This window comes from Idiomarina sp. ST10R2A5, assembly GCF_051842325.1.
Classification (GTDB): Bacteria; Pseudomonadota; Gammaproteobacteria; order Enterobacterales; family Alteromonadaceae; genus Idiomarina; species Idiomarina abyssalis.
In genome coordinates this window covers 1-57457 of the sequence record NZ_JBNIEX010000010.1, presented here as the reverse complement: position 1 = coordinate 57457, position 57457 = coordinate 1, and the positions used below count along the sequence as shown (strand labels likewise).

Genomic DNA, 57457 nt, shown 5'->3' with positions numbered 1-57457 from the left:
TAATTGTATCGTGCTAAAAGCATCAACGCCACGTAGCCGTGCGTCTTCAACACGGGCATTTAATAACGGGTCATCGGGTGATGCAAACGGGAGTTTATCAATAATAACGCAGCGTAGCGCCTCACCACGTACATCAACCCCTTCCCAAAAAGAAGAGGTCCCCAACAGAACGGCATTGCCCTTTTTAGTGAAGGTTTCCAATAATTCTGTTTTGCCCGATTCGCCCTGAACCAGAATATCCCGGTCCAGCCGGTCCCTTAATATTGTTGCCATTTGTTGCAGCATTCGGTGGCTGGTAAACAACAAAAATGTGCCGCCTTGGTTTACCTGAACGCACTGCTCAGCAATTTCTGTCAGCATTTGATGCCGGTTTGGATCATTGGCCTCGGGCAAATAACGTGGCAGACACAATTTAGCCTGGCTGGCGAAGTCAAATGGGCTTTCCAGCAACAGCGTATCGGCCTCTTCTATACCCAGACGCTTGGTAAAGTAGTCAAACTGGCCGTTAACAGCCAGCGTTGCGGAGGTAAACACCCAGCTCATTTTGTTGCGTTTGATATAACCACCAAAGGTTTTAGCAACGCTTAACGGTGTCTGGTGCAAACTGACATGCCTCGGCGTGGTTTCGAACCAGAAGCTGTAACCCGTGCGATCCACATCCATTAACTGACGCCATATGTAGAGGTGCTGCTCGGCACGTTCATGCAAGTTATCCAGGTCTTTATTACGGCCTATGGCGGTTTTCATAACCTCGGTCAGCAAAGTCAGACGTTCCTGCACACGCTCTGCGACTTCCGCCACCTCCGGCTTTTTACGCCAGTCACGCCAATTGCCGCGCATAGGGTCTCGTGGAAACAGTAATCGCCAGTCTTTCAGAGTCTGCAATAACGTACGAGCCATAGCGCTGCCCTGAGACAAGTCCTTAAGCTCAGTCATACACAAACGTTGAAGCTCTTCACACAATTCGGATAATTGTCGACTGGAAACTGTTTCGCCAAAGTACTGGCTGGCGATATCCGGAATTTGATGCGCCTCATCAAACACCACAGTATCAACACTGGGAATCAGCTCGCCAAAGCCCGTGTCCTTTAGCGCCATATCGGCAAAGAAAAGGTGATGATTCACCACCACAATGTCGGCTTCCATGGCTTCTTTGCGGGCTTTGACTAAGTGGCAGTCTTCATACACCGGGCAGTCTCGGCCCAGGCAGTTGTCCTGAGTACTGGTAACCTGAGGCAAAACCGAGGCGTCTTCCGGCAGAGCATTCAACTCCCCCATGTCGCCGCTGCGTGTCGATGTCGACCAACGCTTAACGGTAATTAACTGACTCTGAATGTCTTTATTGAATTGGCCGGCTTGCTGAACCGCCTGTTCCATGCGGTGCAGGCACAAATAATTTGAACGACCTTTAAGTAAGGCGACAACTTTTTCAGGCGCCAGCACTTTTCTTAGCGTGGGTAAGTCACGGTGGAACAATTGTTCCTGGAGGTTTTTAGTTCCGGTGGAAATAATGGCCTTACCTTTACCCAGCAGAACTGGAGCAAGGTACGCAAAAGTTTTCCCGGTACCGGTTTCGGCCTCAACAACAAGTTGGCCTTTTTTCTTAACGGTGGCAGCTATGGCTTCTGCCATTTGCTGCTGAGCAGCCCGCGGCTGGAAGTTTGTAATTGCCTGCGCCAGTTCGCCTGTTGGCTTAAATACTGATAGAACTGTTGCCATAACCCTAACCGCTAAAAAAAATAGACGCGTATTATGACATAGATGTTTGCTCAGGCGTAGGTGTCTATATGTCCTGAAGATGAGGTTTCATCGTCATCTGCAAGCTCTTCAACTTCCGTTTGAGCAGATGGCTGGCCTTGCTGCTGGTGTTGCTCATTTTCCTGTCTTTGCTTGTCGCTGTTAACAGTCGAACCTTCTTCTTCATTGACGGCGCGAAGCTCTTGTATTTTTTCAACCTGGTTGATTTTCATTTGCTCACGGGCGTGATCCACAGGCACACGAGTGTCTTTGGGGATCAGCGGGACCATTGCATCAAAGTTAGCCATTGCTTTTGTCTTACGCCTCTTTAGAAGGTTTGTTATTTATTTGACTATACAACCACTGGTTAAATAATAACCTGATATCGACTGAATAACCAATAAGTTTAGTCTTGCATTACATTCCTCAAGTGTTATAGTGCTATACAACTTAACGAAGTACATTTATTTCTTTGGAGCGTTAATCATGCATTTTGTTCACAGCCACCATCATCATCATTGGAATTGTATGGCCTAGCCGTGAACTTAATGTTCGGGCTAGCCGTATAAACGCTAGCCTTTCGATTGACTATACAACCCCCGAAAGGCATCCACCTTCGGGGGTTTTTTATTTTAGGAGCTGTTATGACTGACCGTTTAACCATTGCGATACAGAAATCTGGACGACTGAGTAAAGAATCTATGGCACTGCTGAACGCCTGTGGCGTGAAATTCAGTGTTAACGAAGCGCGTTTAATTGCGCACAGCACCAGTCATCCTATCGATTTACTGCGCGTTCGTGATGATGACATTCCCGGTCTGGTTATGGACGGTGTGGTTGATTTAGGTCTGGTTGGCGAAAACGTGCTGGAAGAAGCTCGGTTAGAGCGCATTGCAACCGATTCTGTCGCGGCCTATCAGCCATTACGTGGACTTGAGTTCGGTCAGTGCCGATTGTCGCTGGCGGTTCCACGAGAAAGCCAGTATCAGTCATTGAAAGATTTAGACGGCTTAAGAGTCGCAACCACCTACCCTCAGTTGCTTAAGCGTTACCTGAAAGACAACGGCGTGAATGCGCGTACGGTAATGCTGACTGGTTCTGTGGAAGTTGCTCCCCGTGCCGGTCTGGCTGAAGCTATCTGTGACTTAGTATCCACCGGTGCTACGCTGGAAGCGAACGGACTCGTAGAGAAAGATGTGATATTCCGTTCCCAGGCTCAGCTAATACAACGCGCTGACAGCCTGTCGGAAGAAAAACAAGCCATGATAGATCAGTTGCTGCCACGCATAGACGGTGTGCAAATGGCGCGGGAAAGCAAATACATTATGCTGCACGCTCCAAAGAACAAATTAGAGCAAGTGGTCGAGTTATTACCCGGTGCAGAAACACCGACGATTCTGCCGCTTAGCCACACCGACGAACAAGTTGCCGTACACATGGTCAGCACCGAGAAGTTATTCTGGGAAACCATGGAAGATCTTAAATCTATGGGCTGCAGTTCAATACTTGTATTGCCTATTGAAAAGATGATGGGGTGATCATGAGTGAGTTACGGATACCCATTGAACAATGGAAGAGCCTGTCGGAAGCGGAACAAGCTCAACGCTTAGCGCGCCCCGGACGGGCTCAGGCGGAATCTTTACGTGAGAAAGTCTCTGTTATTCTAAGCGACATTCGTGATAACGGTGAGCGCGCGGTACTGAATTATACCCGCGAGTTCGACAATCCGGAGGCGACCTCATTGCGCATGAGCAGTGAACAAGTCGATGCGGCTATAGCGGGTTTAGATGACAAAGTAAAACGCGCCATAGATACTGCGTACCAAACCATTTACCGCTTTCACGAAGCGCAACGTCCGCAGAACTTAAGTATTGAAACCGCGCCAGGCGTGCAGTGTGAATTGCGTTATGCGCCGTTAGATGCCGTCGGTTTATACGTTCCCGGTGGAAGCGCAACCTTGCCATCCACTGCATTAATGCTCGGTGTGCCCGCGCAAATTGCCGGGTGTCAGCGTGTGGTTATGGTCAGCCCGCCTAATAAACAGGGCGAATTACCAGCCGCCCTGCTCTACGCGGCTAAGCGTTGCGGCATAACCGATATTCTCCTGTGTGGCGGCGCTCAGGCAATCGGCGCGCTTGCCTACGGTATTGAGTCATCGCCTGCTGTGGGTAAAGTCTTTGGGCCGGGGAACAGCTTCGTGACCGAAGCCAAGCAACAAGTCAGCCAAAACGACAGCGGTTGTGCCATGGATTTACCGGCAGGCCCCTCCGAGCTGTTGGTTATTGCTGACGACAGCGCAAACCCGGCTTATGTGGCGGCAGACTTACTGTCACAAGCCGAACACGGACCTGACTCTCAGGTTATTTTGCTTACGCCCTCGATGGCAATAGCCGAAAATGTACGACAGGAGCTGATTGCACAATGCGCTCAGCTAAGCCGTGCTGATATTGCTGAACAGGCGTTGCAGGCCAGCCGCCTGTTGGTGGTTGCCGATATGAATGAAGCCATAGCCATTAGCGAAACCTATGCACCCGAACACCTTTCTATTCAGACGGATAACGCGCGAGACCTGTTGCCACAGTTAACTCGTGCAGGCTCTGTTTTTGTCGGACACTATACGCCGGAGTCTGGCGGAGACTACGCCACCGGCACCAACCACGTGTTGCCAACCTATGGTTATGCGCGGAACTACAGCAGCCTGGGACTGGTCGACTTTTACCGTCGCTATACGGTACAGGAAGCCAGTCAGGATGGGCTACGCCAGTTAGCAGAAGCCATTACCACTCTGGCCGACGTTGAAGGTTTAGATGCGCACAAACGTGCTGTGACTATTCGTACGGAGACTAAAAGTACGGAGAGCAAACCATGAGCATTGTTGACCAGTTACAGCGCCAGCACCTGAAGCAGTTAACGCCTTATGCGTCAGCGCGTCGCAGCATGAGCGGCGGCAATATCTGGCTGAACGCCAACGAGTCTCCGTACAGTAACTCGTACACTGTCGATGACAGCAAGCTTAACCGTTACCCGGAGTTTCAGTCTCAGCCTTTAAATCAGGCTTACGCTGAATACGCCGGAGTTGAATCCTCACAGGTATTAAGCAGCCGCGGTTCAGACGAAGGTATCGAGTTACTGATACGAGCTTTTTGTGAACCCAGTCAGGACAAGGTACTGATTTGCCCGCCGACTTACGGTATGTACGCTATTTCGGCTAAAACCTTTGCCGTTGGTGTTACCGAAGTTCCGTTACTGAAGAGCTGGCAACTGGACACCGAGTCAGTGATAGACGCAGCAGCTGATTCTAAGGTTATCTTCTTATGTTCACCTTCAAACCCTCTGGGCAACAGGTTGGATCCGGATGACATTGAGCAAGTTTTACAGCACTCTCCAAGATCTATTGTGGTTGTCGACGAGGCCTATATTGAGTTTAGCTCTGGTAACAGCGTTGCCGGTTGGCTGAAACGCTACCCGAACCTGGTAGTGCTACGCACCTTATCTAAAGCTTTTGCTCTGGCCGGAATTCGCTGCGGCTTTTTATTAGCCAGTGAAGAGATTATTGGGTTATTGCAGAAAGTTCTTGCCCCCTACCCACTGCCCGACCCAACGGTCCAAATTGCTATTCAGGCTTTGCAGACAAGCTCGCTGGAACGAGTTCAGCAGCAGGTGTCTGCACTCGTATCTGAGCGCAAACGTGTTGAAACCACGCTACAACAGACACCAATGACATTGATGGCAGAAAGTGACACGAACTTTTTATTGTATCAGTGTGAAGATGCCGCTGAATTAGTTTCTACCCTGGCCGAAAAGGGGTTATTAATACGTAATCAGTCAGCGCAGCGGGGCCTAAACAACGTTGTTCGCATAACCATTGGTAGTGCAGCCGAAAATGATGAACTGATTCAACAGTTAAAGGATTATTTTTCATGAGCCAGAAACCTATTTTATTTATCGACCGTGACGGAACACTGGTTGAAGAGCCGGCCACAGACAAGCAGTTGGACAGTGTTGAGAAGCTGGTTTTTGAACCGAACGTAGTACCGGCTTTGCTGAAACTACAACAGGCGGGTTATCAGCTGGTGATGGTGTCCAACCAAGATGGTCTGGGGACAGACAGCTTCCCGCAGGCTGATTTTGACGCGCCACATAATTTGATGATGGCGGTGTTTGAATCACAAGGTATTCGGTTTAATGACGTTCTGATTTGCCCTCACTTTGACAGTGATAACTGCAGCTGCCGTAAGCCTGCGCTTGGGCTGGTAAAGTCGTATCTGAAAGAAGGCCGTGTGGATTTTACCAATTCCTACGTTATTGGTGACCGTGAAACCGACCTGCAACTGGCTGAGAATATGGGTGTTGAAGGCCTGCGCTACAGCCGTGGCGAGCTTAACTGGGATGCCATTGTTCACCAGCTACTGGACAACCCGCGTACAGCGTCAGTTACACGTACCACCCGGGAAACGGATATTAACATTAAGGTGGATTTAGACAGCCAGGCACCGCGCGAATTTGATACCGGTATTGGCTTCTTTGATCACATGCTTGAGCAAATAGCCACACACGCAGGTTTCTCGCTTTCGGTTAAGGTTAAGGGTGACTTGCACATTGACGATCACCACACCATTGAAGACACCGCTCTGGCACTGGGACAGGCATTGCGCTCTGCACTAGGTGACAAACGTGGCATTGGTCGCTTTGGCTTTGCTCTGCCTATGGATGAATGTCGCGCGGAATGTCTGATCGATTTATCCGGACGTCCCTATTTGAAATGGGAAGCCGATTTCACTCGCGACAAAGTCGGCGAGTTATCCACCGAAATGGTTGAACACTTCTTCCGCTCGTTAACCGACGCCATGGCAATGAGTCTGCACTTGTCGACGACTGAAGGTAATACTCACCATCAGGTTGAAAGCCTGTTTAAGGTGTTTGGCCGGGCTCTGCGTCAGGCTATAACACAAACCGGAGACCAACAGTTGCCGTCGAGTAAGGGGATGCTGGCATGAATGTGGTGATTGTCGATACCGAGTGTGCCAACCTGACATCGGTCCGCTTTGCAGTGGAACGGCTGGGCTACTCGGTTCTTATTACCGATAGCGCAGAAAAAATAAGAGCCGCAGACCGTGTCATTTTGCCCGGTGTAGGCACTGCTGCGGCGGCTATGCGTAACTTGCAGCGAAAGCAACTCGTAGAGCCGCTGCGAGAATTAACCCAGCCCGTGCTGGGTATTTGTCTGGGCATGCAATTATTGACCTCGCACTCAGAAGAGGGTGACGTTGATTGTCTTAACCTGATTCCGGCGAAAACCAAACGCCTTCGCGAGTATGGTCTTCCGTTGCCGCACATGGGCTGGAATACACTGCAGCCAACCGAGGACAACCCGTTAGTAGACACAAACGACAGCTACTGCTATTTCGTACACAGTTTTGCTGTAGCCGTTGATGAGTACACCATTGCCAGCAGCGAATACGGTGAACGGTTTGCCTCTATGATACGGCACAACAACTATTTTGGTGCGCAGTTTCACCCCGAACGCTCAGGTAAAACCGGCGAAGCTCTGTTGAAACGTTTTTTGGAGTTAAAATTATGTTGATCCCTGCTCTGGATCTTATCGATGGAAAAGTTGTACGTCTGTATCAGGGCGACTTTGCACAAAAAACTGAATTTGATTTAACACCTTTAGGCCAGGCTCAGCTTTATGCTGAGGCAGGTGCAAAATGGCTGCACCTGGTGGATTTAGACGGTGCCAAAGATCCTGACAGACGACAACAGGCATTGTTGGCTAAACTTGCCTCAGAGTCAGGCATGCGGTGTCAGGCAGGGGGTGGAATACGCACAACAGCAGATTTGGAAGCCTTATTTGAAGCCGGCATTGAACGTGCTGTAATTGGTTCAACGGCGGTGAATAATCCGGATAAAGTCACTCGCTGGTTCGAGACCTATGGACCTGAAAAGATAGTCCTTGCTCTGGATGTCAATATTGACGCAGATGGCAATGCAATGGTGGCTACGCACGGCTGGCAAGAGGCCAGCACGCATACACTGGATGATATTCTAAACCGCTATCTGGATCTGGGTTGTCGCCACGTGCTTTGTACCGATATCAGTAAAGACGGCACCATGACCGGCACCAATGTCGAGCTCTACAAGCGCTATAAAGCACTTTACCCACAAGTGGTCTGGCAGGCATCCGGCGGTGTCAGTTGCTTAGATGATCTTAAAGATTTGAAAGCCGCTAACTGTGACTCAGTTATTCTTGGTAAGTCTTTACTTACCGGCGCTTTCACGATGCAGGAGGCACTGGCATGCTGGCAAAACGCGTAATTCCTTGTCTGGATGTTCGTGACGGACAAGTGGTAAAAGGGGTTAAGTTCCGTAATCATGAAGTTATTGGTGACATTCAGCCTCTGGCTAAACGTTATGCGGAAAGCGGCGCCGATGAGTTAGTGTTCTATGACATTACAGCATCGGCTGACGGACGTACGGTAGACAAGTCCTGGGTGGAACGAGTAGCCCGCGAAATTAATATTCCATTCACTGTGGCCGGCGGCATCCGTTCGGTTGAGCAGGCACAGACCATGCTGTCTATGGGGGCGGATAAAATTTCCATTAACTCGCCTGCTCTGCTTAACCCAGACTTGATCAATACCCTGGTCGAAGAGTTTGGTCAGCAGTGCATTGTTATTGGCATCGACAGCTTTTATAACGAACAGTCTGATCAATATGAAGTCCACCAGTTTACCGGTGACGAGAGTAAATCTCGTAAATCGGCCTGGCAAACGAAAGACTGGCTGCAGGAGGTTATCTCTCGCGGTGCCGGTGAAATTGTCCTGAATTGTATGAATCAGGACGGTGTTCGCCGGGGCTACGATATCGCTCAGCTGTCGGCTTTACGTGAATACTGTTCTGTACCTTTAATCGCCTCTGGCGGCGCCGGCGAAATTCAGCATTTTGTCGATGCCTTTCAGCAAGCGAAAGTTGATGGCGCACTGGCAGCGTCGGTTTTTCATAAGAATATATTCAGTATTAGCAACGTAAAAGCCGCTATGGCAGCGAATAATGTTGCTGTTCGTCCTATAGAAGCGGTTCAGGAGGCACAATGAGAATTAAGTTAGATACGATAGACCAGCTAGCCTGGGATAAAATGTCGGGGCTGCTACCCTGCACGGTGCAACACGCATTAACCGGTGAAATCCTGATGCAGGCCTATATGAACGCTGACGCTGTTAAAGAGAGTTTAGCAACTGGCAAAACAACGTTTTACAGCCGCAGTAAAGAGCGTTTATGGACTAAGGGAGAAAGCTCAAAAAATTACCTTCAGCTTGAAGGTATTTATTCAGACTGTGATAACGACGCATTACTGGTTCAGGCTCTGCCCGATGGTCCTACCTGCCACTTAGGCAACCGCAGCTGCTTTGCTGAAGCACCTAAACCTTTACTGCACGAGCTGGATGCGCTTATTGCCAGTCGCAAAGGCGCGGATGCCAGTAAAAGCTACACGGCCAGCTTGTTTACCAAAGGGTTAAAACGAGTTGCACAAAAAGTCGGAGAAGAAGGCGTTGAAGTTGCTCTGGCCGCAGCAACGGCCGATAAAGACGAGCTGGTTAATGAAAGTGCGGATTTACTTTATCATTTGCTGGTCGCGTTGCGAGCCAATGAGCTTAGCCTGGACGACGTGCTAGAGGTGTTAGCTAAGCGCCGCGGTTAAGCGGCACTGTTTAACTGCTCACGAAAGTGCTTACGCTCGTATCGACGGGATACGCGGCGTAAGCGCAATGACAACAGGACAGCTGCAACACTTAGACCGCTGATAAAGCCTATCCAGAAACCTGCGGCCCCCATTGCCGGTACTACCCAGTCGGTACGCCCCAAAATAAAGCCCACACTTAGACCAAACGGCCAGTAGGAAATAAAAGCGAGGATCATCGGGTACTTGGTGTCTTTATAGCCACGCAATGTACCTATAGAAATAGCCTGGAAAGTATCTGACACGGTGAATATAGCCGCCAGCCCCATAAGCGTGGCTGCTAAGTTAATGATGCCCTGGTCAGGTGTATAGAGGCTTGCCAACCAGCCTCCCCCCAAATACATGATAAGCCCATTGACCGTTGCGAATGCGCCACCAAACAGCATAGCGATTTTAAAGCTCAACATGGCATTTTTCGGGTCCCCGGCTCCCAACGCAAAGCCAACCCGTAACGTTACCGCCATAGAGATACTCAACGGCACCATATACACCAGTGAACTGATGTTCAGCGCAATTTGATGAGCAGAAACCACCGTTGGCCCCAGAGGAGCTATGAGTAAGGCTACGGCCGCAAACAAACTCACTTCAAAGAAAAGTGACATTGAAATAGGAAAACCGATACGAATAACGTAGGTGACATCGTCCCAGTTCGGACGATACCAGCGGCGCAGTAACCTTAACCGTTTGTAACGTTTGGCGGTAAAGGTATAAATGGCCATAGAGAGAGCCATACCCCACAGCACGATAGCGGTAGCAAGACCACAACCCGCACCACCAAGCTCCGGCATGCCAAATTCACCGTACACAAAGACATAGTTTGCCGGTATGTTGATCAGTAAGCCAATGAATCCAATAATTAGTGATGGCATGGTATTCGACATACCTTCGCAGAAATTTCTTAGTACCGCATATATAACAAAGCCAGGTATACCCCAGGCTATATAAAATAGGTAGTCCAGCGTAATAGCACGGAAGTCATCTTCCACTTCCATAATATCCAGTAACCATGGAGCGGACGACATTCCAATTAAGGTAATGACACCGACAATGGCACACGCATACAAGCCCTGCTGCAATATATTGGCAACGCGCTTGTGCGAGTTAGAACCATCGAGATGAGAGATAATTGGCGCTAATGCCAACGCCAGACCGAACACCAATAACGTGGCGGGCACGAAAATACTTCCGCCAACGGACACAGCCGCCAGGTCAAGCGCGCCCTTGCGTCCTGCCATGACCGTGTCGACCACACTCATTAGCATTTGAGTGAGCTGGGCAACCAGAATGGGGCCGGTCAGTTTGGCCAGTTTATGACATTCGTCTTTGTTATTGCTCCACCAGTTCACTCGTTCTTATTCTCTGAGTTAATGAAGTTGGTTACGCAAAAAGCGCAGAATACGTTGGTTAACATCCGCCGGGTGAGTTAGTGGTCCCATATGCCCGGCAGTAACCGATTCTCTTGTAATATTAGGCAAAACCGTGGACAGTGCCTCAGCAACCGCCTTAGCGCTGCGTCGAGTGTGATCGCCCTGTAACAGCAGCAGGCTTTGCTCAACACCACTGTAGTCAGCCAGGCGCCTTGGTTCGTTAAGCAATGCATCAAAGTCCAGCGCTACTTTATCGGCCTGGGCAACCATTAACTGCTGAATTCGCTCAGGCAGTGCATCGAAATAACCGGCATCGTTCCAGTAGTCGACAAAAGTGCGAGTGCATTCTTTCGCGTCTCTGCCATGCATTGCCTGACTAATTTCCTGAATTTCCATCATGCCCGGCGAGTCATCCGGTAGCACATGAAAGGCCACAGGCTCATAAACCACCACGTCGGCAATCTCAAAGGGCTTCTCTAATGCCAGTTTTAGCGCAACAGCACCTCCGTATGAGTGCCCGACCAGCTGAACGGGCTGCTTCAGCTGTAAACTTTCGACAGCAGAGAGGATACGTGGCAGCTCCTGCTCCAGCCGAAAGTTCGCCGTAAATTCAACTTTAGGCGCCTGGCCATAACCAAGGAGATCAACCGCAATAACAAAGTGGCTGCTCACTAAGTCCTTTAACAGAGCTCGCCACTGTGTACTGGCACTCTGCGAGCTGTGCAACAAAATGACCGGAGGATTTTGCTGCTCGCCATATAAATGAATTCCAGGTTCTATTTCAGACATAACTTCACTTTAAGATAAACTGACACCAACAAACTGACCGATACCGTAGCCAGCAGCTAATAGCAAAACGGCAAAAGTTGTTAATACACCAATGGTTCTTGGCAGGCTAACACCTACACTGCGAGTTAACCCAATGGCATGACATAAACGAGCAATAACCAGCGCAATACCTAAGCCATGCAGTAAGCCTAAAGGCGCATTCTGAACTTCCATCATAGCAAATAGAATAAGAGCCAACGGCACATATTCAATAAAGTTGCCATGAATGCGAACGGCGGCTTTTAGATCCTGAGCTTCGCCGGTGCCTATACCGACTCGGTGCTTCCAGCGTAAGCGTATAATACGCGCCGCCAGGGCAAGATAGATTAACGTTAAGACTCCGGCATAAAAACCGGTAATTGTAAGTTGTGATGTCACTTGCTGCCCCTTCTTTTTCTTTGTTAGTCGGCGTCATCAAAAAAGGCTCACCATGTGAGCCTTTTGCTAAACCTGTTATTTTCTAAGCAAGTCGCCAAGCTGCTCACTGACTTTGTCGACAGGCTGCGTACCATCAATTTTGTGGTACTCTGTTTTCCCTTCCTCAGACAGCTTCTGGTAATACTCAACCAAAGGCTCTGTCTGCTCATGGTAAACCGACAAGCGTTTGCGAACCGTCTGCTCCTGATCGTCCGGACGAATCACCAGCTCTTCACCAGTTTCATCATCTTTACCATCTACCTTCGGCGGATTGTGCTCAATATGATAAACACGACCTGATCCAGGGTGGACACGACGCCCACTCATACGATCAACGATAATTTCGTCCGGAACATCAAATTCCAGTACATAATCAATTTCAATACCGTTATCGCGCATTGCATCGGCTTGTGGAATGGTTCTTGGAAAACCATCGAGCAAAAAGCCGTTCTGGCAGTCCGGCTCGGCAATACGTTCTTTAACCAACTCAATGATGATATCGTCAGACACTAGTTGCCCGGCGTCCATCACTTGTTTGGCTTTTTTACCCAATTCCGAACCCGATTTTATTGCTGAACGCAGCATATCACCAGTGGAAATTTGAGGGATCCCAAAAGTGTTCATCAGAAACTGTGCCTGAGTTCCTTTTCCAGCTCCTGGGGCGCCTAACAAAATAATGCGCATAGAAAACCTCTTTGTATGATTCAAAAGTCTGCCCCGAACTTTACCCTGACGGGCGGGCTATTACAAGCTCAGAAAGACGCTGCGGGCAATGACTTACCCGCAGCAGAAGGTGCAAAATTAAGCGTTTAGCATTAATTTATTAAGGCGGGTGACAAAAGAGGCAGGGTCTTTCAGGTTACCCCGCTCTGCCAAAGTAGCCTGGTCCAATAATACCTCGGCCCACTCTTTAAATGTGTCCTCGTCCTTAGTCAGCATCCGTTCTACCAGTGGATGCTCAGGGTTCACTTCAAAGATATACTTAGTTTCAGGAACCGCCTGTCCAGCAGCTTCCATCAACTTGGCCATCTGCGTGCTCATATCATTGTCATCGGTAATGATACAGGCTGGCGAGTCGGTTAACCGGTGAGTTACGCGAACCTTCTTCACTTTATCGCCTAATGCTTTTTCAAAACGCTCAAGGTTCGCTTTGAAGGCCTCTTCGGCTTTTTCCTGTTCAACCTTATCTTCCTCGTCGTCCAGTTCACCTAAGTCCAGATCACCACGAGTAACTGACTGCAATTGCTTCTCTTTAAACTCTGTCAGGTGGCTCATTAACCACTCATCGATACGCTCAGAAAGCAGTAAAACTTCAATGCCTTTCTTGTTGAAGATCTCCAGCGCAGGGTTGTTTCTGGCGGCTTCGTAGCTGTCAGCCACAATGTAGAAAATCTTATCCTGACCTTCTTTCATACGCTCAATGTAGTCATCCAGGCTGACTGACTGAACCGCGCCTTCATTGTGGGTCGAAGCAAAACGCAGGAGTTCAGCGATACGTTCACGGTTGGTATGATCTTCTGCCGGACCTTCCTTCAGAACGTTACCGAAAGTATCCCAGAACTGTTGATACTGTTCTTTATCGTCTTTTGCCAGCTTTTTCAGCATCTGCAGCACTTTTTTGGTACTGCCGTTCCGCATAGCACGGGTAATTTTATTGTCCTGCAGAATTTCACGTGAAACGTTCAGTGGTAAGTCGTTTGAATCGACCAGGCCACGCACAAAACGCAGATAAGTGGGCATTAACTGCTCAGCGTCATCCATAATGAATACGCGCTTCACATAAAGCTTAACACCGTGCTGCTGCTCACGGTTCCACAAGTCCCACGGAGCGCGTTTAGGAATATACAGTAAATTAGTATACTCGGTCGTGCCTTCGACTTTGTTGTGACTCCATAAAAGTGGCTCATCAAAGTCATGTGCGACAGTCTTGTAAAACTCTTTGTATTCTTCGTCAGTAATTTCTGACTTCTCACGAGTCCAGAGTGCCTGACCTGAGTTTACAGTTTCCCATTCGCCGGGTTGCCCTTCTAATTTGTTGCCTTCGTCGTCTTCTGACTCAGGTACGGGTTCTTTCCACATTTGAACCGGGATACTCAAGTGTTCTGAATATTTATTGATGATGCCACGCAGACGGTTTTCATCTAAGAATTCATCGGCATCGTCTTTCAGGTGCAGAATAATATCGGTGCCACGCCGGGCTTTATCAATGTCAGCAATTTCGAAATCACCCTCACCTTGCGAGCGCCATTCAACTCCGCGAGCGTCTTTATCTAATGCTGAACGAGTTCTTACGGTAACTTCATCGGCAACGATAAAGGCTGAATAGAAGCCAACACCAAACTGACCAATAAGCTTGCTGTCTTTTGCTTCGTCGCCGGACAGTTGACCAAAGAATTCAGCGGTACCTGACTTGGCAATGGTTCCCAGGTTGTTCATGACATCGTCACGAGTCATGCCAACGCCATTGTCACTGATAGTGATGGTGCGGCTGTCTTTATCAACAGAAACCCGAACGTGCAGGTCGCTGTCGTCGCCATACAGCGAGTTATCGCTTAAGGCTTTAAAACGCAGTTTATCTGCTGCGTCAGACGCATTTGAGACCAGTTCGCGTAAGAAAATTTCTTTATTGGAATACAGAGAATGGATCATCAGGTGAAGCAGTTGTTTTACTTCTGTCTGAAATCCATGTTTTTCCATTTGACCGGCTTCCGCCATAGTATATTTCTCCTGCTGTTATTACCTATGCCAATAACAATGGGGGCGCAGGAGATATTTTCAAGTCATCGGGAAAATTGTTTTCGACCGCTGAAGGCGTGACCTAAAGTCGTTTGGTCGACATAGCCCAACTCACCACCAACCGGCACGCCATGAGCTATTCGGGTAGTATTGATATTCTGTTGGGCGGCAATATCGGCAATATAGTGCGCGGTAGCATCACCTTCTACCGTCGGATTCGTTGCCAGAACAATCTCTTCAACGGGTTCATTCTGCAACTGTCGCTCAAGCTCATCCAAACCAATGTCTGACGGCCCAATACCGTCCAGCGGCGACAAATGCCCCATTAACACAAAATAGCGGCCCTGGAACTGCGAAGTTTGTTCAATCGCAAGCACGTCGGCGGGTGTTTCAACCACACAGAGCACACCGTTCTCACGCCGCATCGGATTGCTGCAAATTCGACACAGCGGCTCTTCAGTTAAGGTCCGGCAACACTCGCAGTGCCCCACTTTTTCAACAGCGGACTGCAAAGATTCGGCAAGCCGGGAGGCGCCGCCGCGATCGCGTTCAAGCAAATGAAATGCCATACGCTGTGCTGATTTCTGACCAACACCTGGCAGACGCTTTAAATTATCAACAAGCTGATCAATTGCCGGACTAATACTCATGAACTGACCTTACTTCTTAGAACGGCATTTTAAAGCCAGGAGGTAAGCCCATGCCGCCTGTAATTTCGGACATATGCTCTTTGCTGGTCTCTTCAACACGGCGCACAGCGTCGTTGGTCGCAGCTGCAATCAAATCTTCCAACATTTCCTGGTCGTCTTCCATCAAGCTTGGGTCAATACTCACACGTTTAACATTGTGGTTGCCAAGCATCGTCACTTTTACTAACCCGGCACCGGCTTCGCCAGTGACTTCCATGTTAGCCACTTCTTCCTGGGCTTTTTGCATGCGCTCCTGCATTTGTTGCGCCTGCTTCATCATGTTACCCATTCCACCTTTAAACATAATTATTTCCTCGTTTAAGCTTTATAAAATTAACGCGCCTGAATTGATGATTCATCAACCTGCGCTTGAAACCTTTGCTGTAATTCCTGTACACCGGTGTCGGCCTGCAATATTTCGCAAGCACGCCGATGCCGGTACTGATCAATATGCTGCTGCACCATAAGAGGCGTCGGCTGACTCGGAACGCCAATATCAAACTGCACCCGTGCAGCTGGCCCTAACAATCCGGTTAGTGACTCTCTGACGGCTTCACTGGTTGAATCGTTCAATAAACTCTTCTGCTCTTCTGCAACCAGAATGAGCCAGTCATCGTCCCCAACCTTTTTTAACTCTGAATTAAGTAGTACCTGACGCGCTAAACCTGAAATGTCCATGCCGGCGATCATCGCACTCCATTTATCGATTTCTGCGGCTTCTCGGATATCGTCATTTAACTCAGGGAATTGGTAGTCCCTGGCTGATACAGCTTCAGCCAAGGGCTCTTGTCGTGTTTCGGGCTCAGGTTCTGGGGTAGTTGGAGTCTCTTCACTAACGGCCGGAGTGACTACCGATTCATTACTGTTGTCTGGCTTTTTTTTTTCCGCCAACTGCTCACGAACACGCAATAGATCGGAAACACCGGAGTCTTGTTGCTGTGTTTCCGTTGGTTCCGAATAACTGAAGTCAGGTTCCGGTTGATGCTTGGATTCTGCTTGGTGCTCGGGCTCCGATTGGTACCGGGACTCGAGTTCCGGCGGCATCGGCTCTGTCGGTTCCGGTTCTAACTCTGATTCAGGCACTGACTCAGGCATAGCTTCGACAGCGGGCTCATTCACTTCGGCGCTGGCCAAATGTGAATGAGGAACATCGGTATGCGCGGTGGCACTCAGTTCACTGGTATCGTTATAGCTATCGTTTTCTGCAGGGCGAAAGCAGAGCATTCTCAACAGAGTCATTTCCAGACCGCTGCGCGCGTCAATAGCATAGGCTTGCTCACGACGCCCTTCCAGAACAATACGATAAAATACCTGAATTAACTCGGCCGGCATGCGCCGTAAAAGCGGCTTTAATACATCGCTATTCTCAAAGGCGTTTGCTGCACCTGGCACTTGCTGTACCAACGCCAGTTGATGCAGTAAACTTTGCAGCTCAACCAGCACGGAGCTTAAGTCCGGCACCATAGAAACCATAGCGTCAACACGCTGCATGACACTTTCGGCTTCACCATCAAGAACACAATCCAGTAAGGCCGCAATGTCAGCGACCGGTACATTACCCAGCATGCGTCTGACACTGTCAATACTCACAGCGCCGTTGCCCTGAGCGATTGCTTGATCGGTTAAACTCAAGGCATCACGCATGCTGCCACGAGCAGAGCGAGCTAATAATGGTAGCGCGTCAGCGTCCGCCTGAACCTGCTCCTGTCCCAGAACGTAATTAAGCTGCTGTGAAATATCGTCGTTCGACAACGCCTTTAAGTTAAATTGCAGACAGCGTGACAAAATGGTCACAGGAAGTTTTTGAGGGTCAGTTGTCGCCAATAAGAACTTTACGTGTTCAGGCGGCTCTTCCAGCGTTTTAAGCAACGCATTAAAACTGTGCCGCGACAACATGTGGACTTCATCAATCAGGTAAACCTTATAGCGTCCGCGGGTCGGACGATATTGAACGTTATCCAGTAACTCCCGGGTATCTTCAACTTTCGTTCTTGACGCGGCGTCTATTTCGAGCAAGTCGACAAAGCGCCCCTGCTCTATCTCAAGACAAGCACTGCATTGCCCGCACGGGGTCGAAGTAATGCCTTGCTCGCAGTTAAGAGCTTTAGCTAATATGCGCGCAATGGTCGTTTTACCGACGCCTCGTGTTCCGGTAAACAAGTAGGCATGGTGCAACCTTTGCTTATCCAGCGCATGTTCAAGCGGTTTCAAAACATGTTGTTGACCAACAACTTCCGCAAACTGGGAAGGTCGCCATTTTCTTGCCAGTACCTGATAGCTCATAGGGGAGATTCTTAACTCTGTCTCGTTAAAACTGACATAAGGTATAGCACGCAACGCCTGCCTGCTGCAATTTATCTTCACCACCTAACTCAGGTAATGAGACCACAAAAGCGGCTTCCTCTACTTCGGCGCCGGTTGCTTTAATCAGCTTATGAGCCGCAACTACGGTCCCGCCAGTGGCGAGCAAGTCGTCAACAATTAAGACCCTATCGTTTGCGGTCAATGCGTTCTCGTGCATTTGCAATTCGTCAGAACCATACTCTAAATCGTAACTCTGGCTTACTACCTTGCCGGGCAACTTTCCGGGCTTACGCAAGAGAGTGACACCACAGCCCATTGCATAAGCTAACGCTGAGCCAAATATGAAACCTCGTGCTTCAATTGCCGCTATTTGAGTTATTCCAGTCTGCTCATATCTTTGCTTTAACGTGTTAATTGACAGTTCAAAAGCCGCAGGGTTTTGCAACAATGGAGTGATATCACGAAAGATAATACCCGGCTTAGGGTAATCAGGAATAGCACCTATTGAGTCCCGAATACCTTCTACAGTTAATTCCATGTTCTTGCTCTCTTTACTAAGCAACAAAACGCACCGCCCAGGTTTTCAAAGTATCGAGCAGGAAGTCCTCATGCAAAGGCTTCGCAAGGCATTGAGTTGCACCAGCTTTTAACGCTTTAGGTTCTATTTCCACCATGTCCTGAGTTGACATAAATAATAAAGGACTGTGCTGATAAACCTCTAATTCACGTAAGTTTTTCAGTAATGACAAACCATCCATCACCGGCATTTTATGATCCAGCAAAATAACATCAAAATACTGCTGTTTCGCCTTACTTAAACCGTCCAGACCGTCGCGGGCTGTCGTTACCTCAAAGCCTAGCGGTTCTATCATCTTACAAATGGATTGAAGGGTTTTGTCTTTATCCTCGACAACGAGCAAAGAGACTGACATAAATGTCGTTTACCTGATAGTTAGTGAGGAGCTGATTAAGCGGAAATAACCTGTGCTAAACGTAAAATTAATGGCAAGCAGCCAGCAATTAGAAATAAAACCACGGCTATAAGCAAAAAGCCTTTGCCTGCCGGTTCTTTAAATGTTTCTGATGACATAACTTTTACCTCTCGATGAAATCGGTGCTGATCATACTCGATCCTCAGCAACGATAAAAGTTGAATTCAGCTCTTTACTCTCAATAACAATTGCTGCGAAGCGAACTGTTGCAACGTCTGCTCAGCCCCCTCCTGAATTTGCTCAGCCGGCCATTGAGGAAGCAGTTCCGGCAACAAATCAAAAAAATCTTGCAGCCTAATATAATTGCGGCTTTGTAGCTCTGTTAAAAGCAGGTAAGTCATTGCATTTATACGAACAAAACGAACCTTTCCTTCCGCGTCGCGAAACACAACTAAAAAGCGCGGTTGTGAGAGCGGTCTCTCCGGTTTAAATTCAATACCGATTTCGTCAACCGGATACTGATATGCAGAAATAACCGCCGTTGGGTTTAGGCCTATGATTTGCTCTTCATGAAGCTCATCTGTCACACAAATATGGCTTTCCGGCCACGGCTTTTGCTCCACTTCGAGTTCAAGCCATTCGTAATGCGCGAGTTCCGGAGCAAAGACAAAAAGTGCATTATCAGACTGCAAATACTCAACAAAGCTTTTAGCAATACCAGTAAAGTATGGAGAGTTTGACGAAAAAGAGCGAAAGAACTGCTCTTTAGTTGCTTGCCATTGTTCTTCATCGCATAGCTTTTTGAGGACCGGAAAAGCACTGTCTATAAAGCGAAAAATGTTATTACGGAGTAACCGCTGATAAATTGCCATCCGCCGCTCTTCAATATCAGCTAACCACGGTTCTTCTACGTTTTTTTGTGGATCTTTCAGTTGCTGAACAAAGCGGTCCTGAATTTGTTTGAATGTGTCATTACTCATGGCGCTTTTGTATCGCTCTAATTTGGTTCAACTCGCCATTTAACTCAGACAAAGCCGGGAAGTTAAAGTCCCTTTCCAGAAGAGTCGGATAAACGCCATGGCACTTATAAGCGTAATCCAACAACTCATACACTTCATCTTTTACTTTAGCACCATGCGTATCAACATAAAGATCGTCGAACTCCTCATGATGCCCCGCTATATGCCCGTAGGCGATTTTTTCTGAGGGTAAGCCAGCTATAAAATCTCGAGGGTTATAATGGTGATTCACGCTGTTTACAAAGACATTATTCACATCAAGTAGCAGCTTACAATTGCTTCGCCTCAACACCTGACAGATAAAGTCTAACTCACTTAATTCAGGTGCCGGACTCGCGTAATAAGATACATTTTCCAATATTAGAGGTCTTTCTAAATAGTGCTGAACATTTTTAATTCTGTCTATAACATGAGAAACCGCATCGGCCGTGAAAGGTATAGGCAATAGGTCGTATAGCTGTCCTTTATGTGAGCAGTAACTTAAATGCTCACTGTAGATTTCAACATTAAATTGCGACACAAACTGTTTAACGTCTTTCAGAAAAGCATAGTCCAGGGGGTCCTGGCTACCAATAGACAATGACAACCCGTGGCTGGTTAAGCGATAATTCTCGGCAACTTTCGCCAGAGTTTCTAAACGACGCCCTTTAAAAGGGATCCAATTTTCCGGCGCGAGCTCCAGGAAGTCGGCATCAATATCACCTGCTAAAGCAGCATCCAGTAACTCATTTCTTAAGCCGAGACCTATTGAATTCGGTTTCATATTACCCTCTGAAAAACAAAAACCCGACACAGTGGCCGGGTTTTACAGTGCAGTTCAAACGAAAAGTGATTAATCGAGATCGATACCTTTTCGCTCTGCTGTCGACCTAATGTAGCCTCTCCAGCTGCGAGCACTGCGACGTTGACCGTCAAAGGTTGCCGCTTCATCAACATACCGCATTGCCTGGCGATAGTCACCACCATAGAAATACGCTTCTGCTAATGACATATAGACACGACCTTCGTCTTCACGCTCAAGGTAGTCCAGGGCTCTCTTCAAAGGTTCAGTTGCCGCAATATACTGTTCATTCAACAGCATCAAGTTACCTTGCTTACGGTAATATTCACCTTTGTCGCCAGAGTCGTTAGTTGCTTCCGCTGCGCGCTCATACCAAGAAACGGCTTCATCAAGCTCTTTCGCTCTGTGGTAACTGTTTGCAATAGTTGCAAAGTTTCGAGCCGATTCCTCAATATCACCAGCTTTTACATGCTTTTCCATGGTAGTAGCTGCTTTATACGGAATACCCTCATTGTCGTACAACTGAACCAACATTTTAAACTGGCTCTCTGTACTCAGATATCCGGCTAAATACGCCACTTCCAAAGTTTGAAGAGACTTAGATAAGTTTTCTTCTAACATGTAGAATTGAGCTAACTGTGGCCACCAAGTAGTAACCTCTGGAAGCTTATTCAAACCTTCTTCAAGAACACCAATTGCTTCAGGATACATCTTACGCTCGTAGTAAGAGGCCATCATCAAATTGTAAACGTTCTTTTCTGGCTTATCTGCAGCTTCTAAAGATGCCTCTGCAAACGGAATGACCTTAGCAAAGTTCTTTAACTGATAGTGGGCATTAGCCATATATAAGAAAACTTGAGAGTCGCGTTTACCTGTAAATTGAATCCAATTTTTAAGGTATTCAAGACTCTGCTCGTACTTTTCTTCCTGAAGACTAATCTGCCCTACCAGTTTCATCGCTGCTGCCTGGTCGTTCCAACCAAGCACGTCTTGATCAACAGCGTCTTTCAAAACTTCTAAAGCGTCGGCCATGCGCTCATCAGCTGCATAAAGATTTCCAAGAAAGCGGCCCAGGTAAGCAGAGTCGTAACCTGGGTCAGGATCCTGTTCTTCAAGAACAGCTATTGCTTCCTTAATTTTTTCTTCTTCATACAGCTCGAAGGCGTCCATGATAGCTCGTCCAATACTCTGCGAAGCAGCTTTATTGTCGCGAGCTTTTTTTTGCGCCTCAACGGTCTCTTGATCCGGTATGCTGAAGCCAAAATCCTGAGCCGAAGCCTGAACCGTTGTCATCGACATAACCGAAGCAAAAGCCAGGACACTAACAAATGTTTTTAATATATATTTCATTTCTTAGTTCCCATCCATTGTGAAGTCGAGCTGAACGGTCATGCCTTCCTGACGAATAGGCTTACCGTCTACAATCTTAGGCTTATATTTCCAGCGCAATAACGCACGCCGTGCCTCACGATCAAATACTCGACGAGGTTCAGAATCGATGATTTCAACATCAGTTACACCACCTTGTTGATCGATAGTGAAGCGCAATTGTACCCAACCTTCGGTGCCATTTCTGGCTGCTGATGGCGGATAACGCGGTTCAATTCGAACAATTGGTGTTGCGTCACCGTCAGAACTTAAACCTCCGCCTGGACCAGAAAGTCCTGTATCAGCTCCACCAACATCAACATCAAAACCCATGTTCATGTTCATTCCACTGTCTGTTGTATCTGGCTCAGACTGTGGTGTTTCTGGTGGTTGCTCCGGCGGCGGCGGTGGCGGCGGCGGAGTACGCCGACGCTCCTGAACGTCAGACTCAGGTGGCGACGTTACGATGTCAATAACCGGGGTTGGAGGCGGCGCTTCGTTGCGCTGCGCTCCTCCGCCGATTAAGTAAGCCATGAAAGCAAACAGAGCAAACGTAACGGCGGCACCTAGTAGTAAAGATACTAAAAAGCGCACCATATTAGTTATTCTCCGCAGCTATGGATATCTTATCGATACCCGCTTCCTTAACCTGGTCCATGACTTCTACAACGACACCATGCTCAGCTTTCTTATCGGCCTGGATCACAACAACGTCAGTCGGCTGCTCGGCAAGCATACGTTCAATGTTTGCGCCTACACGCTCTACATCTACTTGACGCTTGTCCATCCAGACTTCACCAGTATCGCGAATTGCGATAAAGATGTTAGCTGAAGGCTCCTTGGTCGTGTTACTGGCTTCAGGTTTATTAACCTGAATACCTGCTTCTTTGACGAATGAGGTCGTTACGATAAAGAAGATCAACATAATGAAGACGATGTCGAGCATCGGCGTCATGTCGATCGACGCATCTTCCTCTTCTCGATTACGATTACGTGCCATAGTTTTACTCTCTTAGTGATGTGGCAAACTGTCAACAAGGCCTTCTTTCGCTCTACGTGCTCTACTTTCAAGACGCGTCGCGAAAAACATACCGGATAACGCAGCAACCATTCCCGCCATTGTCGGGATAGTAGCCATCGAGATACCCGACGCCATTAGACGAGGGTTACCCGTCCCTTGTACTGCCATGATTTCAAACACCGCAATCATACCTGTCACGGTACCCAGCAGTCCGACTAACGGACATAAGGCAACACAAGTTTTTATCAACAGAATACGTGCATTCAGTTTATCGTTCGCTTCGGAAATCCATGCTTCACGGATTCTATGGGCGTACCATGAGGTGGTGTCCTTACGGGCATCCCATTTCGCAATAATTTCTTTGCGAAGTTTAGGGAAAGCACTTGTAAGGTACCAATAACGCTCAATCATCAGTACCCACATTAGAAAGAGCACCCCCATGACGATGTACAGGACATCGCCACCGGTAGCCAGAAAATCCCTGATAGATTCCCAAAGTTCCATCAGGTAAAGCATGGGTTACTCCTTCTCCGAATGCGAGGCTACGATACCCGCTGCTTGCTCGTCCAGAATATGAACAATAGACTTGCCGCGAGAAGCCACAATACTGTGAGCCAAAATCAATGGTATAGCCGCAATCAGACCCATAGCCGTTGTTACCAACGCCATAGAGATGTCACCGGCCATGATTTTCGGATCACCGGTACCAAACAGTGTAATCGACTGGAAAGTACCAATCATACCAACAACCGTACCCAACAGACCAAGCAATGGCGCGATAGCCGCAAGAATCTTGATGACATTAATGCCACTTTCAACTCTAGGCGTTTCACGCAGAATTGCTTCGTCCAGTTTCAGTTCTAAGTTTTCAACATCTGCATTCTTATTCTCTTGATAAACTTTTAGAATACGACCTAATGCGTTGTTGTCTTTAGGCTGTTCAGGATTCTTCAACTGAGAACGGATTTTTCCGGCAGCTGCTGTCAAGGTAACCAACTTGAATACAGAAATTAACAGACCAAGAATTAATACTGCAGTAATAACATAACCAACAGTACCACCTTGATGATAACGCTCTTCCAAAGTCGCTTTGCCAGTTAACAAGCTAAGAATCTGACCTTTTGAAGGGTCAAGGAATACACCTTCATAACCTTCGTCGGTATTAGCAAATTCTTCAGCTTGAGAAGTGGCACTCCCCTGAGGCTGACGACCTAACGGCTGAACTTGCTCTATGGTATCATTATATAATAGGTATTGGTCACCGGAAATTAAGTTAAAGGTACCAACACGAACCACTTCACGAGTTTCACTACCACCGTCAAGTAAGGTTACATCCGTATTGAATTTAACCACTTTACCTGACTCTACCATTTCAGTTAGCAACGCTTTCCAAAGCTCTTCAAGTTCTTCCAAAGTTGGAAGTTCTTTCGCTTCAGACAGACTTTCCAGAACGTCTTCACGACCGGGATACTGTGCACTGATGATAGAAGTCGCAATACGACCGATAGTTTCTGTCGCTGCACCACGCACAACACCGAACATTTCACCCAAGGTACCTTTGGCGTTCTCAAGTTCCTGTTCTTTATTAGCCAACTGGACTTCGTTTTCAGAAAACTCTTCCTGTAAACGTTTGCCCCGAGCTTTCTCTTCCTCTAGCTCCTGCTTAGCCTGGTTAAGCAAAGCCTGCTTATCGGCACGGGCAGCTGTAAACTCGCGCTCACGTTCAGCGTTAAGTTCACGAGAAGAAACACGATTTTTCTCAACAAGCTGTAGCAGCTCATCAAGGTTCTTAGCTTCAGTTTCATCCTGAGCCTGTGCAGCGAGAGTCGTACCGGCAGAAAGGGTGACTGCTGCTGCAATCATTAACGATTTAACTAATTTATTCATTCTGCACTCTCCGCTGCGAATACTGGAAGTTTCACCAGATCGTAAGCAAGCTGCTTACGCGACATACGAATCGCTTGGGTCAGAGGACGGATAAACTCGTCTTCCAAAGCAGTCCACTCATCGGTTTCGTTGTTGTAGATCCAAGCATTTTTCAAGTCTAAAGACTGCGCTAAGAATGCAACACGACCCATGTGGAAATAATCAACAGCCACTTTCTCACCGTCAACTTCCAGGTTACCCTGGTAAGAAATCAAACCTGAACCGTAGTCCATTTCAGTCTGATAAGCTTCGATGATTTGGCGGAACTGCTCTGATGTAGAAACACTTGAGCTGTCCATGATGTCACGCAGGCGCTCAACACGATCCATACGCTTTTCACGGTGAATTGGAATGTCCAATTTCACGAACTGTTCAAGCGAATCAATCATTTCATACATCAAAGGAACAACGCCCTGCTTAGTGCGTTCGATTCCATCAATTTGTTTCTGAAGAGACTCAAGCGTCGCGTTTTGGTCATTGACCAAACGCTGAACGTGATCGTTATAGACTTTCAAGTTCTCGTACTCAGAAACAACTGAGCGATACTCGATAAGAAGATCTTGGCTCTGCTCGAACAAAGAGTTGATTTTCTCTTGCGACTGTTCGTCAGCGTTCAAAATCTTCTTCTCTTCGTTTTGTAGCTTAGCTACATCTACTTGCTGTGCAGCGGCAACGCCGGTGCCAGCAAACGCCATCACACCCATCAGGGTTGCAGCGAGTTTGGTTCTTTTGATTACTTTGGTCATAGTTCCCAACCAATTTGACTTAACTTCCGCTTCAACGCCTAAGGCGCGAAACACCAGTTGTTTGAATGACGAAAAGATCTAGTTCTACACTTTATTTTTATTGCCTAAAATGCAGCAATACCAATGAATACTCCCACGATGACTATACGCTGTCAACCAAGTAAACTGAGTCAACCGCGCTATAGCTGTCGCTATATATCCAGTGTAGAACACGGATCTGGAGTCGCGTAATTTCCAGATTTTTTCTCGGACAACATCCTGTCGTCAACTCTTTTCATACCCTGAATTTAGGTGCTTATCTACCTAACTCTGGATATTACTCCTTCTAGAATAGTATCACTTTTTGATCGGCGAACAACACTGACTTTTGAATTTCAACGTTTTTTAAACAACTAATTCGTCGACCTATATTCAATGACAGACCCAATTTAGTGACCTAAGTTCCAAATTCCTTTAAGATAAAGGCATGAGAGAGATATTAAATGCAACGTCAATACAACATATTGAACAGCTGCTCACTAATTTAAGTGAGCGTGCTGAGCAGATCGATGCAAAAAATCGACAAAAGCAGAACGAACTGAGCGAAAAATGGTTCAGTCCATCACTTTTCAGCAAACGCTCTAATCTGGCAATTGATTACGTAACTGAAACTCAGGACACCTTTGCTCAGCTTCAAAGAACTGAAGGTCAACAAGCTCAGTATTATCTTGCGGAGCGTCTGAGCCTGCAATTGGAAGCTTTAACCACGGCATTGCGTATTAATAAGCTTCCTAAGCAAGAACAAGACAGCCGCATTACGGCACAAAATAAGATTCAGCAATTGCATCAACAGCTTGTTACTTACAGAGACTATGAAAGACGGTTGACCGAAAACCTGGATAACGCCGTTTCTCAAAACAATACGGTGTTAATACAACGAGCCCAGCAACGACTTAACCGATGCCAAATGGCTATTGATACTCTGGAGAAAAAGATCAGTCGTTATGAAGAAGGTTGACGTCCCTTTTATTTATTCACCTATATATAGTGAATTAAACTTACCTCCCCGGCATCGGTACCCAATAGAAAAATACCGTTTATTAAAAAATTGGGCAATTAAGCACGGGGCCAAAGAACACCAATGGCATAAACCAAGCGCTCTTAGTTGGCAGCAAGTCGGCCGTACGCATTGTTCAGGTTACATTGAGCAGCTTCGCCAAAACAGCATGGAAAAGACACTCTGGCGCCGCATTGGCTTCCCCTGGTCGGAAAGCTTATTGCAGCGCACATTAACCTCAGCCGGAGGAACTCTGTTAACCACTGAGTTGGCATTAACTCGTGGTATCGCCATTCACTTCTCCGGAGGTTACCATCATGCTCATAAAGACTGGGGAAGTGGTTTTTGCTTAATCAATGATTTGGCAATTGCCTGTAATGAACTGTTGCTTAAGTACCCAAGCTTAAAAATCGCGATATTGGATACCGATGTTCACCAGGGAGACGGAACGGCTACTCTATTTGCTAATGACGACAGAGTTTTTACTTGCTCACTCCATGGCGAGCGCAACTTTCCGTTCTCTAAAGTTGAGTCTGACTTAGACAAACCCTTAGCCAAACATACGTCCGATCAGCAATACCTGGATACTTTGCAGGAGACCCTGCAGTTTATTAAGCGGGACGTTAAGCCCGACCTTATTTTATACGACGCCGGTGTTGATATTTATCAACGTGATGAGCTCGGCCATCTGAATATTAGCCTTGCCGGAATTTTTCAACGTGACCTTTCTGTACTAGGCTTTGCAAAGTGTGAAGATATTCCCCTGGCTGCCGTTATCGGAGGCGGTTATCAACGTAACTTAGATCGTTTAGTCCGCGCTCATGCTCAACTACTAAGAGCCAGCTATCATGTTTATACTGAGAGTCAGCTACTAACAGAAGGAAAAACGTATGAAGTTTGACGATGACATCCACAATTACTATGAACGCTTAGTTGCCGACCGAATAGAAGAGTTAGAACTAGAAAAGCAATACAGTCAGGAGTTTCTTTCTGACCTATGTTGTCTGGTACTTAATCAGTTACCGCCCCGCTACATTCGACACGAGGTGGATATGGCATTCTTCTTGCCCCCTTCAAAGCGACTGGATATGGAGATGCAAGTACATAAAGCAATAACGGAAGCATTGGAATTTCTTAAAGGAAGGAAACGCCCTGATGGCGATTAATAAAATTGGGTGGCGACTCTACCAGCCACACCTCGGCACACACATCCCTGACTACGGCTGCTCCCTTCCGGGCCTGACCGGGTTCGCCAGTTAGCGTTGCGAGGGGACCCGCAGAGTCACCATAAACGCTTTATTCAAAGCGGGCTGCATTATGAACCAGTTATTCGACCGAAACAACCCGCAGCTAACCTTTTGCTTACTTTTTCTGCAGCTTTGCCGCAATAGCCTGACGAGCTTCATCTGAACTTAATGCTTTAGCAAAAAACGTCGCTTCCCGACTGATGCGATCAGAGACAGATTCAGCCGGCTGCTTAAGTAACCGCTTAGAAATTCGTAGCGACTTACTGGATTGTTTACGCAGCTTATCGAGCGTTTCATCAACCACAACGGGCAGACGTTCAAGCGAAACAATATGGTTAACAAAGCCCGCTTGCTGCGCCGCCTGCGCATCAAAGCTTTCACCAAGTAGCAACAACTCCGCCGCTTTTTGATAACCACAAATTTGCGGTAGTAAGAGACTAGAGGCGGCCTCAGGTAACAGCCCCAGCTGTACAAAAGGCAAGGCAAATACGGCTTCATCGCTACTGTAAACAATATCGCAATGCAACAGCAAAGTAGTCCCAATACCTATCGCTAACCCGTTAACAGCCGCAACAACAGGAACCTCGACACGCGCCAGCGTATGCAGGAATTTAAATGGTGGCGCCGACTCGTCTAAGTTCTCAACCGCTAAGAAGTCATTTAAATCGTTCCCCGCAGAAAAGCTGTCACCACTGGATTCAAAAAGTACCGCATGAATTGAGTTGTCAGCGTCCGCAGCTTTCAATGCTTCGTTACACGCTGTGTACATATCCTGGGTAAAAGCATTTTTCTTTTCAGGTCGATTTAGCCGTATACGAACAACGCCGTTATCTTGTGAAATCTGTACGAGCTCTTCAGTACTCAAAATCCGTCTCCTGTCACCGTCTACTGACCGCGGTTTTTCCACGCTTTTTTTGTCGCTTCATGCATTGGGACAATAAGTTCCAGCGCCGTTTTATCGCCGGCTGGTAACTCCATCTGGTTAGGTCGTTTCGGCGTGACTCTCTGCCCCCACTTAATTAAACCGGCTCCGCAAGTGAGTCCACCACCAAATACCGCCGACATAATACTATCACCCGGCTTAATAATGCCGTTATCAGCTGCCTCAGCAAAGGCAATAGGTAAGGTTGCTGAAGAAGTATTTCCGTACTTCTGAATATTAATAACCGTTTTTTCACTCGGTACTTTGCACATTTTACCGAGAAAATCGATGAGTCGTTTGTTCGCCTGATGTGGGATAAGCGCGTCGATATCGTCGGTTGTCATTCCTGTTTGCTGGAAGACATTCTCTACTGCAGCACTCATACCTTTTACGGCACGTTTAAAGATTTCCTGACCAACAAAATCAAACTGCATAATTCCGTCAAAACCGAAACGGTCAAAGCTTAAGCCGAAATCAAGGCTGAGGACATCACGGGCATCCGCATCACAGCTAATATGACTGGCCAGTAAGCCGACTTCTTCATCTGATGCTTCAAGCACCATAGCACCGGCCCCGTCACCAAATAGCACGGCACTTTCGCGTTTAGTCCAGTCAAGAATCCGGGTAAGACGTTCTGCTCCAATGAGCAAAACCTTTTTATGAGCACCAGTCTTTATCGACTGAGTCGCCACATGCATAGCGTATAAAAAGCTGCTGCAAGCAGCATTTAAATCAAACGCAGCAGCGTCTTTGGCACCAATGTTCCGCTGTACAGCCGAGGCGACGTTTGGGATGATTTCGTCCGCAGTGCAAGTACCGACAATAATGAGATCAAGTTCGCTGGGGTCTAAGTCAGCTGCTGCCAGCGCGTTTCGCGCCGCTACAGTTGCCAACTCAGATGTCCCGACATGGCTCACTCTACGTTCAGAAATTCCTGTTCGTGAAACAATCCATTCATCAGATGTTTCAAGAAAGGTCGCAAGGTCATCATTGGTCATTACAGCCGGTGGCAGACATTTTCCCCAACCGGTAATTTCAGCAAATTTAGTCACGGCAAAACCTTTTACTTCTGTCGGCTAGTATCCTCATAATGATAGAGTGTTTTATGACGATACCGTTTCATCGTATCATAGCACGAATCGACGTCAGGTGAATGACCGCCAGGAAAAAGGATAAATCATATGTTTCGAATAATACTTGCAGCTACTTTTGCGCTTTTTATTAGTGCCTGTCAAAGCCAACCTGATCCATTAATCATCAGTGCTGATGCTGTTACAAATAGCCTTAATACTAAAGTAAACCAGTTGAAAGTTGAGGATAAACGCTCCTACTCCTACCTGTATCGTCATAAGAAAGAAGAGGACAAAGCAGAGTTCGCGCCCGCTCAAAGACCTTTAACAGCTATCGTTGAAGAAGCACTGCAGCCGGTAACAGGCTCGAGCAGCAACAAAGGCTTAACCTGGTATGTCACTATTGAAAAAGCGCTGGTTGACGCCACCCTGCACACGATTAAATACGAGCTTGAGCACAGTGTGACCATACGAGTCGAAGCAATGCGCGCTAATCGTAGATACAGTAACTTTTACTCCGGAACCTACAGCTCAACAGGCGGTCTGAAACCTGCTCAGGCCACAATTGAACGACAATTTAAACAACTGTTGAACTCTGTGCTGTCTGACATTGCCAATGATCCTAAACTGCGTCTGCCAGAACAAGAGGACTTTTAATCATGAAGTGGTCGAAGTATTTACTGGGCGTTGCCGCTACCTTCTTTCTCAGTTTCAGTCACGCTGAAATTCAGCCAGATAATCCTTTTCCACGAGTAAAGATGGTGACCTCTATGGGTGATATTGTGGTTGAGTTAAACCGAGACGCTGCTCCCTTAACGGTTAAAAACTTTTTCCGTTACGTTAAAAAAGCACAATATAACGGCACCATATTCCACCGCTTAGTACCCGGTTTTGTCATTCAGGGCGGTGGTTATGACAAAAACTTTCAGGACAAACCCTCTTACGAGAAAATCGTCAATGAGTCAGGTAATGGCTTGAAAAATGAATACGGGACTATTGCTATGGCGCGGGAACGAGAGCCTCACAGCGGCACCCGTCAGTTTTTCTTTAATTTAAACGACAACACCTCTCTCAATCCTGATGATGGTGACTGGGGATACGCTGTCTTTGGTCGCATTGTTGAGGGAATTGAAGTGCTGGAGGCCATGGCTGAGCTAGAGTCACAGGCTTACAGTGATGACATAGGCTGGGCCGACGTACCGGTTGACCCGCCGACTCTGAAACGCATTGAGGTTGTACCGCAAAACTGATGGCAGTCACTAAACCGACGTTCTGGCAGGATCTACAAGTTTATCGTCAATCGCGTGTATGGGTAATATTCGTGCTGGGTATTGCCAGCGGATTTCCATGGGTAATGATTGGCTCGGCTTTATCTGCCTGGTTACAGGAAGTAGGACTCACGCGCTCGGTCATCGGCTATTTTGGAGCGGTTTTTGGTGCCTATTCCATTAACTTCTTGTGGTCCCCTCTTATTGATAACCTCAAGCTTCCCCTCCTGACTCGTTGGTTAGGACAAAGACGGAGCTGGATATTTCTGTGTCAGGCACTCATTGCAGCAGGATGCTTTGCGCTGGCGAGCCTGGATATTACAAGCAATTTGCACTTAGCCGGCTTTATTGCTCTGGGCATAGCGGTTAGTTCCGCGACTCAGGATATAGCCATTGATGCCTATAGGATTGAGTCTTTTGCTGAAACCGAGGGACGTCTACAAAATGCCGGGGCTGCAATGACGACAGCTGGCTGGTGGACAGGTTACAGCGGCTTAGGTGCTTTACCCTTTTTCATTGTCGATGGCGTTGACTGGCAGTGGCAGCATGCTTATTTCGGTCTGGGCTGCGTTATGCTTGCTCTGGCCGTTGTTGTACTCTTTGTGCGTCGTACGACTTATCATAGCGATCCCACGATAAAAACAAAGCTGACTAACTTTTGGCCAGCAATGAAAGAACGCATTTCTATTACTGTTGTTCAGCCAATAGCCGAATTCTTTTCCCGAAACGGTGTAAAGCTGGCCTTATCCATTCTTGCCTTTATCTTTTTGTTTAAAATTGGTGAGGCCTTTCTTGGTCGTATGTCAATAGTCTTTTATAAAGAGATTGGGTTCACAAACGCAGAAATTGGTACCTACTCCAAACTCGTTACCTGGTGGGTGACTATTGTATTTGCTTTGCTTGGCAGCGCAGTCAACCTGCGCCTGGGCATTGTTAAAGGCTTAATGATTGGCGGTATTGCTATGGCGTCATCCAACCTGATGTTTTCCTGGATAGCGTTAGTCGGCCCCGATACTAACCTCTTTTTAAGCGCTGTATTGGTTGATGGCTTTACCAGTGCCTGGTCTACCGTTGCCTTTGTTGCTTTTATCAGCCTGCTCTGTAACCGGACTTTCACCGCAACCCAATACGCATTGATGGCCTCACTGGGGACCCTGGGTAAAACCATGCTAGCGTCCTACAGCGGTGTTATTGTTGACTCTATGCAGGGTAACTGGGCACTGTTTTTTGTCCTAACCGCGGTTATGGTCATACCCAGTCTGGTTTTCCTTTGGTTTATTCGTAAGCCGTTAACGGCATTGGAGAAACAGCGTGATGCCAATTAAATACCACTGGATTACGCTAGGCCCCGGAGCCGTAAGTGGGCTTATTGCCAGCGGGTTATGCGATAACGGCGAATCGGTTTCTGTGTTATCACGCCATAACCGGGCGGCAACTATTGAATGGCAACTTGTTCGCGCACATGAGAAAAGAAACTATAAAGTTCCTGCAACTCAATTACCAATACCGAAAAATAGTGTCTTCATTGTTGCCGTTAAAGCTTTTGATGTTATTAGTGCCTTGCAGCACATAACAGCGCTTGAAGGTTTTGATAAAAGTATGCCTATTGTTTTGAGTCATAACGGCATGGTTGAGCTACCTAAGACATTAAGGCAGCTTAATTTGCATCCTATGGTGACGACTCATGGAGCAGTTAAGAGCAAAAACGAAAACGGTATTATTCGTATTGAGCACAGAGGCACGGGTCGCAGTTGGCTTGAAGTCAGACAAGAAGAGTCAGAGCCCTGGTCACCCCTTCAACACGCCTTCCCGCCACTTGTACTTGAGCAGAATATTAGCCAGCGACGCTGGTTAAAGTTAATAATTAACTGTGTAATAAACCCATTAACAGCCATTTATGGGTGCCAGAATGGCAAGTTACTTGAAGATAAATGGCAATCTCAAATCGTAAGTTTGGTTAACGAAGCCGTTGCTGTGGCTGAAACTCAGAACGTAGTCTTAGATGCTAAGATGTGCCACCGGGAAGTATTGAAAGTTGCACAAGAGACGGCGCTAAATAGCTCATCGATGTTGCAGGATATCAAGCAGCAAAGGCGCACTGAAATAGACCAATTAACCGGTTACTTGATTAAAACAGGTGAGTCGGCAGGTATTGCCACGCCAACTCACCAACAACTCCTGAATGAATTTCAAAAGCGTTACGCTTAATCAGTCTTTATCTTCAATAAAGTCGACTACTTCAAGCCCAAAACCTGATAAAGCCGAATAGCGTTTTGGTGAACTCATTAAATGCATCTTGTGAATATCAAGATCAGCCAAAATCTGTGAACCTAAACCGACATTCCGTGAAGCATTTGAAGCTGACGCAGTAGGTTTGTGCTCACCTTTGTCCTGTGCCTCAAACTCCTGAACCTGTGCAATGATATTATCCGGTGTTTGTTGACGACCAATAATCACCAATACGCCGTCATGTTCAGCAATATAAGACATCGCCTTTTGAATTGGCCAGCTGCGCTTGGCAGCTCGTTCGGTTAAAAAGGTGTCATGGAAAGTGTCCTGTAAGTGAACACGCACATTCGTTACCTTATCCTGGGATAAGTCGCCATGAACCAGTGCATAATGCACCTGCTTGTCTATCGTGTCCTGATAAGTCACCAAATGAAACTTACCAAAGGCTGTAGGCAGGCTGCATTCTGCGACACGTTCAATGGTTTTCTCCTGGATTGAGCGATACTCAATAAGGTCAGCAATGGTGCCTACTTTAATGTCATGCTCTTTAGCAAAAGCTTCAAGGTCAGGGCGACGCGCCATGGTGCCGTCTTCGTTTAACACTTCGACAATAACCGATGCAGGCTCAAAGCCAGCTAAACGCGCTAAGTCGCAACCGGCTTCGGTATGTCCGGCGCGGTTAAGCACCCCACCAGATTTCGCTTTTAACGGGAAAATATGACCCGGCATAACTAAATCTTCGGGCTTAGCATCTTTTTTAACGGCGTCCAGCACTGTTTTCGCTCTGTCGGCAGCAGAGATCCCCGTTGTTACTCCCTCTGCGGCTTCAATGGAAACCGTAAAGTTTGTTGCATAAGGCGCGTTGTTTTTATCGACCATTAACGGAAGGTTAAGTTGCTTACAACGTTCCTCGGTGAGCGTTAAGCAGATAAGTCCACGACCGTAGCGCGCCATAAAATTAATGGATTCAGGCGTTACGCACTCAGCGGCAATAATGATGTCGCCTTCGTTTTCGCGATCTTCATCATCCATCAGGATAACCATTTTTCCCTGACGAATGTCTTCAATAATCTCTTCTGTGCTATGCAGTGACATAACGCTTTACCCTTAATCTTGTGTTTGAGGTACTGCTACCAAGCGTTGATCCGGGCCAACTTGCCGGCGATCAATAACTTTAAATCTTGGCGCTGAAGCTAATTCTAATGGTTCACTCATGTCGATAACCGAACGGCCATGGTGACCCAGTATTTGAGCAGAGCTGTATATCATCATTCGGTCACAGAGTTGCTGTTCAATAAGCGCACCTGCCAGACTAGCGCCGCACTCTGTCCACACCTGATTGATTTCACGTTTAGCTAATTCAATCATCAGTGCTTTTAAACACACTTTGCCGTCTCTGTCTGCTTCAATAATAAGCTCATGGCAATGTGGGTGCCGAGAGGCCTTGCCCGGCGTTGTGCGTACCAGCCAAACAGGCGCCGGTGACTCAAACACCCGGGCATCATCATTCACCCGATGTTGGCTGTCGATAATAATACGTACTGGTTGTTTTAATGGTTCAGGTAGCGGTCGTGATGCCGGCCATTGATTAACTCGTACGGTAAGCTTCGGGTTATCAGCTAAGACCGTTGCTGCGCCGGTCAAAATAGCATCTGCCTGAGCGCGATAAGTCTGCACGTCACTGCGAGATTCCGCAGAGGTAATCCACTGACTGCGACCGTCCGCCAAAGCGGTTTTCCCATCGAGTGAAGTCGCCATTTTTAAGGTGAGCCACGGGCGTTGTCGTGTCATGCGGGAAATAAAACCGGGGTTCAAACTCTCGGCTGCGGACTGCAACGTACCAACGTCAACACGTATGCCTGCCTCTTCTAAACGCTTAATCCCGTTACCACTGACGCGGGGATTAGGATCCCGCATAGCCACAACAACGCGGGCAACGCCAGCTTCAATCAGAGCGTCGGCACAAGGCGGAGTTCGTCCAATATGGCTGCAGGGTTCAAGAGTGACATAAGCGGTTGCCCCTTTTGCCTTTGTACCTGCAAACCGCAAAGCATGAGCTTCGGCATGAGCTTCACCTGCCTGATGATGCCAACCTTCTGCGATAACTTCTTCGCCGACAGTAATGACACAGCCCACAGCCGGGTTAGGCCGGGTTGTCATTAACCCACGCCGCGCGAGTTTTAACGCGCGGTGCATCATTATATGGTCAAACTGTTGTTCTAATAAATTAGTCATTCAGGCGTGCGATTTCTTCACCAAACTCACGGATATCTTCGAAAGAACGGTACACCGACGCAAAACGAACATAAGCAACTTTATCAATCTGTTTCAGGTTTTCCATAACCAAACTACCGATAAAGTTGCTGCTAATTTCGCGCTCACCGGTGGCGCGTATGCTCGACTTTATTTTGTTGATTGCCTGCTCCATCAGTTCAAGACTCACAGGACGCTTTTCCAACGCTCTTAATAAACCGTTGCGCAGCTTATCTTCGTTAAATGGTTCACGCGAACCATCGGTTTTGATGACTCGCGGCATAATCAGCTCTGCCGTTTCAAAGGTCGTAAAGCGCTCTTTGCAATGGTTGCATTCACGCCTGCGACGAACCGAGGCCCCATCCGCAACAAGTCGCGAATCGATAACCTTAGTATCTTGTGTGCCGCAAAATGGACAATGCATTGCCTGACTCCTTTAAGTGCGCTTTACAACTGCTATTCATTAACCGTAAACAGGAAACCTGGCGCATAACGCTTTTACTTGCTCGCGAACTTCGCTGATTTTGCTTTCATCAGAAATGTCATCCAGAACATCGCAAATCCAGTTCGCAACCTGCTCGGCTTCTACTTCTTTAAAACCACGACGGGTAATAGCCGGTGTGCCTAAACGCAAACCTGAAGTGACAAACGGTGAGCGCGGATCATTAGGCACGGCATTCTTGTTCACGGTAATAAAAGCATTACCTAAAGCTGCATCCGCATCTTTACCGGTAATATCTTTGTCAATTAAGTCAACCAGGAACAAGTGGTTCTGAGTGCCATTGGAGACGATTTTATAGCCGCGCGCCTGCATGGTTTTAACCATAGCATTGGCGTTCACTAATACCTGCTTTTGATATTCTTTAAATTCCGGCTGCAAGGCTTCCTGGAAAGCAACCGCTTTACCAGCAATAACATGGCAAAGTGGGCCACCCTGGTTACCCGGGAATACCGCGCTGTTTAACTTCTTGTGTAATTTCTCATCGTCACTACCTGAAATGATCAAACCGCCACGTGGACCCGCAAGAGTTTTGTGTGTGGTCGTCGTAACAACGTGAGCATAAGGTACCGGGTTAGGATATTCACCGGCGGCAATTAAGCCTGCAACATGAGCCATGTCGACCATTAGATAGGCATCGACTTTGTCAGCAATTTCACGGAACTTTTTCCAGTCAACAATACCAGAGTAGGCTGAGAAGCCTGCAACAATCACTTTCGGCTTATGTTCTTGCGCCAGCTTTTCAACTTCGGCGTAATCGATTTCGCCAGTGGACTCATCCAAACCATATGAAACCGCGTTGTAGAGTTTGCCTGAAAAATTAACCCCGGAACCGTGAGTTAAGTGACCGCCGTGAGCCAGACTCATACCAAGGAAAGTATCACCGGCTTCCATAAGAGCCATGAAAGCTGCGGTATTTGCCTGAGAACCTGAGTGCGGCTGAACGTTTGCGTACTTAGCACCAAACAGTTGCTTTGCGCGCTCAATAGCTAAGTCTTCGACTTTATCGACAAACTCGCAGCCCCCGTAATAGCGCTTATGCGGATAGCCTTCTGCGTATTTATTGGTTAGCTGCGAGCCCTGAGCCTGCATAACCCGCGGACTGGTATAGTTTTCTGATGCAATCAGTTCAATGTGTTGTTCCTGACGTTCAACTTCACCTTGCATCGCCTGCCATAAGTCCGCATCAAAGTCGGCAATGTTCATCTCAGATTTCAGCATTACAGCTCTCCAAATCATTAAATGGTCTTAATTTGTCCGGTATTTTACCTTAAAACACAAATGAGTGCCTAGTTCAGCGCAACAAAGTTTGGGGATGTTCGTAAATAACAGTAAACTATGCAGTAACTTTTTTGTTGATAGGAAGGATTTTACGTCGCTATGGCGCAATATATCTATTCAATGTCTCAGGTGAGCAAAGTTGTTCCACCTAAGAAAACCATCTTAAAAGATATTTCTCTGTCGTTTTTTCCGGGGGCCAAAATTGGTGTTCTGGGTGTCAACGGTGCCGGTAAGTCAACCTTATTACGCATTATGGCGGGTGTTGATAAAGAGTACGAAGGTGAAGCCCGCGCTTTATCGGGAACTCAAATTGGTTATCTGCCTCAGGAACCACAACTGGACGAAAATAAAACGGTGAAAGAAACCGTTGAAGAAGCGGTGGCGGATGTTAAAGAGGCCTTCGCTAAACTCGATGAAATTTACGCAGCTTACGCCGACGAAAATGCGGACTTTGACGCCCTGTCAAAAGAGCAAGGCGAACTAGAAGCTTTACTACAGGCAAAAGACGGTCACAACATCGACAATATTCTTGAACGTGCAGCCGATGCACTGCGCTTACCTGAGTGGGATGCCAAAATAGGCAACTTGTCGGGTGGTGAAAGACGCCGAGTCGCGATTTGCCGCTTACTGTTATCTAAGCCTGATATGCTGCTGTTAGACGAGCCTACCAACCACCTGGATGCGGAATCTGTGGCCTGGCTTGAACGTTTCCTGCACGATTACACAGGCACCGTCGTTGCCATTACCCACGACCGTTACTTCCTTGATAACGTTGCTGGTTGGATCCTTGAACTTGACCGTGGCTATGGTATTCCATGGGAAGGTAACTACTCTTCCTGGCTGGAACAGAAAGAGAAACGCCTGGAGCAGGAAGAGCGTTCAGAAAAAGCACGCCAGCGCACCATTAAACAAGAGCTGGAGTGGGTACGTACTAACCCCAAGGGCCGTCAGGCGAAAAGCAAAGCACGTCTTAATCGCTTTGAAGAGCTGCAAAGTGGCGACTACCAGAAACGTAACGAGACCAACGAGTTGTTTATTCCGCCAGGCCCTCGCCTGGGTGATAAGGTCATTGAAGTTAACGGTATTAGTAAGGCTTACGAGAAGCGCCAGCTTATCGACAACCTAAGCTTCAGTGTTCCTAAAGGTGCTATTGTCGGTATTATCGGCCCTAACGGCGCGGGTAAATCAACCTTGTTCCGTATGATCAGCGGCGAAGAAAAACCGGACAGTGGTTCTATCGAATTGGGTGAAACCGTGCAACTGGCCAGTGTTGATCAGTTCCGCGACAACATGGATGACAAGAAAACCGTCTTTGAAGAAATTACTGACGGTAACGACATCCTGAAGATTGGTAACTTTGAAGTTAATGGTCGCGCTTATGTCGGTCGCTTTAACTTCCGCGGTACCGACCAACAAAAACGCATTGGCGAGCTATCTGGTGGTGAACGTAACCGGGTGCATTTAGCTAAGCTGTTAAAAGCCGGCGGTAACGTTCTGTTGCTCGATGAGCCAACCAACGACTTGGACGTTGAAACCTTGCGCGCACTTGAGGAAGCCATTCTGGAATTCCCGGGCTCTGTCATGGTTATCTCGCACGACCGCTGGTTCCTTGACCGTATCGCTACCCATATTCTGGATTACCGCGACGAAGGCGAAGTGATCTTCTACGAAGGTAACTACAGCGACTATGAAGCTTACATGAAAGAGAAATTTGGTGAGCAGGCGATGGAGCCACATCGCATTAAATACAAACCTATTGGTTAATAGGCTGGGTATCAAAAGGGAGCATAGAGCTCCCTTTTTTCTGCAAGCTACATCACATCCAGTGCTTGTTGAAGGTTCTTCACGCCAATCACTTCCATGCCTTTTGGTGACGTTTTTGGCGCATTACCGACAGGCACAATGGCTTTTTTGAAACCGTGTTTAGCCGCTTCGTTTAATCGCTCCAGGCCATTAGGTACCGGGCGTATCTCACCGGCCAAACCAACCTCACCAAACACAATTAATTCGCGCGGCAATGGTTCTCCTTTAAAGCTGGAGACAATGGCAAGCAACAACGCTAAGTCTGCTGACGTTTCGGAGACTTTAACGCCACCAACAACGTTCACAAAAACGTCCTGATCAGACACCTGCAAGCCACCGTGCCGATGCAAAACAGCCAGTAATAATGCTAATCGCGTTTGTTCCAGCCCCACAGCAACCCGGCGTGGGTTTGCCAGAGCCGAGTAATCAACCAGCGCCTGAATTTCAACCAATAGCGGTCGCGTACCTTCCCAAACCACCATAACAACCGAGCCATTTCCCTGGTCCTCCGCTCGTTGCAGGAATATAGCCGATGGATTTGAAACCTCTTTCAAACCACCGCCTGTCATCGCAAATACGCCAAGCTCGTTCACTGCACCAAAGCGATTTTTAGTACCGCGCAGAGTGCGATAGCGCGAGTCTGATGAGCCATCCAGAAGTACAGAGCAGTCAATGCAATGCTCCAGAACTTTAGGCCCGGCCAAATGCCCTTCTTTGGTCACGTGTCCTACCATAATAATGGCAACGTTCTTTTGCTTTGCGTAGCGCGTTAAAAAAGCTGCCGCCTCACGAACCTGCGAAACACTGCCCGGCGCTGACTGAATGTCAGCCATATGCATTACCTGAATGGAATCAATGACCATAATGGCAGGTTTTTCTTTGTCGGCCAGCTGACAAATACTTTCTACCGAGGTTTCAGAGAGCATGCGCAATTTGTCGGTTGGCAGATTAAGCCGCTGTGCCCGCATTGCTACCTGCTGCAAAGATTCCTCACCGGTCACGTAAAGCGCTGGCATACGCTCCGCCAACTTACATAGGGTTTGCAATAATAAAGTACTCTTACCGGCACCGGGTGAACCACCTATCAGTATTGCCGAACCGGGGACTACACCACCACCTAAAACCCGGTCAAATTCCTGAAAACCCGAGCTGAAACGCGGGACTTCCTGCAAGTCGACCTCGTTAAGAGTCTGAACCCTGGCATCGGTAATACCACTAAAGCCCCGACGGTCTGACGAATTAGAGGTTGTTTTAGACGTTAAACGAATTTCAGTAAGCGTATTCCAGGCCTTACATTCCGTGCATTGTCCCAGCCAACGAGGGAAGTCTGCACCACAGTCATTACACACATATGCACTTTTTGCTTTTGCCATTCGTCTGCTTCTCGTTTTATGATGAGGTATTACTCAAGAATAATTATAAAAAATAGTAGACTTCGATGCCTAATCAGTATTTTGACCAACTTATCGATCAGTTAAAGCCGCTCGTTTACGATACCGACTTTGATACGCTGTTTCAGTCTTTAACTGAAAACGAAGATGGTCCGACCCGCTTCAAACTAAAAATGGAGCTTAGACGTTTGGCGGCTCCTTGTCACCGTACCGTTGATTTACGTAATCAAGTAGACGGTGAATGTCACCCTTACGAGTACAACGGCCGCAGGCATCAACTTGACGATGTCGCCATTGAAATTTTTGAGCGCGGCCTGGAAACCTATAAAGGCGTTTTCACACAAGATACTTTCGAGCAAATTCTGGATGCTGATAACCATCTGCGCCAGGCTCGTGAAGAAGAAAGAGCTTTTGCCCAAAGTTTAGCCGACCATAACGCCGAGCCTTTAAATGGTCAATCGCCCTTTCCTAATGCTGATAATGAAGCCGAATCCTACTTGTTGGAGACCTTTCACTTTGGCCAATACCCGTATCGTGCCGAAGAACGGATGAATTTTACCATCGAAGTTGGTCTTGAAGACAGTAAAGGACAAACTTATAACGCGGTAACAACGGATATTTCAATTACCGGCATGCGCGTGCGTGTAGATGACGAGCATAGCTTTCAGTACGACGAACTGATATCGCTTTACTTTACCGGGCTGGCAAAAGAGTTCACGGTAGATCCCGATACTCGCATCCCATACCGCGTTGTTGGTGTACAGGAGATTGACAACAAGCACTATCTCAAATTAAACCGGGACCCCGACTACCACTCTGCCGAACTGGATAAGTTTTTTCACCGCTTTATCAACGGCTACAAAAAGCGCTACCGAGTCAATGTCGATAACACCTACAACACCATCATCACTAAAGGTCATGAACAGCTTCTGTTGCCCAGAATGCAGCAACTTCCGGTGTTCTTTTCTGAATCTAACCGTCAACTTGTTGCCGATTATGTCTTAACCACGGATAACAACCGGTTCATCTTAAATAACTGGATAAACGAACTGAACCAAATAAGTTTCGGTTCAGTCTTTAATATCCGTCGTAGCCGCTGGTTACTGCAGGACTTACTCAACAAAAAAAGTGCACGGTTACTGGTTCTGACCTTTTCAATAACGGCACGGGGTAAAATATATAACTACTCTGCAACGGTTGAAGAGCTAAAGAAAACCGGGTTATGGGAAACCTATGTTGCGTTTGGAAGTCAGAAAGCCTCGTGGCGAGTCTACCAAATTGATTTGCGCCCAGTTGACCTGAATCAGGCCTGGCAGCCGCAGAGTGTGCCCAAAAATATCAATGTCCCGTTCCGGTTAAATCCGCCTACCGCGCAGGTCAAAAGAGCAATTTCTCCATTGCGGTACATGGGGGTCGTTAACGATATTACCGACAGTTTAAATGGCTTTTTCGATACCGAACTGGACAAAAACCAACTTTCATCTCTGAAGGCGTTTGCCCACCCCCCTGCGGTACCAATTCGAACAAAAGAGGCGCGGCTGGAGTTTATCAATTTACGCAGTGAGAAACGTTTTAGCTACCGCAGTCGTTGCCGCGTCAGGGTTGGCAAGTATGTCCGGGACGGCATGATCATTGACCTTTCCGTTAGTGGCTTGCAGGTTCAGATTGATACCCCGGTTGCTGTTGAGAAAGGTGATAATGTCGAAATATCGATGACTGGCTTTAAGAAGCTGTATAAAAAAGCAAAGCTTGAGCACTTGCCTTATACCATTGCTTCAGTTGATGACGCTCGCACAACATTACGATTAAAGATAGACGGCGATCATGAACAGCATATGGGTTCTGAGTTCATCCGTTTTTTAATTCGGGAGCAAAGAGACCTATTAAAGCTGCAGGTTGAGAACACCTCGATAAACGGCCTGGAGCTTTGTCTTCGTAATTTGTATTGTGACGCCCCCGGCTCACTACCCATTTTTTTCTATAGAAATAAAAAACGAAAAACATCAGTACGTCGTGCTGGTTTGTCTAACTGGCCGTCTGACTGGGTCAGGCTCTTGTCTAAACTTCCGGGAAGCCAACAGACTGCTCTAAACTTGCAACCGTTAATGCGCGGGTCTTCAGTAACGGAAAAGCTACTGCCAAAGCTTGAGGATATGGATCGCACATCGGAACCGGTTACATTGCTGCTGTTATTACGTCTTTATCGCCAAAGTGGTGAAGATATTGTTCAAACTCAATGGCTGGAAAGTAACGACAACCACACCATTGAATCTTTTATTGAGCAATGCTTGCCTAATTCTATCTTCCGCGCAGTAACGGTTACTTTATCAAGAACCGGGAAACCTGATACTCAATTTATTCAGGCCGAACTTAACTACATTAGCCGGTACGCGGCTTACCGGGCACAGGAAATAGAAGAAGACTTGTGGCAAGTCTACGCCATTGCCGATACCGTTGATGTTACTGAAAGCTTACTCGAGTTTGCCCTGCCTGATACCAATACTATTGAAGAGCAACAAGAACGGCTAAACACCTGGCTCAATAAGTTTTGAGTGCTGCAGACACGGAATAATCTCAAGTAGACTATTTGAATTTATCGAGTAATCCGCAACAGCCTGCAAAGCAGGCTTTGCATTGTAAGCAATACCAATTGCTGCAGTTTCAAGCATAAGGGCATCGTTAGCGCCGTCACCGACAGCTACCGTTCTTTCCCGTGGAATGTTCCACTTGTCAGCAAGTATTTCCAGCTGTTGTGCTTTCATTTTTGCATCAACAATACTTCCCAGAACTTTCCCCGATAAACAACCATTAACGACTTCAAGTCGATTCGCCAATACAGCATCCAGTTTGAGTGCCTTTTGCACTTTATCAGCAAACCATGTGAAGCCACCGGAAACTAACGCGGTTTTCCAGCCTCTATTTTGCAACGAAAGCAGTAATTCTGATGCGCCGGGGTTAAATGGAATTGGACTAAAAAGGCTTTCTAAGTCACTTTCTTTAATGCCCGATAAACAAGCGACACGCAACTTAAGGCTCTCACTAAAATCAATTTCACCTCGCATAGCGGCTTCCGTTATTGCTGAGACTTTAGTATAACGATCATTTAATCGTGCAATTTCATCGATACACTCAATACCAATTAAGGTAGAATCCATGTCGAAGACGATTAAACCGGAACTGTGTTTCATTGAACGGAAAACTCCTGAGCTGGGCCCATGCAACTAACAGAATTTAAGCAATGGCATCGATTAAAAAACACCTTGCTTAACATCAAAACCAAAGCGATTGCTCGTATTATGTTTAAACGAGCGCTTCGTCTGGCTACTGCTGCCGGCTTGTTGCTGATCATTATTAATGTTTGGAATATTGCCAGTGTCCAGTCTCAACAGCAACTGTTCTCTCAAACTCAGTCAGTTACTCAATTAATGATTGAGCAGGCTGAGCATGAGGCGCATTACTGGCTTGAGCACCAAAACACCGAACGTTTGACTGCATTAACCGATCATATTGCCGGCAACCCGCAGGTAATGGCAGCCACAATCCGTAACCGTTTTGGTGAGTTATTGGTTCATAGTGGGGTCAGCGCATCGATGATTGACTGGCCGGCAACCGATGATGCATCAGAGCCCTGGGTTCTCGTAGAGGAAATAAGCCTTGAAGATAACGTAAGTGGTTACTTACAAGTAGTCTTTGATAAGAATCTTCTGCTTAAAAAAAGCCAGACAGCCCACAATGGGCTAATGCAGCAAGGAAAGTTACTTCTGCTGCTGGCTATGTTGGCAGGCGTATTTATTATGCTTGGTTTTAACCGGATACGTGACCGCTACTGGCAGACGGAACATCACTAAAAAGCTCGCAACTGTTTTGCCACAAAGTATCACTCAGTGACTCTTTACTCATGTCTCTAAGCTCTGCTAAAACATCCAGAACCTTTGCAATTCTGGCCGGCTCGTTACGCTGGCCCTGATAACCGCAAACAGGCATATCTGGCGAGTCTGTTTCCAGCACTAATGCAGATACAGGAACTTTTGCTATTGCTTCACGCGTTTTTTTTGCCCGAGTGTAAGTGATTACTCCGCCAATACCCAGTTTATAGCCGCAATCGACAAATTTCATAGCCTGCTCGTAACTGCCACTAAAGGCGTGTATAACACCAGACTCGGGGCCGTGCTGCTTCACCAGCGGATGCGTCGTCTCCAGGGTTTTGCGGTGATGAATAATAGCCGGGAGACGGTATTGCCGAGCCAGCTTCAACTGTTCAATGAAAAGTTTACGCTGGAGTTCTGAGTTTTCACAGGTGGCATCCAGCCCTATTTCGCCTACCGCCAGTAAACGTTCCTTTGGTTTATCCAGCGCCTGTTCCAGCTCATCAATTTGATTCAGGCTGTGCTTCTCTATAAACCAAGGGTGCAAACCTAACGCAAAACGCCAGCTCGAAAACTGTTCAACCAGTTGCTGCAACCGGGGCCATTGCTCAGCACTGACACCCGGCACCATGAAACGCTCTACGTTTACCTCTTTAGCATTCTCCAGAACCTGCTCCCGGTCGTTATCAAATGCCTGGAAGTCGAGGTGACAATGCGTATCGTAAAGCTTACTCATAAGCCTTAATGTTCGCGTGTGTGAGTAAATTCAATATCGGGGTAACGCTCTTCCGCCAGGCTTAAGTTCACCATAGTGGGTGCAATGTAGGTCAGATTATCACCACCGTCTAATGCTAGATTAGATTCCGCTTTACGACGAAATTCGTCCAGCTTCTTCTCGTCTTTACTACTTACCCAGCGCGCTGTGGCAACATTGATGTTTTCATACATCGCATCTACTTTGTATTCTGTTCTCAAACGATGCACGACAACATCAAACTGAAGAACTCCAACAGCTCCAACTATCAAGTCATTACTGATAAGTGGGCGGAATACCTGCACCGCGCCCTCTTCGGATAACTGCACCAAACCTTTCAGCAGTTGCTTCTGCTTTAGGGGGTCTTTTAAGCGAATGCGGCGGAAAAGTTCAGGCGCAAAGTTAGGAATACCACTAAATTTAAAGTCTTCACCTGCGGTAAATGTATCACCAATTTGTATAGTGCCATGGTTGTGCAAGCCGATAATGTCACCAGGATAAGCCTCTTCCACATGCGAACGGTCACCGGCTAAGAAGGTTAAAGCATCGCTAATACGCACGTCTTTACCCGTACGCACCTGCCTCATCTTCATGCCCTTCTCATATTTGCCTGAAACAATTCTTAAGAAAGCGACACGGTCGCGATGGCGCGGATCCATATTCGCCTGAATTTTAAAAATAAATCCGGAGAAATCTTTGTTATCTGCACTGACGCTTTCTTGTTGATCAGTCTCCCGGGGCTGAGGTCTTGGAGCCCAGTCGACCAGGCCATCCAGCATATGATCAACACCAAAATTACCTAATGCAGTACCAAAGAACACCGGGGTCAACTCACCGGCAAGAAACAGTTCTTTATCAAAAGGATTAGAAGCACCGTTGACCAGCTCTATTTGCTCACGCAGCTCGTCCGCCCACGCACCTATTTTTTCATCCAGCTCAGGGTTATCCAGACCTTTTATAATGGTCTCTTCCTGTATTCTGTGTCCCTGCCCTGTTTTGTACAATATGGTTTCATCTTTAAGTAAATGATAAACACCTTTAAAGTTTTTACCGGAACCTATTGGCCAGGTAATTGGTGCACACATAATTTTCAGTACGTCTTCCACTTCATCCAGCAACTCAAGAGGGTCACGAATGTCACGGTCAAGCTTGTTCATGAAAGTAATAATTGGTGTGTCGCGTAAGCGAGTCACTTCCATCAACTTAATCGTCCGATCCTCGACACCTTTGGCGCCGTCAATAACCATCAGGCAGGAGTCAACCGCTGTTAGTGTACGGTAAGTATCTTCAGAAAAGTCCTCGTGTCCCGGTGTATCGAGTAAGTTTACCAAGGCATCGTTATATGGAAACTGCATGACTGAGGTCGTTACCGATATGCCACGCTCTTGCTCCATCTGCATCCAGTCTGATTTTGCATGCTGCCCCGATTTCTTCCCTTTAATTGTACCGGCCTTCTGAATCTGATGACCATGCAGCAATACCTTCTCGGTAATCGTTGTTTTACCAGCATCCGGGTGAGAGATAATGGCAAAGGTACGACGTTTCGCGACTTCATTCTGCAAGCTGGATTCCGACATCAATGACACTCTTTGTGGTTAAAATGGTTTATGCGGCTTATTTTCGCTGATCTTATACCGATACACAAACCAAGGATGGTTATCAAATGGTAGCTACCGTATTTATACCAGAAGGATAGCTCTCTACAACTTTATAGCCTGCCCTTCTTCCATGGGCGGTAAATCAAATAAATGACACAGGGTCTGACCTAAATCGGCGAAGCTTTGTCGTTTCCCCCGACTGCCTGCAGAGACATGGTGACCAGACAGCAACAGGGGAATGTATTCGCGAGTATGATCGGTGCCTTCCCATGTGGGGTCACATCCATGATCAGCTGTTAACACCAGGATATCCTCCGGCTTCATTGCAGACTCAATTACTGGCAGCCATTTATCAAAGGCTTCAAGCTCATTTGCATACCCTTCAATGTTACGGCGATGCCCGTACAGGGTGTCAAAATCAACAAGATTCGTAAAAATGAGTGAGTTGTCCGGAGCCGCTTTCATAGCATTCAATGTTGCGGTTAACAGGCCTTCCAGACCGGATGCTTTTATTGACTGAGTAACACCCTGCCCTGCAAAAATATCGGCTATTTTTCCAATAGCGATAACTTCTCCACCGTTCTCTTGCAACTTATCCAGCACCGTCGGTTTAGGCGGTAAAACCGAATAGTCTTTGCGATTTGCGGTCCGCTCAAAGGTGTCGGCATTTTCACCAACAAAGGGCCGGGCTATAACCCGGCCAATATTATAGGGTTCCAGAAGCTCCCGTACTTTTTCACAAACCTGATATAAACGTTTAAGGCCGAAGTGCTCTTCGTGAGCCGCAATTTGAAAAACGGAATCGGCAGAGGTATAAAAAATTGGCCAGCCGGTACGAATGTGTTGCTCACCTAACTGTTTAATAATTTCTGTACCGGATGCATGACAGTTGCCAAGTATGCCTTGAAGTTCACAGGCTTCGGTTATATGAGCTAATAGTTCCGCCGGAAAGCTGTTTTCCTTATTCTCAAAGTATCCCCAGTCAAAGTGCACAGGAACGCCCATCAACTCCCAGTGACCTGAGGGTGTGTCTTTTCCCGATGAAATCTCTGCAGCACAGGCATAGGCACCGCTTAGAGCGGAAGGTTTGTGGCCTTTGGCATAAAACCCCGTCGCCTCTTTATGGGCTTCAAGTAGTCCCAGACGAGTTAAATTCGGCAAGTGCAGAGGGTTACCCTGTTTGTGCCGATACTCCGCGATATGACCAAAGGTATCGGCTCCGGCGTCGCCAAACTTTTCAGCATCCGGAGCGCAGCCAATACCAAAAGAATCCAATACCACGACAATGGCTCTTCCCATGCTTAATTTCTCGCTATTCTTTGATAGATAACGCCAGTAGTGGGCGGCTTTTGCGTACTAAAGCTTATCGCTTTTAAGATACGTTCAGCAGCCTCATTCCAGTCAGACTCGCAACTTGCATGCAATGTTGCCAGCTCCGTATCTGAATCAACTTTTGAGCCAATACCAAGGATATCGGTAACACCAACACTTAAGTCCAATATATCATCTGCTTTGCGGCGCCCTCCCCCCAAGCACACTACTGCCATTCCCAGCTCACGGGTATCAACGCCACTAATATAATGTCCGCTGTATTCAACGGGAGCGATAAGAGGCTTGACGATTTTTGCCTGCGGCAGGTATTCACGACTTTTCTCAAAAAAGTCACCGGGGCCACCCAATGACTTAACCATTTTAGCAAAACGCTCTGCCGCACTTCCGTCACTCAGTACTTTCTCTACCATGGCTTCCGCTTGTTCAGTATTGCCCGCCAACTTTCCTGAAACTAACAGCTCAGCAGACAAGGCTTTGGTTACCTCGTGCAAACGTAAGTCACGGCGCTTCCCACTTAAGTAATCTACAGCTAACTGAACTTCAACGGCATTACCGGCAGCTGAGCCTAAAGCTTCATTCATATCCGTTATTAGCGCCGTGGTCTCAACCCCTAACTCACAACCAACAGTAACCAGACTCTGCGCCAGTTCTTTTGACTTCTCAAAGCTGGGCATAAAAGCGCCGTTACCCGCTTTAACGTCCATAACTAGGCCGTCTAACCCTTCAGCAAGCTTTTTTGCCAGAATCGAGGCCGTTATCAGAGGAATTGATTCTACCGTCGCACTGATATCCCGCGTTGCATAAAAACGACTGTCTGCAGGAGCTAAACGCCCCGTCTGACCAATAATTGCGACCCCCGCATTTTTAACGGTATCGCGAAACAACTGATTATCGGGAGCCGTCTGATATTCGGGGATAGAATCAAACTTATCGAGTGTGCCGCCTGTATGCCCTAACCCCCGGCCGGAGATCATCGGGACGTAACCACCGCAGGCAGCAACAATAGGGCCCAACATTAAGCTGACCACATCGCCCACACCACCCGTAGAGTGTTTATCCAGTAAAGGGCCATTCAGATCCTGCTGTCGCCAGTCAAGAACGTCCCCTGAGTCACGCATCGCAACCGTCAGGGCTTTCTTTTCCTCTGCTGACATTCCCTGAAAGTAAACCGCCATAGCAAGAGCAGCTATTTGGCCTTCACTGACCGACTCGTCACAAATGCCGTTAATAAATTCCTGAATATCGGCTGCAGACAAGAAGATACCGTCTCGCTTTTTACGAATGACCTCTTGTGGCAAAAACATCGGTTAAGCCTTAACCAAAATCTTCTGAATGTCCTGTAACAAGCTACTGGCACCAATGCGGAAATGACTCGCTGTGAGCCAGTCTTCACCCATCAGCTGTTCAGCTAACTCAATATACTGAACGGCATCGTCGACTGTACGAATACCTCCGGCAGCTTTAAACCCGCAGTCGGTTTGACTGGCTTTTATTACTCCTAACATAGCTTCAGCTGCTTTTAAGGTCGCATTTACTGAAACTTTGCCCGTTGAGGTTTTAATAAAGTCCGCGCCATTTGCAATTGCAAGTTCACTAGCAAGAACGATTTTATCGTGCTGCTCCAGTTCTCCGGATTCGATAATGACTTTTAATTGTACTGAGTCACCGCAAATATCCTTGCATTCTCTTACCAGCTCGGCTGGCGTACTTTCATCACCATTTAATAAAGCTCTGTAGGGCAGGACAACGTCCACTTCATCGGCACCGGCAGCAATCGCACGCTCTGTCTCAGCGGCTGCCCGCTCAACGTCACTGTTGCCATCAGGAAAATTTGTTACGGTAGCAACCTTAGTGCTAAGTCCCTGCTCTTCTAAAAACTGTTTAGCTAAAGCAACCCACTCCGGAAAAACACAAACTGCAGCGACGCTTTTTTCATTGATAGATGCACGTGAGCATAAATCTTCAATGACCTTGCGGTTATCGTCATTATTCAATGTCGTTAAGTCCATGAAGGACAAGGCTTGTAACGCCCGCACTTGTTGCGTTGATGGCATAATTACTCCGTTAGTCTTGTTGACGGCTCCAGCGCATAACTAAAGCATCTTCTCTGCCGCCATCCAATGGATAATAGTTTAACCTGCGACCTACCGTATCAAATCCATTGTGTTCATATAAGCGAATAGCCGCTGAATTCGATGCGCGTACCTCCAGAAAAACAACATACTGATGGTCATAGGCGTAGTCTAATAAGTCCTGCATGAGTTTGTTACCATAGCCCCGCCCCTGAAAAGCGGGATCGACCGCAATGTTGTGCAAGGTCAATTCATCTGCCACTCGCTGACAGATAGTAAAGCCTATAACTTGTGAACTTTGCATTAATCGCCTGCAACGATACTGCTCGCCAACACTTTGACTGAATACCGTCCATGACCAGGGGTGGCTGTGTGCTTTGTTTTCGACCTCAAACTCGGGTTTACCGGGTTCAAAATTTTCAATTTTAGTGTCTTCAGTGCTCACGGTCTTCATTTTGCAGCTGCAGCCAAAGCGTCTTTTTCTGCTCAGTAGAAAGGGGCTTAGCCAGCCAGTCGGTGTAATTAAAACACAAGCCTGGCGTTTGAACTGGCGCTTTTACGGCAACCGGACGTTGCTCAAAATACAAACTAAGATCGTTAATCCAGCCAGGAAGGGAAACCGGCAATTCAACAGCTCCCTGCAAGTAGAGCGGGCCCAGTCGGTAGTAAAATACAGGTGCTGTCGCACTTTTGGTTTGCCATACGGGAATACCCATCAATTGCAAAGCAGTACGTTGTTGACTGGTCCATTCAGGAAGCATAACGATTACCGTTGAAAACAGATAAGTGCAGTTTACTCAAGCTTTGGAAGGATAGCCAGTCAGAAACTGGCAGGGGCGGAGGGATTCGAACCCCCAACCGTCGGTTTTGGAGACCGCTGTTCTACCAATTGGAACTACGCCCCTAACACTTGAGCGGAGAATTATACCGACACCGAGCATTCAAACAAGCGATATTTGCAAGTCTACTTATCGTTTGCAGATTAATTAAACAATTCTGACTAAGCTTCTGCGTCAAAGAGCTCTTCATGAACAATTTGTAGTATTTCTTCTACCTTAAACTCATCAATTTGAAAATGTTCCAGCACCCCATCCTGAACTTGCTCCCATTCTTCTTCTCCCGCCAGGCTCCGAGTTCTCATATCCACCGCGTAACGCGCAATTTTAAGTATTCCCAGAAGATCCAACGTCAGGCTATCCAACTCACTAGAGTGAGTGAAAATAGAGCTGTCTTCAAACAAGTAGTAAATCACTTCGACAACGATTTTGGGCAACTTCCAATGCTGAGCCAATAAGGCGCCTATCGTAGTATGTGTTGTCTGAAATAACTCTTGTTCTTTTATCTGCACCTTGGGCCAGGGAGTGCTTGCTGATGCGTTAAGCAAATCGGCATAATCATCAAATTCAGCCAGCATGACCGGTATGCCGGAGCTTTGAAATAACCCGAGCATATACGCATGGTCTCTTAATTCGGGGCGTCCTATAGATTCTGCGACCAAAACACAGGCGCTGGCAACCCACTCGTTATACCGCCAGAACTCGTTAAGATCGTAGTCGGAAGTTAACGCTGACTTTAGCGCAACGGCCCGAACAATAGGAAATACCCGACGGAACCCAAGCGTCATAACAGCCTGTTGGATAGAGTCGACCTCTTTAGCCCGACGGTAAGCAGCGGAATTAACTACCTGCAACACAGCTGCAGCTATACTCATATCGGCAGAGATCGATTCCGCAATAACACCAACATCGGGTTCATCTTTTTTGGCTTCACTACTGACAGTTAACAGAGTTTGAGGGCGCGGAGGAATACTGACTCTTTGTAGCAATCGTTTCTCTGCTGTCGTAATTTCTATCGCCATAGTATCTCCAGATTGAACCCAATGATTTACATGAAATCTTAAAGCATGTCATTATGTTGAAACGTTTTATCAGGTATAACACTTCAATGTCTTACTTTCGATGTATTCTCTTTGTTTGTGCGTTAATTTTCAGCACCTTTGCTCATGCTTCGGTAGAAGTTGAGGTTTCAGGTGTTGAAGGCGATGAGTACAACAACGTTATGGCATTGTTGCAAATAGCCCGTCTGGACGAAAATAAAAGTTATGCCGCTTATCGAGTTCGGTATTTACATCGACAAGCGCCTAAAGACATCAAAAAGGCACTACGTCCCTACGGATATTATCAGGTTGAAGTGAATGCTCAACTAGAAACTGTCGATTACGGCTGGTCAGCATCGTACCAGGTGAGCTTAAACGAACCGGTTCGAATTTCGCAAAATTCATGGAAAATAAAAGGCGATGCGACGGACGATAAAGCTTTTAAGAAAGTTATTGAAAGCAGTAACCTGAAGGAGCAGGAGCGCTTTATTCACAGCCACTATGAAAGCGTCAAATCGCGCCTTTTATCCTTAGCCAGTCAACGCGGCTATCACGATGCCCGTTTCATAGAACACAACGTTGAAATAGATGTTGAAAAGAATACAGCCGCAATTAATGTCGTATTTGATTCCGGACAACGCTACAAATATGGGCAAATTACCTTTGAACAAGACATTCTGGATGACGAGTTACTGCAGCGCTACGTTCCCTTTGAACAAGGTGAAGGCTACAACACTCAAGAGCTCAGTCAATTACAAATAGCTCTGGGCGATAGCGGATACTTTTCATCGGTTCAGGTCAGTCCGCAGTGGAATGAGTCTAAGCAACACAGAGTCCCGATTACTGTCAATTCTGAGCCAAACTTCAGAAACCAATACCAATACGGCATCGGCTACGGTACCGATACCGGAGCCCGCGTGAGAGCCAGTATTAACCGCCGCTGGGTAAATACAGAAGGCCACCAGTTGCGTGGAACGACGCAAATCTCTGAAGTCGAAAGCACTGTCGGCGTTAATTACATTATTCCCGGTAAGAAGCCACAATCCGATTATTACCAAATACGAGCAGAAGCATCTGATAAAGACAACGAAGGTCAGAACAACCGACTCTATCGTCTGGGAGCTTCTAGTATCGTGGCAATGAATAAGTGGCGCCGTGAATATGGACTGCACTGGCAACGCGACGACTTCGAAATCGGTGAAAGTTCCGGAACCAGCCAGTTCCTTATTCCTCAGGCAAGCTGGAACTATATGACCGCTGATGGTCGCTTAAACATTGATAAAGGCTTCCGGTTTGATATTACCTTAAAGGCTGCCAATGAGGCTCTGTTATCCGATGCAGACCTGGCGAGCCTGGAACTTGGCTTTAAAGCTGTTGTCCCTTTAACTGACAGAATACGCTTTCTTGCCCGGGCAGAAGCCGGGGCGACTTATATTAAAGACTTTGATCAACTACCACCGTCACTACGTTTCTTTGCTGGTGGTGACAATAGTGTACGTGGCTATGCCTATGAACAACTGGGGCCGGAAGATGATACAGGAACTGTTATCGGTGGCCGTTACCTAGCGGTCGCCAGCGCGGAAATCGACTATCGATTTAAGGATAACTGGCGTGTCGCCCTCTTCACCGATATTGGTAATGCCATGATTGAACCTAATGAAAAACTCAAACAAAGTGTCGGCTTTGGTGTTCGCTGGATATCGCCCATTGGCTCAATCCGTCTTGACTTGGCACAGGCGATAGAAGAGCCAGGTAAACCGTGGCGCCTGCACTTTACATTAGGCCCCGATCTATGAGGGTATATCGCTGGTTAGCAGGGACTATCCTGAGTCTGGTTCTCCTGATTCCTATTATAGCTTTTAGTCTGGTCGCCAGCGAAAGCGGCAGTCGATGGGTATTAACCCAGGCGCAGAAGTATGCCCCTGTTGAATTCAGTTATAGTCAGTTTAATGGAAGCCTTTTAAATGAGTTTGAGTTCAGAGACTTTAGCTTAGAGGCCGGTACTTTTTCTTATGCCCCGGAACAGCTCAAAGTAAGCTGGAAACCTTTTGCTCTATTATCGGGTGTGCTTAGAATAAACAGCGTTAAAAGTAACGGCGGTGAAATAAGGCTGCGAGCGGCAGAACAAGAGCAAAGTGACGCCTCAGAAACTTCTATTCAAGACATTTCAATTGAACTCCCTATAGACTTCAATTTGCTCAAGTTATCCATTGAGAAAACGCAATTTTTTATTTTAGAGACTCCTGCGCAGGGCCTAAATATTAATGCGTCAGTCAGGCTTGATACAAACGGGAGCCTAAACATTCGGGAGCTGCAGCTCGAGCATCAATACCTGACAACGACAATTAGCGGCAGAACCAAGCTTTCATACCCGTTTGATAGCAACCTTAATAACAACACACACCTGCACTCGCCGGACTACCCCGAGCTAAAAGTCAAAAGTCGTATAGCCGGTAACCTGCATAAGCTATCGACGACTAGTGAATTGTCAGAAGGCCTTATCGGCACGATCTCGGCTGAATTACAGGACCCAATTAATGACCTTAAGTGGCAGCTTACGAGTCAATGGCAAGAAAATAATATAACTCCATGGTTGGCGAGTTTTGGCGCAGATAACCTCAACCTGAGTTTCCACGGAACCCTTAACGGACAAGGCGGTATGGATCATATCGAGCTGGAGCCTTCGATTTCCGTCATGGTTAATAAGCAACAAGCAGATATTGATGGCCACCTGAACTATAGGAACAACGTACTGACCCTGAACGCTCTTAATATTCAGCCCCAGGGAGACATTGACGGTGTGTTAACTCTTCAGGGAGAAATCTCATCACTGAAAGCTAATCCGGAAATAAATGTATCGGCAACCTGGGATGAGATTATCTATGAACCCAATCAACTGACTAGCCGAAATGGCAAACTGACAGCGCAGGGCTCGATAGGTGAATTGGCTATCTATTTGGACAATACGCTTACCGGATTACTAGGGAATGATTTAAACCTTACAACAGAAGCCGAACTAACGGACGAAAGTTTAAAGCTAACTCAGTTTCGACTGTCTCAAAACGACGAGCAAGTAAATGGCAACGCGATCATTGAGTGGAAAGATAACCTTTCGTTGGCCGCTAACCTCACAGGTAGTTTTCAACAGCAGACAGTAGACGCAAAAGTTAGATTGCGTCTGTTAGATCCCTATTTATTTGTCGACCAACTAGAAGCACGCTGGGGCCCACACTCGTTCTTAGCCAATGGGGCGCTCAGTCCTGGCAGCAAATTAAACTGGAAGCTAAGCTCCGGAGACTTAAGCACGCTATCAGATATCAAAGGTGAACTGGCAGCGGAAGGAAGTATCAACGGTCAACTAAACCAATCAAGGTTTGATTTTGATATTGCAGAGTTTAACCTGAAATTACCTGACTATAATGCGATTACTCTGAACCAGTCAGTAGCCGGCTCTTTTAATTATCAAGAAAGCACATTTGACGTAACTCCGGTTTGCCTAAACTATAAAGGACTACGTAAACCGTTATGTGCTCAATTAGAGCAACAAAAAAATTCAATAAACTTTACTGCAGACGCCGGCCAAGTGCCTTTGAATTTGCTTCAGGCAATTGTCTTACCTGACAGTCCTTACACCTTAAGTGGAGAGCTCTCTTTAGCAATTGATGGTGAATTTAATAATCAGACAATGAGATTGGAAAAATTCGAGGGAGTCGTCAACGCAGATAACTCTAAAATACAAACGGGTGAAGAAGTCATAACCTTAAATCAGCTAGTGCTAAAAGCAAAAAACGGCGCAGAGCAAGATCTTGATATTTCATTGACCGCTAAAGCCAATGAACTGGACTTTGATCTGTCTGGAGAGCTGAATATTGAGCAGTTAAATACCAATAGCCCAATATCGGGAAAAGTGCTACTGAGCTCAAAAAGCCTGGAGTTGTTAAATCTATTTGCACCACAGATTAATATAGGTGACGGAAACACTAAAGCCGAACTGACTATAGCGGGTAAACTTAACGATCCAACCGCATCAGGAAGCATGAACTTATCTGCAGACAGAATTGTTTTGCTTTCTAGCGGTACTTTGATAACGAATTTAGAGGCTGAGCTAACAGCCGACGCAAATGTTGGGCAGTTTACCGTTAGTGCTAATGGTACGGTAGGTCAAGGAGATGTCGATATTAAGGGTCGATTCAATGTCCTTAAGCGAGTTGGCCTGCTAACGATAAAAGGCAAAGACTTATTAATTTTAGATACGCCGGATCTCTTACTATTGGCTTCGCCTGATGTCAAAATTGAGCTGCAAGAGGACCTCGTAACTCTTACTGGGGACTTAGACGTTCCCAAAGCACGCATTACCCCGGTAGAGTTAAACCAGGCTGTTACAGAGTCTGCTGACGTCAATATAAAGAACGAGAAGAAAGAAGAATCTTTGTTCAGAACAAAAGCAGATATTACGGTGAGTTTAGGAAAAAGTGTACGCGTTGAAGCTATGGGGTTCTCCGGGAACCTACAAGGACAGTTACGAATTAGCCAACAACCAAACTCTGCCGCTACAGGAAATGGAAGTATTGGCGTTGTTTCAGGAGATTACGAAATCTACGGGCAGAAACTGGCTATAGAGCGCGGCGATCTCTTATTTAACGGCGGGCCTTTAGATACACCGTCTTTAAACCTACGAGTAACGCGAAATATAAAAGGTAACGGTGCTTCACAACGTCCTCCTGAAATTATCGGAGCACGAGTAACAGGGACAATAGAACAGCCTGAACTCAGCTTATTTTCGACACCACCGCTTCCTGACAGCACAATTCTTTCTTACCTATTATTTGGTAAACCACCAGGAAACCAGGGAGATGTAAATAACCTTGAGTTACAAGCTGCACTATTAGTCGGGGGGCGAAGCACGGAGTTTCTGACTGAAGGGATAAAAAGTACTTTTGATTTAGATGAAGTGTCGTTGGACTCAGAAACCAGTGATGTAAATGATACATCTCTTTATATTGGTAAGTACTTATCACCTCAATTATATATCAAATACGGAATAGGTTTGCTGGAGCCCACTTCCACGTTCATATTACGCTACACACTATCTGAAAGGCTGCTGTTCGAATCGACCTCAAGTACAGAAGGTCAAGGTGGTGACTTGATATATACCATAGAAAACTAAAATTAAGCCTCGCACTCAGAAGCAAGTTGAATAAGCCCCCCTCTTCGACGCTACTTCCATATTATAATCAGACAGTTTACCTGACCTTTTAGTACCTGACGCTGCTAAAGCGAGGTATTTTGTGACGGACATAAAAAAGCCCCCAGCGTAAGCTGAGGGCTTCTTAAAATAATAGTCTGGACAA

Annotated in this window: 57 protein-coding genes, 1 tRNA gene and 1 other RNA gene (1 of these 59 cut by a window edge); 20 read left to right on the top strand and 39 right to left on the bottom strand. The window is 47.0% G+C overall.

What is annotated here, in order from left to right; translation table 11 throughout:
• Both ACP7FG_RS11670 and ACP7FG_RS11665 read right to left on the bottom strand, forming a co-directional pair.
• Positions 1-1719 carry the 5' portion of an ATP-dependent DNA helicase gene (locus tag ACP7FG_RS11670; RefSeq protein ID WP_439226465.1) on the bottom strand. It extends 234 nt beyond the left edge of the window, so 1719 of the gene's 1953 nt are visible here — the first part of the coding sequence; the start codon lies at positions 1717-1719; its stop codon lies off the left edge, out of view.
• A gap of 50 nt (positions 1720-1769) precedes the next feature.
• Positions 1770-2045 (bottom strand): hypothetical protein, encoded by a 276-nt coding sequence (locus ACP7FG_RS11665; protein WP_054491036.1) that lies wholly within the window; start codon positions 2043-2045, stop codon positions 1770-1772.
• 336 nt (positions 2046-2381) lie between these two features.
• On the opposite strand from ACP7FG_RS11665, the gene hisG reads away from it, so the two are divergent.
• Genes hisG through hisIE form a run of 8 tightly spaced genes read left to right on the top strand, consistent with a single transcriptional unit; the run spans position 2382 to position 9436 of the window.
• Positions 2382-3275: an ATP phosphoribosyltransferase gene (gene hisG / locus ACP7FG_RS11660; protein WP_011235066.1), complete on the top strand. Its 894-nt coding sequence runs from the start codon at positions 2382-2384 to the stop codon at positions 3273-3275.
• A gap of 2 nt (positions 3276-3277) precedes the next feature.
• Positions 3278-4606 carry a histidinol dehydrogenase gene (gene hisD / locus ACP7FG_RS11655; RefSeq protein ID WP_439226464.1) on the top strand — a complete coding sequence of 443 codons (1329 nt, stop codon included), beginning with the start codon at positions 3278-3280 and terminating at the stop codon, positions 4604-4606.
• A complete protein-coding gene (gene hisC / locus ACP7FG_RS11650) occupies positions 4603-5661 on the top strand; it encodes a histidinol-phosphate transaminase (protein ID WP_439226463.1) in 1059 nt (352 codons plus the stop codon). The genes hisD and hisC overlap by 4 nt, the downstream gene beginning before the upstream one ends.
• On the top strand, positions 5658-6734 hold the full coding sequence (hisB, locus tag ACP7FG_RS11645) for a bifunctional histidinol-phosphatase/imidazoleglycerol-phosphate dehydratase HisB (protein ID WP_439226462.1): 1077 nt from the start codon (positions 5658-5660) through the stop codon (positions 6732-6734). The genes hisC and hisB overlap by 4 nt, the downstream gene beginning before the upstream one ends.
• Entirely contained in the window at positions 6731-7321 is a 591-nt protein-coding gene (gene hisH / locus ACP7FG_RS11640; RefSeq protein ID WP_417437638.1) for an imidazole glycerol phosphate synthase subunit HisH, read from the top strand. The genes hisB and hisH overlap by 4 nt, the downstream gene beginning before the upstream one ends.
• Entirely contained in the window at positions 7315-8052 is a 738-nt protein-coding gene (gene hisA / locus ACP7FG_RS11635) for a 1-(5-phosphoribosyl)-5-[(5-phosphoribosylamino)methylideneamino]imidazole-4-carboxamide isomerase (RefSeq protein ID WP_224797166.1), read from the top strand. The genes hisH and hisA overlap by 7 nt, the downstream gene beginning before the upstream one ends.
• On the top strand, positions 8034-8831 hold the full coding sequence (gene hisF, locus ACP7FG_RS11630) for an imidazole glycerol phosphate synthase subunit HisF (RefSeq protein WP_439226461.1): 798 nt from the start codon (positions 8034-8036) through the stop codon (positions 8829-8831). Before hisA ends, hisF begins: the two co-directional genes overlap by 19 nt.
• The gene (hisIE, locus tag ACP7FG_RS11625) at positions 8828-9436 is read left to right on the top strand and encodes a bifunctional phosphoribosyl-AMP cyclohydrolase/phosphoribosyl-ATP diphosphatase HisIE (protein ID WP_224797165.1); all 609 of its coding nucleotides are present in this window, start codon (positions 8828-8830) and stop codon (positions 9434-9436) included. The genes hisF and hisIE overlap by 4 nt, the downstream gene beginning before the upstream one ends.
• Here the strand turns inward: hisIE and ACP7FG_RS11620 are convergent.
• From ACP7FG_RS11620 to ACP7FG_RS11530, 19 genes are all read right to left on the bottom strand, one after another.
• The gene (locus tag ACP7FG_RS11620) at positions 9433-10821 is read right to left on the bottom strand and encodes an MATE family efflux transporter (protein WP_439226460.1); all 1389 of its coding nucleotides are present in this window, start codon (positions 10819-10821) and stop codon (positions 9433-9435) included. The two genes, hisIE and ACP7FG_RS11620, sit on opposite strands and share 4 nt — an antisense overlap.
• Before the next feature lie 18 nt (positions 10822-10839).
• Entirely contained in the window at positions 10840-11631 is a 792-nt protein-coding gene (locus ACP7FG_RS11615; protein ID WP_439226459.1) for an alpha/beta fold hydrolase, read from the bottom strand.
• Between the two features lie 9 nt (positions 11632-11640).
• On the bottom strand, positions 11641-12048 hold the full coding sequence (locus ACP7FG_RS11610; RefSeq protein WP_054491056.1) for an MAPEG family protein: 408 nt from the start codon (positions 12046-12048) through the stop codon (positions 11641-11643).
• Positions 12049-12123: 75 nt separating this feature from the next.
• Entirely contained in the window at positions 12124-12771 is a 648-nt protein-coding gene (gene adk / locus ACP7FG_RS11605) for an adenylate kinase (protein ID WP_054491058.1), read from the bottom strand.
• 117 nt (positions 12772-12888) lie between these two features.
• Positions 12889-14802: a molecular chaperone HtpG gene (gene htpG, locus ACP7FG_RS11600; RefSeq protein ID WP_439226458.1), complete on the bottom strand. Its 1914-nt coding sequence runs from the start codon at positions 14800-14802 to the stop codon at positions 12889-12891.
• Positions 14803-14867: 65 nt separating this feature from the next.
• A complete protein-coding gene (recR, locus tag ACP7FG_RS11595; RefSeq protein ID WP_054491062.1) occupies positions 14868-15473 on the bottom strand; it encodes a recombination mediator RecR in 606 nt (201 codons plus the stop codon).
• A 16-nt stretch (positions 15474-15489) separates the two neighbouring features.
• On the bottom strand, positions 15490-15816 hold the full coding sequence (locus ACP7FG_RS11590) for a YbaB/EbfC family nucleoid-associated protein (RefSeq protein ID WP_054491064.1): 327 nt from the start codon (positions 15814-15816) through the stop codon (positions 15490-15492).
• Between the two features lie 29 nt (positions 15817-15845).
• On the bottom strand, positions 15846-17795 hold the full coding sequence (dnaX, locus tag ACP7FG_RS11585; RefSeq protein WP_439226457.1) for a DNA polymerase III subunit gamma/tau: 1950 nt from the start codon (positions 17793-17795) through the stop codon (positions 15846-15848).
• 25 nt (positions 17796-17820) lie between these two features.
• Complete coding sequence (locus ACP7FG_RS11580; RefSeq protein ID WP_199493852.1) at positions 17821-18354, bottom strand: adenine phosphoribosyltransferase; 534 nt, start codon at positions 18352-18354, stop codon at positions 17821-17823.
• A 16-nt stretch (positions 18355-18370) separates the two neighbouring features.
• Positions 18371-18748: a response regulator gene (locus ACP7FG_RS11575; RefSeq protein WP_439226456.1), complete on the bottom strand. Its 378-nt coding sequence runs from the start codon at positions 18746-18748 to the stop codon at positions 18371-18373.
• A 35-nt stretch (positions 18749-18783) separates the two neighbouring features.
• Positions 18784-18906, bottom strand: coding sequence for a hypothetical protein (locus ACP7FG_RS11570; RefSeq protein ID WP_263621018.1), 123 nt, complete (start codon positions 18904-18906; stop codon positions 18784-18786).
• A 66-nt stretch (positions 18907-18972) separates the two neighbouring features.
• Entirely contained in the window at positions 18973-19728 is a 756-nt protein-coding gene (locus tag ACP7FG_RS11565; RefSeq protein WP_439226455.1) for an HvfC family RiPP maturation protein, read from the bottom strand.
• Positions 19721-20530, bottom strand: coding sequence for an HvfB family MNIO-type RiPP peptide maturase (locus ACP7FG_RS11560; RefSeq protein WP_439226454.1), 810 nt, complete (start codon positions 20528-20530; stop codon positions 19721-19723). Before ACP7FG_RS11560 ends, ACP7FG_RS11565 begins: the two co-directional genes overlap by 8 nt.
• Before the next feature lie 69 nt (positions 20531-20599).
• The gene (locus ACP7FG_RS11555; RefSeq protein WP_439226453.1) at positions 20600-21898 is read right to left on the bottom strand and encodes a tetratricopeptide repeat protein; all 1299 of its coding nucleotides are present in this window, start codon (positions 21896-21898) and stop codon (positions 20600-20602) included.
• Positions 21899-21901: 3 nt separating this feature from the next.
• Positions 21902-22513 carry an energy transducer TonB gene (locus tag ACP7FG_RS11550; protein WP_439226452.1) on the bottom strand — a complete coding sequence of 204 codons (612 nt, stop codon included), beginning with the start codon at positions 22511-22513 and terminating at the stop codon, positions 21902-21904.
• 1 nt (position 22514) lies between these two features.
• On the bottom strand, positions 22515-22916 hold the full coding sequence (locus tag ACP7FG_RS11545; RefSeq protein WP_011235088.1) for an ExbD/TolR family protein: 402 nt from the start codon (positions 22914-22916) through the stop codon (positions 22515-22517).
• Between the two features lie 12 nt (positions 22917-22928).
• Positions 22929-23453, bottom strand: a complete 525-nt coding sequence (locus tag ACP7FG_RS11540; protein ID WP_439226451.1) for a MotA/TolQ/ExbB proton channel family protein — start codon at positions 23451-23453, stop codon at positions 22929-22931.
• Between the two features lie 3 nt (positions 23454-23456).
• Positions 23457-24824: a MotA/TolQ/ExbB proton channel family protein gene (locus tag ACP7FG_RS11535; RefSeq protein ID WP_224797160.1), complete on the bottom strand. Its 1368-nt coding sequence runs from the start codon at positions 24822-24824 to the stop codon at positions 23457-23459.
• Positions 24821-25609 carry a DUF3450 domain-containing protein gene (locus tag ACP7FG_RS11530; RefSeq protein ID WP_224797159.1) on the bottom strand — a complete coding sequence of 263 codons (789 nt, stop codon included), beginning with the start codon at positions 25607-25609 and terminating at the stop codon, positions 24821-24823. Before ACP7FG_RS11530 ends, ACP7FG_RS11535 begins: the two co-directional genes overlap by 4 nt.
• Before the next feature lie 466 nt (positions 25610-26075).
• Between ACP7FG_RS11530 and ACP7FG_RS11525 the strand changes: the two genes are divergently transcribed.
• The 3 genes from ACP7FG_RS11525 to ACP7FG_RS11515 are packed head-to-tail and all read left to right on the top strand — an operon-like array spanning position 26076 to position 27811.
• Positions 26076-26606, top strand: coding sequence for a primosomal replication protein (locus ACP7FG_RS11525; RefSeq protein WP_439226450.1), 531 nt, complete (start codon positions 26076-26078; stop codon positions 26604-26606).
• A complete protein-coding gene (locus ACP7FG_RS11520; protein ID WP_439226449.1) occupies positions 26593-27546 on the top strand; it encodes a histone deacetylase family protein in 954 nt (317 codons plus the stop codon). Before ACP7FG_RS11525 ends, ACP7FG_RS11520 begins: the two co-directional genes overlap by 14 nt.
• Positions 27536-27811 (top strand): late competence development ComFB family protein, encoded by a 276-nt coding sequence (locus tag ACP7FG_RS11515; protein WP_054491086.1) that lies wholly within the window; start codon positions 27536-27538, stop codon positions 27809-27811. Before ACP7FG_RS11520 ends, ACP7FG_RS11515 begins: the two co-directional genes overlap by 11 nt.
• A 16-nt stretch (positions 27812-27827) precedes the next feature.
• On the opposite strand, the gene ffs is transcribed toward ACP7FG_RS11515, so the two are convergent.
• The 3 genes from ffs to ACP7FG_RS11500 all read right to left on the bottom strand — a co-directional run bounded on the left by ffs (position 27828) and on the right by ACP7FG_RS11500 (position 29866).
• Positions 27828-27924: signal recognition particle sRNA small type (gene ffs / locus ACP7FG_RS11510), an RNA gene on the bottom strand.
• Positions 27925-28007: 83 nt separating this feature from the next.
• Positions 28008-28757 (bottom strand): enoyl-CoA hydratase, encoded by a 750-nt coding sequence (locus ACP7FG_RS11505; protein ID WP_439226448.1) that lies wholly within the window; start codon positions 28755-28757, stop codon positions 28008-28010.
• 20 nt (positions 28758-28777) lie between these two features.
• Complete coding sequence (locus ACP7FG_RS11500) at positions 28778-29866, bottom strand: ketoacyl-ACP synthase III (RefSeq protein WP_054491088.1); 1089 nt, start codon at positions 29864-29866, stop codon at positions 28778-28780.
• A gap of 129 nt (positions 29867-29995) precedes the next feature.
• Between ACP7FG_RS11500 and ACP7FG_RS11495 the strand changes: the two genes are divergently transcribed.
• Genes ACP7FG_RS11495 through ACP7FG_RS11480 form a run of 4 tightly spaced genes read left to right on the top strand, consistent with a single transcriptional unit; the run spans position 29996 to position 33360 of the window.
• Positions 29996-30541 (top strand): YajG family lipoprotein, encoded by a 546-nt coding sequence (locus ACP7FG_RS11495; protein ID WP_439226447.1) that lies wholly within the window; start codon positions 29996-29998, stop codon positions 30539-30541.
• Positions 30542-30543: 2 nt separating this feature from the next.
• Complete coding sequence (locus ACP7FG_RS11490) at positions 30544-31134, top strand: peptidylprolyl isomerase (protein WP_199493865.1); 591 nt, start codon at positions 30544-30546, stop codon at positions 31132-31134.
• The gene (locus tag ACP7FG_RS11485; protein ID WP_439226446.1) at positions 31134-32477 is read left to right on the top strand and encodes an AmpG family muropeptide MFS transporter; all 1344 of its coding nucleotides are present in this window, start codon (positions 31134-31136) and stop codon (positions 32475-32477) included. The genes ACP7FG_RS11490 and ACP7FG_RS11485 overlap by 1 nt, the downstream gene beginning before the upstream one ends.
• On the top strand, positions 32467-33360 hold the full coding sequence (locus ACP7FG_RS11480) for a ketopantoate reductase family protein (protein ID WP_224797598.1): 894 nt from the start codon (positions 32467-32469) through the stop codon (positions 33358-33360). Before ACP7FG_RS11485 ends, ACP7FG_RS11480 begins: the two co-directional genes overlap by 11 nt.
• Here the strand turns inward: ACP7FG_RS11480 and ribBA are convergent, their stop codons facing one another.
• The 4 genes from ribBA to glyA are packed head-to-tail and all read right to left on the bottom strand — an operon-like array spanning position 33361 to position 37354.
• Positions 33361-34476 (bottom strand): bifunctional 3,4-dihydroxy-2-butanone-4-phosphate synthase/GTP cyclohydrolase II, encoded by a 1116-nt coding sequence (gene ribBA, locus ACP7FG_RS11475; protein WP_224797155.1) that lies wholly within the window; start codon positions 34474-34476, stop codon positions 33361-33363.
• Positions 34477-34488: 12 nt separating this feature from the next.
• Positions 34489-35616, bottom strand: coding sequence for a bifunctional diaminohydroxyphosphoribosylaminopyrimidine deaminase/5-amino-6-(5-phosphoribosylamino)uracil reductase RibD (ribD, locus tag ACP7FG_RS11470; RefSeq protein ID WP_439226445.1), 1128 nt, complete (start codon positions 35614-35616; stop codon positions 34489-34491).
• Positions 35609-36058: a transcriptional regulator NrdR gene (nrdR, locus tag ACP7FG_RS11465; protein ID WP_054491095.1), complete on the bottom strand. Its 450-nt coding sequence runs from the start codon at positions 36056-36058 to the stop codon at positions 35609-35611. Before nrdR ends, ribD begins: the two co-directional genes overlap by 8 nt.
• Positions 36059-36097: 39 nt before the next feature.
• Positions 36098-37354, bottom strand: a complete 1257-nt coding sequence (gene glyA, locus ACP7FG_RS11460) for a serine hydroxymethyltransferase (RefSeq protein WP_439226444.1) — start codon at positions 37352-37354, stop codon at positions 36098-36100.
• 159 nt (positions 37355-37513) lie between these two features.
• Between glyA and ettA the strand changes: the two genes are divergently transcribed.
• A complete protein-coding gene (gene ettA / locus ACP7FG_RS11455; protein ID WP_439226443.1) occupies positions 37514-39178 on the top strand; it encodes an energy-dependent translational throttle protein EttA in 1665 nt (554 codons plus the stop codon).
• 47 nt (positions 39179-39225) lie between these two features.
• Here ettA and radA read toward each other — a convergent pair whose 3' ends face one another.
• The gene (gene radA / locus ACP7FG_RS11450) at positions 39226-40590 is read right to left on the bottom strand and encodes a DNA repair protein RadA (RefSeq protein ID WP_054491098.1); all 1365 of its coding nucleotides are present in this window, start codon (positions 40588-40590) and stop codon (positions 39226-39228) included.
• A 65-nt stretch (positions 40591-40655) separates the two neighbouring features.
• Between radA and ACP7FG_RS11445 the strand changes: the two genes are divergently transcribed.
• Positions 40656-43160 (top strand): PilZ domain-containing protein, encoded by a 2505-nt coding sequence (locus ACP7FG_RS11445; protein ID WP_439226442.1) that lies wholly within the window; start codon positions 40656-40658, stop codon positions 43158-43160.
• Here the strand turns inward: ACP7FG_RS11445 and serB are convergent.
• The gene (gene serB / locus ACP7FG_RS11440; RefSeq protein ID WP_439226441.1) at positions 43134-43796 is read right to left on the bottom strand and encodes a phosphoserine phosphatase SerB; all 663 of its coding nucleotides are present in this window, start codon (positions 43794-43796) and stop codon (positions 43134-43136) included. The genes ACP7FG_RS11445 and serB overlap by 27 nt on opposite strands.
• A 27-nt stretch (positions 43797-43823) precedes the next feature.
• Here serB and ACP7FG_RS11435 point away from each other — a divergent pair, with 27 nt between their 5' ends.
• Positions 43824-44456, top strand: coding sequence for a YtjB family periplasmic protein (locus tag ACP7FG_RS11435; RefSeq protein ID WP_439226440.1), 633 nt, complete (start codon positions 43824-43826; stop codon positions 44454-44456).
• Here the strand turns inward: ACP7FG_RS11435 and ACP7FG_RS11430 are convergent.
• From ACP7FG_RS11430 to ACP7FG_RS11390, 9 genes are all read right to left on the bottom strand, one after another.
• A complete protein-coding gene (locus ACP7FG_RS11430) occupies positions 44413-45210 on the bottom strand; it encodes a TatD family hydrolase (RefSeq protein ID WP_439226439.1) in 798 nt (265 codons plus the stop codon). The two genes, ACP7FG_RS11435 and ACP7FG_RS11430, sit on opposite strands and share 44 nt — an antisense overlap.
• Positions 45211-45215: 5 nt before the next feature.
• Entirely contained in the window at positions 45216-46805 is a 1590-nt protein-coding gene (gene prfC, locus ACP7FG_RS11425) for a peptide chain release factor 3 (protein ID WP_054491102.1), read from the bottom strand.
• A 123-nt stretch (positions 46806-46928) separates the two neighbouring features.
• On the bottom strand, positions 46929-48125 hold the full coding sequence (locus ACP7FG_RS11420; protein WP_439226438.1) for a phosphopentomutase: 1197 nt from the start codon (positions 48123-48125) through the stop codon (positions 46929-46931).
• Positions 48126-48127: 2 nt separating this feature from the next.
• Positions 48128-49462, bottom strand: a complete 1335-nt coding sequence (gene deoA, locus ACP7FG_RS11415; RefSeq protein ID WP_439226437.1) for a thymidine phosphorylase — start codon at positions 49460-49462, stop codon at positions 48128-48130.
• 3 nt (positions 49463-49465) lie between these two features.
• A complete protein-coding gene (gene deoC / locus ACP7FG_RS11410) occupies positions 49466-50212 on the bottom strand; it encodes a deoxyribose-phosphate aldolase (RefSeq protein ID WP_439226436.1) in 747 nt (248 codons plus the stop codon).
• Between the two features lie 10 nt (positions 50213-50222).
• Positions 50223-50684: a ribosomal protein S18-alanine N-acetyltransferase gene (gene rimI / locus ACP7FG_RS11405; RefSeq protein WP_439226435.1), complete on the bottom strand. Its 462-nt coding sequence runs from the start codon at positions 50682-50684 to the stop codon at positions 50223-50225.
• On the bottom strand, positions 50665-50991 hold the full coding sequence (locus tag ACP7FG_RS11400) for a hypothetical protein (RefSeq protein ID WP_199493877.1): 327 nt from the start codon (positions 50989-50991) through the stop codon (positions 50665-50667). Before ACP7FG_RS11400 ends, rimI begins: the two co-directional genes overlap by 20 nt.
• A 67-nt stretch (positions 50992-51058) precedes the next feature.
• A tRNA-Trp gene (locus ACP7FG_RS11395) sits at positions 51059-51135 on the bottom strand.
• A gap of 95 nt (positions 51136-51230) precedes the next feature.
• Complete coding sequence (locus tag ACP7FG_RS11390) at positions 51231-52088, bottom strand: HDOD domain-containing protein (RefSeq protein ID WP_054491108.1); 858 nt, start codon at positions 52086-52088, stop codon at positions 51231-51233.
• A gap of 86 nt (positions 52089-52174) precedes the next feature.
• Between ACP7FG_RS11390 and ACP7FG_RS11385 the strand changes: the two genes are divergently transcribed.
• Both ACP7FG_RS11385 and ACP7FG_RS11380 read left to right on the top strand, forming a co-directional pair.
• Entirely contained in the window at positions 52175-53902 is a 1728-nt protein-coding gene (locus ACP7FG_RS11385) for an autotransporter assembly complex protein TamA (protein ID WP_439226434.1), read from the top strand.
• Entirely contained in the window at positions 53899-57273 is a 3375-nt protein-coding gene (locus ACP7FG_RS11380) for a translocation/assembly module TamB domain-containing protein (RefSeq protein ID WP_439226433.1), read from the top strand. Before ACP7FG_RS11385 ends, ACP7FG_RS11380 begins: the two co-directional genes overlap by 4 nt.
• Positions 57274-57457: the final 184 nt, after the last annotated feature.

Coding starts and splice junctions, on each gene's coding strand:
- rimI (WP_439226435.1), bottom strand. CDS start 50,684: ATGAAGACCGTGAGCACTGAAGACACTAAAATTGAAAATTTTGAACCC.
- ACP7FG_RS11535 (WP_224797160.1), bottom strand. CDS start 24,824: ATGAATAAATTAGTTAAATCGTTAATGATTGCAGCAGCAGTCACCCTT.
- ettA (WP_439226443.1), top strand. CDS start 37,514: ATGGCGCAATATATCTATTCAATGTCTCAGGTGAGCAAAGTTGTTCCA.
- adk (WP_054491058.1), bottom strand. CDS start 12,771: ATGCGCATTATTTTGTTAGGCGCCCCAGGAGCTGGAAAAGGAACTCAG.
- hisG (WP_011235066.1), top strand. CDS start 2,382: ATGACTGACCGTTTAACCATTGCGATACAGAAATCTGGACGACTGAGT.
- ACP7FG_RS11530 (WP_224797159.1), bottom strand. CDS start 25,609: ATGACCAAAGTAATCAAAAGAACCAAACTCGCTGCAACCCTGATGGGT.
- hisF (WP_439226461.1), top strand. CDS start 8,034: ATGCTGGCAAAACGCGTAATTCCTTGTCTGGATGTTCGTGACGGACAA.
- dnaX (WP_439226457.1), bottom strand. CDS start 17,795: ATGAGCTATCAGGTACTGGCAAGAAAATGGCGACCTTCCCAGTTTGCG.
- prfC (WP_054491102.1), bottom strand. CDS start 46,805: ATGTCGGAATCCAGCTTGCAGAATGAAGTCGCGAAACGTCGTACCTTT.
- hisA (WP_224797166.1), top strand. CDS start 7,315: ATGTTGATCCCTGCTCTGGATCTTATCGATGGAAAAGTTGTACGTCTG.
- ACP7FG_RS11515 (WP_054491086.1), top strand. CDS start 27,536: ATGAAGTTTGACGATGACATCCACAATTACTATGAACGCTTAGTTGCC.
- nrdR (WP_054491095.1), bottom strand. CDS start 36,058: ATGCATTGTCCATTTTGCGGCACACAAGATACTAAGGTTATCGATTCG.
- ACP7FG_RS11560 (WP_439226454.1), bottom strand. CDS start 20,530: ATGAAACCGAATTCAATAGGTCTCGGCTTAAGAAATGAGTTACTGGAT.
- hisD (WP_439226464.1), top strand. CDS start 3,278: ATGAGTGAGTTACGGATACCCATTGAACAATGGAAGAGCCTGTCGGAA.
- hisB (WP_439226462.1), top strand. CDS start 5,658: ATGAGCCAGAAACCTATTTTATTTATCGACCGTGACGGAACACTGGTT.
- ACP7FG_RS11495 (WP_439226447.1), top strand. CDS start 29,996: ATGTTTCGAATAATACTTGCAGCTACTTTTGCGCTTTTTATTAGTGCC.
- deoA (WP_439226437.1), bottom strand. CDS start 49,462: ATGTTTTTGCCACAAGAGGTCATTCGTAAAAAGCGAGACGGTATCTTC.
- ACP7FG_RS11445 (WP_439226442.1), top strand. CDS start 40,656: ATGCCTAATCAGTATTTTGACCAACTTATCGATCAGTTAAAGCCGCTC.
- ACP7FG_RS11590 (WP_054491064.1), bottom strand. CDS start 15,816: ATGTTTAAAGGTGGAATGGGTAACATGATGAAGCAGGCGCAACAAATG.
- deoC (WP_439226436.1), bottom strand. CDS start 50,212: ATGCCATCAACGCAACAAGTGCGGGCGTTACAAGCCTTGTCCTTCATG.
- radA (WP_054491098.1), bottom strand. CDS start 40,590: ATGGCAAAAGCAAAAAGTGCATATGTGTGTAATGACTGTGGTGCAGAC.
- ACP7FG_RS11385 (WP_439226434.1), top strand. CDS start 52,175: ATGTCTTACTTTCGATGTATTCTCTTTGTTTGTGCGTTAATTTTCAGC.
- ACP7FG_RS11665 (WP_054491036.1), bottom strand. CDS start 2,045: ATGGCTAACTTTGATGCAATGGTCCCGCTGATCCCCAAAGACACTCGT.
- serB (WP_439226441.1), bottom strand. CDS start 43,796: ATGAAACACAGTTCCGGTTTAATCGTCTTCGACATGGATTCTACCTTA.
- ACP7FG_RS11520 (WP_439226449.1), top strand. CDS start 26,593: ATGAAGAAGGTTGACGTCCCTTTTATTTATTCACCTATATATAGTGAA.
- recR (WP_054491062.1), bottom strand. CDS start 15,473: ATGAGTATTAGTCCGGCAATTGATCAGCTTGTTGATAATTTAAAGCGT.
- ACP7FG_RS11430 (WP_439226439.1), bottom strand. CDS start 45,210: ATGAGTAAGCTTTACGATACGCATTGTCACCTCGACTTCCAGGCATTT.
- ACP7FG_RS11550 (WP_439226452.1), bottom strand. CDS start 22,513: ATGGTGCGCTTTTTAGTATCTTTACTACTAGGTGCCGCCGTTACGTTT.
- ACP7FG_RS11615 (WP_439226459.1), bottom strand. CDS start 11,631: ATGTCTGAAATAGAACCTGGAATTCATTTATATGGCGAGCAGCAAAAT.
- ACP7FG_RS11420 (WP_439226438.1), bottom strand. CDS start 48,125: ATGGGAAGAGCCATTGTCGTGGTATTGGATTCTTTTGGTATTGGCTGC.
- ACP7FG_RS11565 (WP_439226455.1), bottom strand. CDS start 19,728: ATGAGTAATGACACATTCAAACAAATTCAGGACCGCTTTGTTCAGCAA.
- ACP7FG_RS11485 (WP_439226446.1), top strand. CDS start 31,134: ATGGCAGTCACTAAACCGACGTTCTGGCAGGATCTACAAGTTTATCGT.
- ACP7FG_RS11540 (WP_439226451.1), bottom strand. CDS start 23,453: ATGCTTTACCTGATGGAACTTTGGGAATCTATCAGGGATTTTCTGGCT.
- ACP7FG_RS11480 (WP_224797598.1), top strand. CDS start 32,467: ATGCCAATTAAATACCACTGGATTACGCTAGGCCCCGGAGCCGTAAGT.
- ACP7FG_RS11435 (WP_439226440.1), top strand. CDS start 43,824: ATGCAACTAACAGAATTTAAGCAATGGCATCGATTAAAAAACACCTTG.
- glyA (WP_439226444.1), bottom strand. CDS start 37,354: ATGCTGAAATCTGAGATGAACATTGCCGACTTTGATGCGGACTTATGG.
- ACP7FG_RS11490 (WP_199493865.1), top strand. CDS start 30,544: ATGAAGTGGTCGAAGTATTTACTGGGCGTTGCCGCTACCTTCTTTCTC.
- hisH (WP_417437638.1), top strand. CDS start 6,731: ATGAATGTGGTGATTGTCGATACCGAGTGTGCCAACCTGACATCGGTC.
- ACP7FG_RS11525 (WP_439226450.1), top strand. CDS start 26,076: ATGAGAGAGATATTAAATGCAACGTCAATACAACATATTGAACAGCTG.
- ACP7FG_RS11380 (WP_439226433.1), top strand. CDS start 53,899: ATGAGGGTATATCGCTGGTTAGCAGGGACTATCCTGAGTCTGGTTCTC.
- ACP7FG_RS11575 (WP_439226456.1), bottom strand. CDS start 18,748: ATGTCAGTCTCTTTGCTCGTTGTCGAGGATAAAGACAAAACCCTTCAA.
- hisC (WP_439226463.1), top strand. CDS start 4,603: ATGAGCATTGTTGACCAGTTACAGCGCCAGCACCTGAAGCAGTTAACG.
- ribBA (WP_224797155.1), bottom strand. CDS start 34,476: ATGTCACTGCATAGCACAGAAGAGATTATTGAAGACATTCGTCAGGGA.
- hisIE (WP_224797165.1), top strand. CDS start 8,828: ATGAGAATTAAGTTAGATACGATAGACCAGCTAGCCTGGGATAAAATG.
- htpG (WP_439226458.1), bottom strand. CDS start 14,802: ATGGCGGAAGCCGGTCAAATGGAAAAACATGGATTTCAGACAGAAGTA.
- ACP7FG_RS11570 (WP_263621018.1), bottom strand. CDS start 18,906: ATGTCATCAGAAACATTTAAAGAACCGGCAGGCAAAGGCTTTTTGCTT.
- ACP7FG_RS11555 (WP_439226453.1), bottom strand. CDS start 21,898: ATGAAATATATATTAAAAACATTTGTTAGTGTCCTGGCTTTTGCTTCG.
- ribD (WP_439226445.1), bottom strand. CDS start 35,616: ATGACTAATTTATTAGAACAACAGTTTGACCATATAATGATGCACCGC.
- ACP7FG_RS11580 (WP_199493852.1), bottom strand. CDS start 18,354: ATGGAATTAACTGTAGAAGGTATTCGGGACTCAATAGGTGCTATTCCT.
- ACP7FG_RS11400 (WP_199493877.1), bottom strand. CDS start 50,991: ATGCTTCCTGAATGGACCAGTCAACAACGTACTGCTTTGCAATTGATG.
- ACP7FG_RS11545 (WP_011235088.1), bottom strand. CDS start 22,916: ATGGCACGTAATCGTAATCGAGAAGAGGAAGATGCGTCGATCGACATG.
- ACP7FG_RS11390 (WP_054491108.1), bottom strand. CDS start 52,088: ATGGCGATAGAAATTACGACAGCAGAGAAACGATTGCTACAAAGAGTC.